Annotated in this window: 43 protein-coding genes and 1 pseudogene (1 of these 44 cut by a window edge); 23 read left to right on the forward strand and 21 right to left on the reverse strand. The window is 72.8% G+C overall.

Annotation, left to right across the window (positions count from 1 at the left end; translation table 11 throughout):
- Nucleotides 1–2,756: 2,756 nt before the first annotated feature.
- From ACGFZP_RS27345 to ACGFZP_RS27380, 8 genes are all read right to left on the reverse strand, one after another.
- On the reverse strand, nucleotides 2,757–2,915 hold the full coding sequence (locus ACGFZP_RS27345; RefSeq protein WP_392938022.1) for a DUF6760 family protein: 159 nt from the start codon (nucleotides 2,913–2,915) through the stop codon (nucleotides 2,757–2,759).
- Entirely contained in the window at nucleotides 2,912–3,403 is a 492-nt protein-coding gene (locus tag ACGFZP_RS27350; protein ID WP_392938025.1) for a hypothetical protein, read from the reverse strand. The genes ACGFZP_RS27345 and ACGFZP_RS27350 overlap by 4 nt, the downstream gene beginning before the upstream one ends.
- Nucleotides 3,400–3,840 carry a phage tail protein gene (locus tag ACGFZP_RS27355; protein WP_148648195.1) on the reverse strand — a complete coding sequence of 147 codons (441 nt, stop codon included), beginning with the start codon at nucleotides 3,838–3,840 and terminating at the stop codon, nucleotides 3,400–3,402. Before ACGFZP_RS27355 ends, ACGFZP_RS27350 begins: the two co-directional genes overlap by 4 nt.
- Before the next feature lie 62 nt (nucleotides 3,841–3,902).
- A complete protein-coding gene (locus ACGFZP_RS27360; RefSeq protein ID WP_392938028.1) occupies nucleotides 3,903–5,462 on the reverse strand; it encodes a phage tail sheath family protein in 1,560 nt (519 codons plus the stop codon).
- 257 nt (nucleotides 5,463–5,719) lie between these two features.
- Complete coding sequence (locus ACGFZP_RS27365) at nucleotides 5,720–7,861, reverse strand: ATP-binding protein (RefSeq protein ID WP_392938030.1); 2,142 nt, start codon at nucleotides 7,859–7,861, stop codon at nucleotides 5,720–5,722.
- Nucleotides 7,858–8,562: a DUF4255 domain-containing protein gene (locus ACGFZP_RS27370; RefSeq protein WP_392938033.1), complete on the reverse strand. Its 705-nt coding sequence runs from the start codon at nucleotides 8,560–8,562 to the stop codon at nucleotides 7,858–7,860. Before ACGFZP_RS27370 ends, ACGFZP_RS27365 begins: the two co-directional genes overlap by 4 nt.
- Nucleotides 8,559–11,840, reverse strand: a complete 3,282-nt coding sequence (locus tag ACGFZP_RS27375; RefSeq protein ID WP_392938133.1) for a hypothetical protein — start codon at nucleotides 11,838–11,840, stop codon at nucleotides 8,559–8,561. The genes ACGFZP_RS27370 and ACGFZP_RS27375 overlap by 4 nt, the downstream gene beginning before the upstream one ends.
- Before the next feature lie 143 nt (nucleotides 11,841–11,983).
- The gene (locus ACGFZP_RS27380; protein WP_392938035.1) at nucleotides 11,984–12,829 is read right to left on the reverse strand and encodes a LuxR C-terminal-related transcriptional regulator; all 846 of its coding nucleotides are present in this window, start codon (nucleotides 12,827–12,829) and stop codon (nucleotides 11,984–11,986) included.
- A gap of 149 nt (nucleotides 12,830–12,978) precedes the next feature.
- Here ACGFZP_RS27380 and ACGFZP_RS27385 point away from each other — a divergent pair, with 149 nt between their 5' ends.
- Nucleotides 12,979–14,394: a hydrolytic protein gene (locus tag ACGFZP_RS27385; RefSeq protein ID WP_392938037.1), complete on the forward strand. Its 1,416-nt coding sequence runs from the start codon at nucleotides 12,979–12,981 to the stop codon at nucleotides 14,392–14,394.
- Between the two features lie 294 nt (nucleotides 14,395–14,688).
- Here the strand turns inward: ACGFZP_RS27385 and ACGFZP_RS27390 are convergent, their stop codons facing one another.
- The 3 genes from ACGFZP_RS27390 to ACGFZP_RS27400 all read right to left on the reverse strand — a co-directional run bounded on the left by ACGFZP_RS27390 (nucleotide 14,689) and on the right by ACGFZP_RS27400 (nucleotide 18,514).
- On the reverse strand, nucleotides 14,689–16,398 hold the full coding sequence (locus tag ACGFZP_RS27390) for a DUF4157 domain-containing protein (protein ID WP_392938040.1): 1,710 nt from the start codon (nucleotides 16,396–16,398) through the stop codon (nucleotides 14,689–14,691).
- A 287-nt stretch (nucleotides 16,399–16,685) separates the two neighbouring features.
- On the reverse strand, nucleotides 16,686–17,381 hold the full coding sequence (locus tag ACGFZP_RS27395) for a response regulator (protein ID WP_392938042.1): 696 nt from the start codon (nucleotides 17,379–17,381) through the stop codon (nucleotides 16,686–16,688).
- Nucleotides 17,378–18,514 (reverse strand): sensor histidine kinase, encoded by a 1,137-nt coding sequence (locus ACGFZP_RS27400; RefSeq protein WP_392938045.1) that lies wholly within the window; start codon nucleotides 18,512–18,514, stop codon nucleotides 17,378–17,380. The genes ACGFZP_RS27395 and ACGFZP_RS27400 overlap by 4 nt, the downstream gene beginning before the upstream one ends.
- A 316-nt stretch (nucleotides 18,515–18,830) precedes the next feature.
- Between ACGFZP_RS27400 and ACGFZP_RS27405 the strand changes: the two genes are divergently transcribed.
- Together ACGFZP_RS27405 and ACGFZP_RS27410 are read left to right on the forward strand one after the other, a co-directional pair.
- Complete coding sequence (locus ACGFZP_RS27405) at nucleotides 18,831–19,457, forward strand: DUF2306 domain-containing protein (protein ID WP_392938048.1); 627 nt, start codon at nucleotides 18,831–18,833, stop codon at nucleotides 19,455–19,457.
- Between the two features lie 183 nt (nucleotides 19,458–19,640).
- The gene (locus ACGFZP_RS27410; RefSeq protein WP_392938050.1) at nucleotides 19,641–19,919 is read left to right on the forward strand and encodes a hypothetical protein; all 279 of its coding nucleotides are present in this window, start codon (nucleotides 19,641–19,643) and stop codon (nucleotides 19,917–19,919) included.
- Nucleotides 19,920–20,167: 248 nt separating this feature from the next.
- Here ACGFZP_RS27410 and ACGFZP_RS27415 read toward each other — a convergent pair whose 3' ends face one another.
- The 3 genes from ACGFZP_RS27415 to ACGFZP_RS27425 all read right to left on the reverse strand — a co-directional run bounded on the left by ACGFZP_RS27415 (nucleotide 20,168) and on the right by ACGFZP_RS27425 (nucleotide 23,841).
- Nucleotides 20,168–21,325, reverse strand: coding sequence for an alpha/beta hydrolase family protein (locus tag ACGFZP_RS27415; protein ID WP_392938053.1), 1,158 nt, complete (start codon nucleotides 21,323–21,325; stop codon nucleotides 20,168–20,170).
- A 272-nt stretch (nucleotides 21,326–21,597) separates the two neighbouring features.
- A complete protein-coding gene (gene glmS, locus ACGFZP_RS27420; protein WP_392938054.1) occupies nucleotides 21,598–23,451 on the reverse strand; it encodes a glutamine--fructose-6-phosphate transaminase (isomerizing) in 1,854 nt (617 codons plus the stop codon).
- Nucleotides 23,452–23,565: 114 nt separating this feature from the next.
- Entirely contained in the window at nucleotides 23,566–23,841 is a 276-nt protein-coding gene (locus ACGFZP_RS27425) for a hypothetical protein (protein WP_392938056.1), read from the reverse strand.
- Between the two features lie 225 nt (nucleotides 23,842–24,066).
- Here ACGFZP_RS27425 and asnB point away from each other — a divergent pair, with 225 nt between their 5' ends.
- The 7 genes from asnB (at nucleotide 24,067) to ACGFZP_RS27460 (ending at nucleotide 34,240) form a co-directional block, all read left to right on the forward strand.
- Nucleotides 24,067–25,917, forward strand: a complete 1,851-nt coding sequence (gene asnB, locus ACGFZP_RS27430) for an asparagine synthase (glutamine-hydrolyzing) (RefSeq protein WP_392938058.1) — start codon at nucleotides 24,067–24,069, stop codon at nucleotides 25,915–25,917.
- 315 nt (nucleotides 25,918–26,232) lie between these two features.
- Nucleotides 26,233–27,369, forward strand: a complete 1,137-nt coding sequence (locus ACGFZP_RS27435) for a hypothetical protein (RefSeq protein ID WP_392938060.1) — start codon at nucleotides 26,233–26,235, stop codon at nucleotides 27,367–27,369.
- Nucleotides 27,370–27,556: 187 nt separating this feature from the next.
- Complete coding sequence (locus ACGFZP_RS27440) at nucleotides 27,557–29,014, forward strand: pyridoxal phosphate-dependent decarboxylase family protein (protein WP_392938063.1); 1,458 nt, start codon at nucleotides 27,557–27,559, stop codon at nucleotides 29,012–29,014.
- Nucleotides 29,015–29,133: 119 nt separating this feature from the next.
- Nucleotides 29,134–30,531 carry a GNAT family N-acetyltransferase gene (locus ACGFZP_RS27445; RefSeq protein ID WP_392938136.1) on the forward strand — a complete coding sequence of 466 codons (1,398 nt, stop codon included), beginning with the start codon at nucleotides 29,134–29,136 and terminating at the stop codon, nucleotides 30,529–30,531.
- A 298-nt stretch (nucleotides 30,532–30,829) separates the two neighbouring features.
- Nucleotides 30,830–32,092, forward strand: coding sequence for a MurT ligase domain-containing protein (locus ACGFZP_RS27450; RefSeq protein ID WP_392938066.1), 1,263 nt, complete (start codon nucleotides 30,830–30,832; stop codon nucleotides 32,090–32,092).
- A 43-nt stretch (nucleotides 32,093–32,135) separates the two neighbouring features.
- On the forward strand, nucleotides 32,136–32,864 hold the full coding sequence (locus ACGFZP_RS27455; RefSeq protein WP_392938068.1) for a type 1 glutamine amidotransferase: 729 nt from the start codon (nucleotides 32,136–32,138) through the stop codon (nucleotides 32,862–32,864).
- Nucleotides 32,865–33,214: 350 nt separating this feature from the next.
- Nucleotides 33,215–34,240 (forward strand): 6-phosphofructokinase, encoded by a 1,026-nt coding sequence (locus ACGFZP_RS27460; RefSeq protein ID WP_392938070.1) that lies wholly within the window; start codon nucleotides 33,215–33,217, stop codon nucleotides 34,238–34,240.
- A 133-nt stretch (nucleotides 34,241–34,373) separates the two neighbouring features.
- On the opposite strand, the gene ACGFZP_RS27465 is transcribed toward ACGFZP_RS27460, so the two are convergent.
- Entirely contained in the window at nucleotides 34,374–35,201 is an 828-nt protein-coding gene (locus ACGFZP_RS27465) for a tyrosinase family protein (RefSeq protein WP_392938073.1), read from the reverse strand.
- Nucleotides 35,202–35,257: 56 nt separating this feature from the next.
- Complete coding sequence (locus tag ACGFZP_RS27470) at nucleotides 35,258–35,662, reverse strand: tyrosinase cofactor (protein WP_392938075.1); 405 nt, start codon at nucleotides 35,660–35,662, stop codon at nucleotides 35,258–35,260.
- Between the two features lie 476 nt (nucleotides 35,663–36,138).
- On the opposite strand from ACGFZP_RS27470, the gene ACGFZP_RS27475 reads away from it, so the two are divergent.
- Nucleotides 36,139–37,134: a 2-hydroxyacid dehydrogenase gene (locus ACGFZP_RS27475; RefSeq protein ID WP_392938078.1), complete on the forward strand. Its 996-nt coding sequence runs from the start codon at nucleotides 36,139–36,141 to the stop codon at nucleotides 37,132–37,134.
- A 735-nt stretch (nucleotides 37,135–37,869) separates the two neighbouring features.
- Here the strand turns inward: ACGFZP_RS27475 and ACGFZP_RS27480 are convergent.
- A complete protein-coding gene (locus ACGFZP_RS27480) occupies nucleotides 37,870–38,541 on the reverse strand; it encodes a transposase (protein ID WP_392938080.1) in 672 nt (223 codons plus the stop codon).
- 392 nt (nucleotides 38,542–38,933) lie between these two features.
- Here ACGFZP_RS27480 and ACGFZP_RS27485 point away from each other — a divergent pair, with 392 nt between their 5' ends.
- From ACGFZP_RS27485 to ACGFZP_RS27500, 4 genes are all read left to right on the forward strand, one after another.
- The gene (locus ACGFZP_RS27485) at nucleotides 38,934–40,676 is read left to right on the forward strand and encodes a SulP family inorganic anion transporter (RefSeq protein ID WP_392938083.1); all 1,743 of its coding nucleotides are present in this window, start codon (nucleotides 38,934–38,936) and stop codon (nucleotides 40,674–40,676) included.
- Between the two features lie 149 nt (nucleotides 40,677–40,825).
- On the forward strand, nucleotides 40,826–41,779 hold the full coding sequence (locus ACGFZP_RS27490) for a polyphosphate kinase 2 family protein (protein WP_392938085.1): 954 nt from the start codon (nucleotides 40,826–40,828) through the stop codon (nucleotides 41,777–41,779).
- Nucleotides 41,780–41,832: 53 nt separating this feature from the next.
- Nucleotides 41,833–44,562, forward strand: a complete 2,730-nt coding sequence (locus tag ACGFZP_RS27495; RefSeq protein ID WP_392938088.1) for a cation-translocating P-type ATPase — start codon at nucleotides 41,833–41,835, stop codon at nucleotides 44,560–44,562.
- A 121-nt stretch (nucleotides 44,563–44,683) separates the two neighbouring features.
- Complete coding sequence (locus ACGFZP_RS27500; RefSeq protein WP_392938091.1) at nucleotides 44,684–45,193, forward strand: nucleotidyltransferase domain-containing protein; 510 nt, start codon at nucleotides 44,684–44,686, stop codon at nucleotides 45,191–45,193.
- Nucleotides 45,194–45,298: 105 nt separating this feature from the next.
- Here ACGFZP_RS27500 and ACGFZP_RS27505 read toward each other — a convergent pair.
- Both ACGFZP_RS27505 and ACGFZP_RS27510 read right to left on the reverse strand, forming a co-directional pair.
- Nucleotides 45,299–45,541: pseudogene (locus ACGFZP_RS27505) on the reverse strand (hypothetical protein); the annotation flags it as partial.
- A complete protein-coding gene (locus tag ACGFZP_RS27510; RefSeq protein WP_392938138.1) occupies nucleotides 45,427–45,684 on the reverse strand; it encodes a hypothetical protein in 258 nt (85 codons plus the stop codon). The pseudogene ACGFZP_RS27505 and the gene ACGFZP_RS27510, both read right to left, overlap by 115 nt.
- A 141-nt stretch (nucleotides 45,685–45,825) precedes the next feature.
- Between ACGFZP_RS27510 and ACGFZP_RS27515 the strand changes: the two genes are divergently transcribed.
- The 3 genes from ACGFZP_RS27515 (at nucleotide 45,826) to ACGFZP_RS27525 (ending at nucleotide 47,253) form a co-directional block, all read left to right on the forward strand.
- Complete coding sequence (locus ACGFZP_RS27515) at nucleotides 45,826–46,374, forward strand: hypothetical protein (protein ID WP_392938094.1); 549 nt, start codon at nucleotides 45,826–45,828, stop codon at nucleotides 46,372–46,374.
- Nucleotides 46,375–46,513: 139 nt separating this feature from the next.
- On the forward strand, nucleotides 46,514–46,786 hold the full coding sequence (locus ACGFZP_RS27520) for a hypothetical protein (protein WP_392938096.1): 273 nt from the start codon (nucleotides 46,514–46,516) through the stop codon (nucleotides 46,784–46,786).
- 188 nt (nucleotides 46,787–46,974) lie between these two features.
- Nucleotides 46,975–47,253 carry a hypothetical protein gene (locus tag ACGFZP_RS27525; RefSeq protein WP_392938098.1) on the forward strand — a complete coding sequence of 93 codons (279 nt, stop codon included), beginning with the start codon at nucleotides 46,975–46,977 and terminating at the stop codon, nucleotides 47,251–47,253.
- A 628-nt stretch (nucleotides 47,254–47,881) separates the two neighbouring features.
- Here ACGFZP_RS27525 and ACGFZP_RS27530 read toward each other — a convergent pair.
- Nucleotides 47,882–49,495, reverse strand: a complete 1,614-nt coding sequence (locus ACGFZP_RS27530; protein ID WP_392938101.1) for a peptide chain release factor 3 — start codon at nucleotides 49,493–49,495, stop codon at nucleotides 47,882–47,884.
- A 109-nt stretch (nucleotides 49,496–49,604) separates the two neighbouring features.
- Between ACGFZP_RS27530 and ACGFZP_RS27535 the strand changes: the two genes are divergently transcribed.
- From ACGFZP_RS27535 to kdpB, 5 genes are all read left to right on the forward strand, one after another.
- Nucleotides 49,605–49,907 (forward strand): hypothetical protein, encoded by a 303-nt coding sequence (locus tag ACGFZP_RS27535; protein ID WP_392938103.1) that lies wholly within the window; start codon nucleotides 49,605–49,607, stop codon nucleotides 49,905–49,907.
- Nucleotides 49,908–50,266: 359 nt separating this feature from the next.
- Nucleotides 50,267–51,127 carry a serine/threonine-protein kinase gene (locus ACGFZP_RS27540; RefSeq protein WP_392938105.1) on the forward strand — a complete coding sequence of 287 codons (861 nt, stop codon included), beginning with the start codon at nucleotides 50,267–50,269 and terminating at the stop codon, nucleotides 51,125–51,127.
- Between the two features lie 77 nt (nucleotides 51,128–51,204).
- Complete coding sequence (locus tag ACGFZP_RS27545) at nucleotides 51,205–52,506, forward strand: pentapeptide repeat-containing protein (protein ID WP_392938108.1); 1,302 nt, start codon at nucleotides 51,205–51,207, stop codon at nucleotides 52,504–52,506.
- A gap of 595 nt (nucleotides 52,507–53,101) precedes the next feature.
- Nucleotides 53,102–53,548: a hypothetical protein gene (locus ACGFZP_RS27550; RefSeq protein WP_392938111.1), complete on the forward strand. Its 447-nt coding sequence runs from the start codon at nucleotides 53,102–53,104 to the stop codon at nucleotides 53,546–53,548.
- A gap of 382 nt (nucleotides 53,549–53,930) precedes the next feature.
- Complete coding sequence (gene kdpB, locus ACGFZP_RS27555; protein WP_392938113.1) at nucleotides 53,931–56,108, forward strand: potassium-transporting ATPase subunit KdpB; 2,178 nt, start codon at nucleotides 53,931–53,933, stop codon at nucleotides 56,106–56,108.
- 393 nt (nucleotides 56,109–56,501) lie between these two features.
- Here the strand turns inward: kdpB and ACGFZP_RS27560 are convergent, their stop codons facing one another.
- On the reverse strand, nucleotides 56,502–57,671 hold the 3' portion of the coding sequence (locus ACGFZP_RS27560; RefSeq protein WP_392938116.1) for a hypothetical protein. Its footprint extends 189 nt past the window's final position; only the last 1,170 of its 1,359 coding nucleotides appear in the window; the start codon falls outside the window, past its right edge; it ends in the stop codon at nucleotides 56,502–56,504.

Below are 57,671 nucleotides of genomic sequence, written 5' to 3' on the forward strand. Positions count from 1 at the left end.
CGCGGCCGCTTTCGAGGGTCAGCGGCCGCGCCGCGAGAAGCTGGACGCTGCGGTGCGCAGCGGTCGGCGCATGGTCCGGTCCCCCGGCCCGACCGGCGAGGACGAGCGGGACGGGCCCGCTCGTCCGGGCCCTTGCGGGCGCGGGACTTGCAGGTGCGGGGACACCGGTAGGACCACCGCGCCGGGGCGCGGGGGCCGGGCGCTTTCCAGCTCCCGGCACGGGCATGCGCTGGACGGCGGGCGGCGCGGCAGGGCGCGTGGCGGTCGGCGGCATCGCGGGCAGCGGCGCCCCCAACCCGGCGCGCGGACGCCCCGTGACCCGCCCCGGGCCATCCTCGGCAGCCGGGGCCTCCGCCTGCCGCTGCACGATGGGCAGGGCCCGCGCCGAGGGCGCGGCCGCGGCGGGGGGTTCGCCGGCCCGCACGTGACCGGCCACGCGGACACCCAAAGACTGTGCAGTGAACGGGAGTTCGGCCAGCGGTGCACCCAACGCCGGACGGCCGGCCGCGCGCTGCACGGGTGCGCCACCCAGCGGCGGGCGATCCGCGGCGGGCGGTGCGGGTGCCTCGGTTCCGGTCTCCGCCTGGCGCTGGACCACGGGCAGGGCCGGCGCGGGCGCGGAGGCATCCACCCCTGAAGGCGCAGCAGGGACGGGGAGTTCGACCGTCGACGCACCGAGAGCCGGACGATCGGCCACCCGCTGCACAGACGCGTCGGACTCGGCCTCCCCCAGCCGCTGAACCACGGGCAGGGCCGGCGCGAGCGCGGAGCCGTCCACCCCTGAAGGCGCAGCAGGGACGGGGAGTTCGACCGTCGACGCACCGAGAGCCGGACGATCGGCCACCCGCTGCACAGACGCGTCGGACTCGGCCTCCCCCAGCCGCTGAACCACGGGCAGGGCCGACGCGGCAGCGGAGCCGTCCACCCCTGAAGGCGCAGCAGGGACGGGGAGTTCAACCTTCAACGCACCGAGAGCCGCACGATCGGCCACCCGCTGCACAGACGCGTCGGACTCGGCCTCCCCCAGCAGCTGAACCACGGGCAGGGCCGACGCGGCAGCGGAGCCGTCCACTCCCGAAGGCGCAGCAGGGACCGGGAGTTCGACCGTCAACGCACCGAGAGCCGCACGCTGCACGGGAGCGGAAGTGGATCCCAGAATCTCGGCGGGGGAAGGCAGTTCCGATGAGGAGTCGCCCGGATTCGGGCGATCGGCCGCGCGCTGTACAGGCGCGCCGGTCGGGCTCTCGACCAGGGGCATCACCGGCGCGGGAACGGAAGCCGACCCCAAGGGCGCAAGGGTGGAACGGAGTTCACCCGCGCGCTGTACAGGCGCATCGCCCAGCGGCGGACGATCCGCGGCGTGCGGTGCGGGTGTGTCGGGCTGGTCGGGAACGGCCTCCGCCTGCCGCTGGACGACGGGCATGGCCGGTACGGGAGCGGTGTCGGCCACTCCCGAGGGCGCGGTGGGCGCCGGGACCCGGGTCGGCGGGGTGCCGAGCGGTGCATGGTCGGCCGCCCGCTGCACGGGTGCGTCGGGCGACGGGCGACCGATGTGCGCCGCGGGGACGGCGGGAGGTACGACGGACACCCGGCGCCTGGCCGTGGCGGGCACCCGGGCGACGGTCAGCGACCGGCCGACAGGGCGCGCCCGCACCACGGCGCGCGCGGATTCGGTGCGGCCTTCCGGAGCGCCGTCCGCCGGGTGACCGGTACGGGCGCCCTTGGCGGTGGCCTCCCGGTCCGGCCCGCGACGGGTGGCGGCCGGGACTGACCCGGCTTCGGTTGCGGCCCGCTGCACGGGCGGAGTGGCCGGGGCCGTCTGGGCTGCCGGGGCGCCGGGGATCACCGCGATCCGGCGGACCAGCGGGAGCCGTGCAGGCACCGGCGCACGGTCGGCACCGGCACCGACCCCGGCACCGACCGGGGAAACGGCGGCCCGCTGGACGGCATGGGAGCCGTCGGCACCGAGCACGGCCGCAACGGGAGCGGGCGTACGGCCACCGGTACCGGGTGCACCACCCGCCGGGGCGTTCCGCCCACCGCCGGACCGGTCCGGGCCCTTCCCCGCGTCGGAGGCCCGCGAGCGTTCTACGCCGGAGGCCGACGGCAAGGGGTCGGAGCCACCCCGGCCAGCGCTCGCCCCGACCGCAGGCGCGGCCTGCGCGGACACGGGAGCGCCCTTCACCGAACCACCGGCACCAGCACCGGTACCGGCACCCGACGCACCCGCACCCGCACCCGCACCCGCACGCGCGCCCGACGTACCCGCACCCGCACCCCGCCGCAGCGGCCGCGCAGCCTGCGCACCGAGTGCGGGCGGCGCTTCCACCTCCGGCACGGCGTCCGTAGCGGCCGGATGCAGCGCCCTCAGCAGCAGCGGTCCGCCGCCACTGTGGGTGGAGGGTCCGACGGCGGGGCGGGCGACGCCGCGCAGAAGGCCGGCCGGGGCGGTCGGCAGCAGGGCGTGGGCGAGACCGGTGTCGAAGGACGGATCGCGCCAGGCGGCCAGCCCGTCCCGGAAGGCGAGCCCGTCACTGACGCCCATCGGCGCGCGGGCGACGGTGAGAAGGGGCGGCGCGGTACGACGCCAGCCGCCGTCCCAGTCCGCGGGCACGCCCGTACCCCGGACGGCGACGGCCTCCTGGACCGCACCCTCCGCACCCGCATCCGGACTCGGACCCGCACCCGCACCCGCAGCCGCGCCCGCGCCCGGCACGGCGGCGCGCCGGCGCACCCTGTCCCGCCAGGCCATCTACTCAACCACCTTCGTTCATCCGCGAGTTGATCCGAGCGATCTCGGCGACCCACTGCCGGCGTTCGTCATGGGTCAGGTCGAGGATCTCGTCGCGCCGCCAGTGGAAGTGGTAGGCGACGTACGCGATCTCCTCCCTGAGCCGGGGGAGCGCGTACGTCACGATTCCCCCAGGCGCCCACCGGAGAGGTCGACCTCGAAGCCGCCCTCGCAGTGCGGGCAGGTGACCGCCGCGCGGGTGTGGCCCTCGCTGTTGACGCGCCGGTAGAAGTCCTGGAGGAACGCGACGTCCGTCGCGTACATCCGCTCCACGACCCCGGCGTGCACGTCGGTGACGGTGCCGAGCCGGGTGATGACCTGGCTGAGCAGCACCACGCTCAGGTACGCCGGGTTCTCCTTGACCCGCAGGTCGATCTGGGGCCGCAGCTCGTCGCGGGCGGTGGCCAGGCGCATCGAGCCGTGCCGGTGCAGGGTGCCCGCCTCGTCCACGTACCCGCGCGGGAGTTCGAACTCGAACTCGGTGCGCAGCGCGTGCTCCTCCCGCGGCGCCGGAGCGGCGGCGGAGGGGGCCGCCGGTGCCGGGGCCGTGGCGGGCGCCGTGGCCTGGAGGATCTCCTCCAGGTTGCCCGCCGTCACCGTTCGTCGCCTCATTCGACGATGATCTCCTCGAACACGATGGTCACGGACTCGGTGGCCGCGGCGGACTCGCCGGCCTTGAGCGAGGGCCCCTCCCACTTGGAGGCCCATCCGTTCATCAGCTGGATGCGGCGGACGGTCTCGCCCGTGGAGTCCTTGATCTCGATGGTGAGGTTCTGCCGGGCGGTGTCGACGGCCCCGTTGTTAAGGGTCTCCTTGATCCACTTGGTGAACTCGCTGCTCTTGTCGAGTCCCCGGGTGATCGTGACCTCGCCGGCCTGGCGGGCGCCGGGCTGCTTGCGGATGATCTGCTTGCCGTCCTTGCTGACCTGACGGACCTCGACCACCTCCTCCTCGACGGTCAGGCCGCTGATCTCCTGGATCGACTCGACCAGGTAGCCACCGAGCTGTACGCCGAAGATGTGGGTGGAAAGAGCATCGCCCTCTGCCATGACTGTCTGTCACCTTTCCTTGTTGCTCGTCCCGGTCGTCCCGGGCTTGGCGGACCCGCAGGTCACTCGTCGACGAGGCTGGTGCTGTCGGAGAACTGCGCCAGCCGGAACACCACGAACTCGGCCGGCTTGACCGGTGCCACGCCGATCTCACAGATCACCCGGCCCTGGTCGATCGACTCCTGCGGGTTGTTGTCCCGGTCGCACTTGACGTAGAACGCCTCCGCGGCCGTCCGGCCGAACAGCGCGCCGTTTCGCCACTCCTCGGTGAGGAACGCGGTGACGTTGCGCCGGATGCTCGACCAGAGCCGGTCGTCGTTCGGCTCGAAGACCACCCACTGGGTGCCCAGGAGGATGGACTCCTCCAGGTAGTTGAAGAGGCGGCGCACGTTCAGGTAGCGCCAGGCCGGATCGGAGGAGAGGGTGCGGGCGCCCCAGATCCGGATGCCCCGGCCGGGGAAGGCCCGGACGCAGTTCACCCCGATCGGGTTGAGCAGGTCCTGCTCGCCCTTGCTCAGCCGCAGCTCCAGGTCGACCGCACCGCGGATCACCTCGTTGGCGGGGGCCTTGTGCACGCCGCGCTCGGCGTCGCTGCGCGCCCACACGCCGGCGATGTGACCGCTCGGCGGGACGGTCGTGTTGCGCCCGGCGGCGGGGTCGAAGACCCGGATCCACGGGTAGTAGAGGGCGGCGTAGCGGGAGTCGTAGCCCGCCTCGTCGTTGCGCCAGGTCCGCACCTGCTGGGCGGAGAGGCCGGGCGGGGCGTCCAGGACGGCGACCCGGTCGCCCATCTGCTCGCAGTGCGAGATCACCGCGAGCTGGACGGTGCGCACACCCTCGGCGTCGATGTCACCGCGCTGGTGGGCGCCCATCAGGTCGGGCACCGCGACCATGGTGATCTCGTCGATGGTCTCCAGGCCGGCGAGCCCGGTACGGGCCGCCGCGTCGCCGACGTACTCGGCCGGGTCGAGCCGGGCCACCGGGCCCCGGCCGGCGGCCGGAGCGGGCACCGCGGCCGGGGCGTCGGGCAGCGCCACGGTCTGGCTCGCGGGCCGGCTCTGAGTGGCGCCGCGCTGCTCGGTGACCTCGATCAGTGCCGAGCTGCGGGCCTGGGTGACGAGGTAGCCCTTGACGTTCCTGCGGGCGGACACCTCGTACGTCTCGGCCACCGGGCCGTCGCGGCGGACCAGCAGTTTGAACCGGTCCTCGGGCGGGTTCTCGCCGTCCGGGTCGGCGATCTCCACCGACACGCCGGTGACGCCGGGCCGGGCCGCGAGCAGGAACCCGCCGAGCTCGACGGGCTCCGCCGCGCGCTGCCCGGTGCCCGCGGCGGCGGCCGGCGCGGAGCCGTCCCGGTCGGAGCCGCCGACCCGGACGACGTACGCGGCGCCGCCGCCGTTGGCGAAGTACCCGTAGACCGCGTGCGGCAGGTAGGCGCCCTCGGTGAACCCGCCGAAGCTCCGGGAGTACTGGTCCCAGCTGGTGACGAGCGTCGGCTCGTGGAACGGGCCGCTGTGGGCGAACCCGACGAACGCGGCGACTGCGGTGCCGACCCCCTCGATCGGGCGAGCACCGGACTGCACCTCCTCCACGTAGACACCCGGGGTGAGGTACGTCGGCATGCTCGCTCCTTCGTGTCACTGGTCTTCGGCGGACTTCAGTGGTCTTCGGCGGTCTTCCGCGGGCGTCGGCCCGGCGCTGCGGACCGGCCCGGTGCCGCGGACGTCGGACGGCGGTCCACGGACTCGGTCGTGCACCGTCGCGTCCCGCCCCCAGCCTTTCCGGCGGCCGCCGCCGGTGGGAGGGACGCGGGTGCCAGCCCGGGGGCAACCGCGCTGCCCTCCCCGGCCGCCGCGCCGACCCGTCGGCCGCCCCCCGGTCAGGCCCGCGTGACCTGGGCCACGTACGGGCCGAACTCGCCCTCCAGCACCAGCCGGCCGAGCTTGCGGTACTCCTGCGCGACCGCCGTCACCACCTGGGCCATCGTCAGCGGTCCGCCCGACTCGGCGGCGAGGTACGCGGCGGTCACCGCGCAGGCCCGGATGGAGCCGCCGGCCAGTTCGAACCGGTCCGCGCAGAAGCCGAGGTCGAGGCCCTCGGCCCGGGGCACCCGGTCGCCCAGGCAGCGGTCCCACAGGGCGAGGCGCTGGGCCGCGTCGGGCACCGGGAAGTCCGCGATCACGTCCAGGCGGCGGGTGAACGCCTCGTCCAGGTTGGCCCGCAGGTTGGTGGTCAGGACGGCGATGCCGTCGAAGGACTCCATCCGCTGGAGCAGGTACGCGGACTCCATGTTGGCGTGCCGGTCGTGGGCGTCCTTGACCTCCGAGCGCTTGCCGAAGATCGCGTCCGCCTCGTCGAACAGCAGCACCGCGTTGACGGCCGAGGCCTCGGTGAAGATCCGCTCCAGGTTCTTCTCGGTCTCGCCGACGTACTTGTCGACCACCGTGGAGAGGTCCACCACGTACAGGTCCATGCCCAGGTCCGCCGCCACCACCTCGGCCGACATCGTCTTGCCGGTACCGGACGAACCCGCGAACAGCGCGATCACCCCGCGCCCGCGCCCGCCGCCGGGCCGCATGCCCCACTGCCCGAGCACCTGCTCGCGGTGGCGGGCACGGACCGCGAGCTCCCGCAGGCTGCGGTGGGTGGGGGCGGGGAGCACCAGGTCGTCCCAGCCGACCGCGGGCTCGACCCGGCGGGAGAGGCGGGCGAGCCCCGCGCCGTTCTGGGCCCGGACGGCGGCCCGCAGGTCGTCGGGGGAGACCGGGCGGCCGTCGAGTGCGGCCGTGCGCACCGCCGTCCCGGCGGCGCGCCGCAGCTGCCCGGCGTCCAGGCGGTGCGCGGAGACGGACCGGGCGAGCGCGTCGGCCCCGCCCTCCCCCATTCCCCCAGCCGCGCCGTGAGACCCGCCGGCCCCCGTGCCGTGCTCCTCGCCGGCCCGCTCCAGGGCGTGCCGCCAGCGCGCGACGTGCCGGTCGGGGGCGGGGGCCGCCACCGTCAGGGTGACGGGGGTGTCGGCCGCCCAGGCGGGCTCCCAGCCGCTGGTCCCGTAGGTGAGGAAGGGGATGCCCCGCAGGACGCCGCACAGCGTGCGCAGGACGCGGGCCCGCTCCTCGGGCCGGTCGGGCAGCTCCTCCAGCGGCCCCAGCAGGACGCCCGCGCCCAGCAGCCGGGCCTCGCGGGCGACGGCCCGGGCGAGGCCGGGCACGGCGCGGGGGTCCTGGGACAGCGCCGCCGCGTCCAGGCCCAGCGGTCGCAGCCCGCCCGCGTGCAGCGCGGCGACGGCCAGCCCCTCGGGATCGCCGCCGCGGCTGCGCAGGTGGACATGGCCGGTACCGGTACCGGCCGCGGCGGCGGCCCGGCGCAGCTCGGCCGGGTCGACCGCCGGATCACCGGTCGGGCTGCCGAGCACGCCGGTCAGCAGCGGGTCGGGCGACTCCTCGCCCAGCAGGTGCGCGGTGACCCGGTCCGGGACGGCCAGCACCCGGGACAGGGGCGGCCGTTCGGGCTCGGCGACCTCCAGCAGACCGCCCGCGACGAGCGGCGCGGAGGGAGCCAGCCGGAACCGGGCCGCCCCGAGCCCGCGGTGCCCGCACAGGTCGAGGGCGAGCCCGACGGTGGGCCGGCGGCGCGACAGGTCGTCGTTGAGGTAGCCGTAGAACCGCTCGAAGCGGGCGTCCAGGTCCGGGGCCAGCGCGACCAGCAGCAGGTCCAGGTCCAGGGGCGTCAGGGCGAAGCGGGCGGCCAGCACCGCCAGCGGCGAGCCGGGCGGCGGAGCGTCGGGCGCGAGCAGGGCGCCCGGGGCGGGCAGGGCGGGCCGGTGCCCCTCGTCCAGGAGGCGGTCGACCGCCTCGGGCGTGAGGTACTGGCCGCGGTACGGATCGTCCGGATCGGGGTCGACGGCGCGCCGGAGCGCCACGGCGGTGCGCACCCGCTCCTCGACGACCCGCAGCCGCGTCCACAGGTACGGGGTCGGGGCCGGGGCCGTCGTCCCGGCCGGGGGTTCCACGGTCCGCGTCACGGCTGCCGATCCCCGCGTCGGCGGCGCGCGGGGGCCCGCCCCCGCTCCCGGGAGCCGCCGAAGCCCTCCGGACCGGGCTCCCCCACCTCCGCGTAGCGCAGGCGGCGCGCCGACTGCGGCTCCTCCGGTCCGGTCCGGGCCGCGGCGCGCACGACGAGCCCCTCGGTGACCGGCGGGGCGACGGCCGTGGTGGCCCCGGCCAGCGGTGCCCGCACCCGCAGCCCGAGCGAGGGCTTCAGCTCGCCGCCCAGCGCCGACCACACGTCGGAGGCGGCGGGCGCGTCGAGCCCGGTGCCGCCGCCGTCCAGGCCCACGATGAGGCCGAGCTCGGCGAGCGAGCCGGTGAGCAGGTGCGGGGCCAGCGCGTCGGTGGACACCAGGCACGTCAGCACCTGGGAGAGCAGCCGGTGCTCGTCCTGCGGCCGGCTCGCCCAGGCGGTGACGAGGTACGTCAGCTCGAACCAGCGGGCCGGGGCGCGGCGCGCGGCGAGGAAGCCGTCCGCGTCGTACACCTCGCCCGCGCCGCTGGCGCGCCGGGTGTGGTCCTCGCGGACGTCGTACAGGAACACGCACACCGTCGGCGCGCTGCGGCGGGCCGCCCAGTCGCGCGTCGGCGCGTCGAACACCACCTCGACGCCCGACGCCTCCAGGCCGGACTCCGCGAGCAGCCGGCGCAGCCCCTCGTCGACTTCGTGGATCATCGGCGGATCACCTCGTTGGGCGGCTGGATCGTGCCGCCGACCACCAGGAACCCGGTCTGCACCGGGGAGAAGCCGGGGCCGCTCGCGGTGATGACGCGAGGCCCGGTCTGGTCCTTGGCGAGGATCAGCAGCTGGCCGGTGAACCGGCCGTCCGGCCCGGGGACGGTCGGCGCCGCCGCGGCCGTGATGCCCGGCTGCCAGCTGAACCGAACCGGCGCGCCGGGCGGGAAGTCCTCACCGCGCACCGAGGTGACGAAGCCGGGCTTGCCGATCGGCGGGACGGCGACGATGCGCGGCTGGAGGATCCGCAGCTGCCGGCCGGCCTCGTTGTCGCCGGGGTCGGCGTCCGTGCCGGTGGTGGTGAGGGTGCCGGTCACCTGGCCGGTGAGGGCCTTGTCGGGGCTGAGGACGACCTGGACGACCGTCCGGGCGCCCGGGGCCAGGTCGGGCAGCGCGCACACCCAGCTCTGGTCGCAGCCCGGCGGCGGTCCGCCGTGGGGTACGCCCTCGGGCAGGCCGACGCGTAGCCGCAGACCGGTGGCCAGTCCGTTGCGGCCGTTGCTCACGGTGTACGTGACGACCACGCGACCGCCCACGTAGCCGGGGTTCGGCTGCGCCGTGAGGCTCAGTCCGGGGCCGGCCGGTGGCTCGGGCGGCAGCGGGGGCGGTGTCGGGGCCGGCGGCGGCACGGGGGCGGGTGTCGGGCTCGCGGGCGGGGTCAAGGTCGCCGGAGGAGTCGACGGAGGGGCCGACGGCAGGGTGGGCGTCGGGGTGGGCGTGGGCGTTGCCGTCGGCGTGGGCGTCGGCGTCGGCGGTTCGGGCGCCGGCCTCACCGGCACCACGGTCCGCCCGGTGTTGTCGCTGGGCCGGGGGTCCAGGACGGCACCGGTGACCGACCAGTCCAGCGGCTGGTCACCGGGCGCGACCCCGGTGAGGGTGACCGTCACCGGCACGGTGGTGCCCGGACGCAGCACGCCGAGGGCGCAGACCAGCGCCGCCGCGTCACAGGTGGCACCGGGCGCGGCGAGGCCCGTGACGGCCACCCCGAGCGGGGGCGCGACGGTCAGCCTCGTCCCGGGCGAGGCCGCCGGGCCGTGGTTGACGACGTCCACCCGGACGGTCGCGGAGTCGCCCACGGTGAGTGGTGCGGCGGTGCCGGGCGCCTGGACCGCGAGGTCCACGGACTGCTGGACGCCCGGTTCCTTCTGGCGGCCCGGCAGACCGCCGGTGAGCCAGGTGCGGGCGCCGGAGGCCACGTTCACCAGGGAGAGCTTCTCCGGGCTGTTGGCGGGCAGGGCGGCCCGGGAGCTGATCACCAGAGCCCTGCCGTCGGACGTCCAGGCGGCGTCGCGGGGCTGGAACGGGCCGGTGGCCGTGGTGTCGGGCAGCTCCCGGCGGCAGGCCCCCGGCCGGTCGCGGGCCGCGTCGGGCAGCAGTACCCGGCAGCCGCCGCCCCGCACGGCGGCGAGCAGGATGCCGTTGCGCTCGTCGGTCCGGCCGGCGCCGTTCTTGCGGTTGAAGGCGATGGTGGCGCCGTCCGGGGAGAACGCCGGGCTGTCGTCGATGACCTCGCAGGCGCCGGGGCAGACGGTGGCGCTCAGGTCGCGCTGCCGGTCCAGGTGGTCCACGGGCACGGTCCACACGTGCTTGTTGCCGCCCCGGTCGTTGATCATCTGGTTGCGGGTGAAGGCCAGGGTGGTGCCGTCGGAGGACCAGGTGGGCTGGGCGTCGCCGCCCCGGGCCTGCCCCGCGGGCGGGACGATCTCGCTGCGGATCGCGCCGGTGGCGGCGTCCGCGATCAGGATCCGCCCGGGGCCGGCGTCACCGCCGACGCCGCCGGGAGAGGTCCGGGTGAAGGCCAGGTAGCGGCCGTCCGGGGAGAAGGTCGGGTCGGTGTCCCAGTCCCTGGGGCCGCGCCCCGCCAGCGGCAGCGGCACCGGGTCGGTGCCGTCGGCGTCCGCGATCCAGATCCGTTCGATCCGCGCCTTCGGCGTGTCCTTCGGCGTCTCCTTCGGGGTGTCCGTCGGGGCATCCTCGAAGCGGGTCACCACGATCCGGCGCCCGTCGGGCGTGTAGGTCTGCCGCTCGGTCCACGGGTCGGAGCCGGCGGCGGGCCGGAACAGCGGGTCCTTGGTCGGATCCGTCTCGGTGTCGGCCGCCGGGTCCTCCTTGAGGACGGTCCGGCCGAGGTCACGGGGGTCGGAGCCGTCCGGCCGGACGTCCTGGAGGGTCACCTCGTGCGGCCCGGCCGCGGTGGTGCGCTCGACCACCGCCCCGCCGCCCTGGAGCGGACCGAGCCAGGTGGCCGGTCCGACCTCGCGGTCCTCGCTGAGCACCACCTGCGGTTCGTCCGCCGAGAGCGCCCTCACCCGGAAGACGTGGTCCCAGTCGCCCTCGCAGGAACACGTCCGGTCGGGGCTGAGGAAGAGCAGGTCGTTCCCGTCGGGCAGCCAGGCTGCCCCGTGCGTGCGCCAGTCCGCCCGTGGGCCCGCCAGCAGCGGCCCTGCGGTGCGCCCGTCGGTCCACCGCAGCCGGGGTCCGGCCGGTCCGGTGGCGGTGTACGCGATCCGGTCCCGCGTCGCCGCCTCGTCCACCGGGTTCCACACCGGCTCGGTGCCCGTGCCGTCGGCGGGGTCGGAGACGCGGGTGGCGGCGCCGCCCCGCAGCGGCCGTACGTAGACCTGCCGGCCGGCGGCCGGGTCGGCGTCGGAGGAGTACGCCAGCCGCGCGCCGTCGGGCGAGACCGTGGGGTGCTCCTCGTTCGCGGGGGTGTCGGTCAGCCGGGTGAGGCCGGTGCCGTCGGTGCGCACCAGCCACAGGTCGCGCTGGGTGCCACCGGCCCCGGCGGGCTGCGCCGCGTCGAAGACGACCGACCTGCCGTCCGGGGTCAGCCGCGGGTTCGCCGCGTCCAGACCGCTGGTCAGGCGGCGCACCGAGCCGTCGGCGGCGCGCAGGTAGACCTGCGGGGCCTGCTCGTCGCGGCGGCTCGCGAAGACCAGCCGGTCGCCCAGGGCGGCGGGCCCGGCGTCGAAGTGCGCCGGGCCCTCGCCGAACAGCGGGGTGCTCGACGTGCCGGTCGCCACCCGGCCGAGGCTCCGGTGGCGGGTGCCGGCGTACGCGATCCGGCTGTCCCCGGCATCGGCCGCCGGGGCCCTGGCCTCGGTGTCGCCCGGGCCGGCGGCCGCCGTCACCGCGAACAGGGGGGCCAGCAGCAGCAGTGACGCACCGGCCCTCCCCCAGCGGTGTCGCCGACTGCCGGAGTCACCCGCGCCGCCCATCACGGTCCACCTCACAGTCCGGTCCAGCTTCCACGTCCGACGGCGCCACCCTGCCGCCCCGCCCGCGCGGACCGGCAGGGCCCCAGGGCCGCGCCGGGGGGAAGCACCGGCTGCGCTTTCGGGCAGCCGGTGCCCCGCGGCGGTCAGATCAGACCGTTGCGCAGCGCGTAGCCGACGGCGTGCGAGCGGTTGCGCAGTTGGAGCCGGGTGATGACCTCGTGCAGGACGTTCTTGACGGTCCGTTCGGAGTACGAGGTGTTGCGCGCGATCTCCGCGGTGTCCAGGCCCTCCGACACCAGGCGCAGCATGTCGGCCTCGCGCGGGGTCAGGGTGGACAGGGAGACGGCGTGCGGGTCGAGTGCCGAGCGCTGCAGGCTGCCGACGTGGTCGAGGAGCTTCGCGAGCAGGTCGCCGGGCAGCACGCCCTCGCCGTTCGCCATCGCCAGGACCAGTCGCAGCAGCCGGTCCTGGTCGGCCTCGGCGCGCCGCAGCACCGCGGTGACCCCGCATTCGATGGCGCGCTGCAGGGCGTCCCCCGAGTCGAAGGTGCCGACCACGAGCCCGGTGCGGGTGGCGGAGTTGTGGCGCAGCCGGTACAGCAGGGCGGCCGTCTCGTCGTCCACGCTGTCCACGGCGACGAGCGAGACCCGCGCGTCGTGCGCGTCGGCGTCGTCGACCAGCTCGATCTCGGGCCGCTGGCGCAGCTGCTGGACTATCCCGACGTGCAGGACCGGGTCGGAGGCGTACACGGCCACGGTGACCCTGCGGACGGGGCTGCCGGGTACCGGGTCGTGCGGGGGCCGGGCCTGGGCCGAAGCCGGAGCCGGATCCGGGAACTGGGCCGGGGAGTGAGCCGGCGACTGGGCCTGGGGATGGACCCGGGAATGGGCCTGGGCCTGGACCGGGACGGTCGGCCGCCGGGTGCCGGGGCCGGACGGGTGGATGGTGCCTTTGAGGTCGGTGTGGAGCATGAGGTGTACCTGTTCCATGATGCGTATGAGGTAAGTACCGCAGGGTCGAAAGTCAACAAAGTTGCTGGCCAAGGGAGTTGGGAGGCGTCCGCGGGGGCATCGCGGCTGCCCGGGGCCTTGCCCCCGCGTCCGTGGAGGCGGGCGGGGCGGCGGCGTAGCGTCGCGGCGTGACGACCCCAGCAGCCACTCCCAGCCCCGGCGCGCCCGGCCTCGACATCCCGTCGGTGACGGTGACGCCGGGCGGTACCGCGTCCACCACCCTGACCGTTCGCAACGACGGCGACATCGTCGAGGCGTACCGCCTGGAAGTCGTCGGTGACTGCGCCGCCTGGACCACGGTCGAACCGGATCGCGTCTCCCTCTACCCCGGCACCTCGGAAACGGTGACGATCCGCCTGGCGCCCCCGCGCTCGCCGCAGGTGCGGGCGGGCGAGGTGCCGCTGGCCGTCCGGGTACTGCCCACCGAGCACCCCGAGGCGGTCCGGGTCCCCGAGACCACCGTGCACGTCGAGGGGTTCCGGGAGCTGCGGGCCGAGAGCGCTCCCAAACGCCGCCGCGGCTGGCTGCGGGGGCGTTACCGCCTCGCCGTCCGCAACGAGGGCAACCGCCCGGTCCAGGTGGGATTCACCCCGGCCCAGCCCGGCGAGGAGCTGAGGTTCGACTTCCGCCCCGCGCAGCGGAGGCTGGAGCCGGGCGAGTCGGCGGAGGTGGCGCTGCGGGTCCGCACCGGGAAGCCGGTGTGGTTCGGGAAGCCGGCGACCTGGCCGTTCACCGTCACCGTGGCGGAGACCGCCGCCGAAGCCGGAGCAGGCGCCAAGCCCGGTGCCAAGCCCGCTGCCAAGCCCGGCACCAAGCCCGTCTCCGGGCCCGGCGACGCCGGTGGGGACGACCGGGACCTGCCGCGGCCGGAGGCCGAGTTCGTCCAGATACCGGTCTTCCCCACCTGGCTGCTCGCCGCCCTGGCGGCGCTCCTCGCACTGCTGCTGGCCTGGTTCCTGCTGGTGCGCCCCGCCGTGCGCAGCACGGCCCGGGAGGCCGCCGACCAGGCGGTCCAGAAGCAGCCGTCGCCCACCGCGGAGGCGCTCGGCCAGACCTCGGCGGTCAACCCCGGGCAGCCGGGAGCCGGAGCCAGGAGCACCCCGCCCGGGGCGGGCGCCACCGGCAGCGGAACCGGTACGGGAACGGGCACCGGCACGGGCGGCGACACCGGGACCGGCCTGGGCGGCGGGCAGCAGAGTTCGGCCACCATCGACATGACGACCGCCGGCGGGCAGAGCAAGACCGGCACCTACACCGTCCCCGCGGACCGGACGTTCGGGATCACGGACATCGTCGTCGCCAACTTCCAGGGCGACGAGGGCGTCGTGACGATCAACTTCGGCGATCGCAAGGTCACGACGATCGCGCTGGAGACGTTCCGCAACCAGGACTACCACTGGGTCACCCCCATCAGGATCACTGAGAACCAGACCGTGACGGTCCAGGTGACCTGCGCGAAGCCGGGCACCCCGGCCACCGGCGTTCAGGCGCAGGAGTGCCACGAGGTCCTCAACGTGAGCGGCGTGCTGAGCAGCCTCAGGTGAACAGGCGCCACAGGCATCGTCTGTCAGGTCGCCCGCTGAGCAAAGGGGAGCCCGCGCCATCCCGTCCGAAAACCGACCCCGGGGATGGCGCAGAGGCGCCCCTCCTGTGACTGTACATTCTCATCATTGAGCCGAAACGGCCTCGAACACCTCACTCGGCCCACAATCTGACGACCACTCAAATACGGCTGGATCCAGCCCCTCCCCGGCGGCCGCCGCAGGCGCGGTCGGCCGCCGGTGCCGTCGGTCCCCGGCGCGGTCAGTCCCCGGTGCGCCGTCGGGCCGAGTCTCAGGTCAGTCCCCGGTGCGCCGGCGGGCCGAGTCGCCGGCCAGCGCCCGGTCGTGCTGGTACGCCTCCTCGGCCCACTGCGCGAGGTCGCGCAGTTCGGCCTTGAGCTGGTCCCAGGTCTTCATCAGGGAGCCCATCGTCCGGATCTCGAAGGGGACCATCATGGCGCCCTCCTCCTCGTGCGGGTCGATCTGGTTCATACCGCCGAACACGCTCTGCTGGGGCACCTGGGGAACGCCCTTCAGCGTCGACTCGGCGAACGCGAGGAGGGACACCTCGGGGCCGTCGATCTGCCGGGTGGCGTTGTCGCGGAAGTCCAGCTTCCCGCTCCCGTCTCCGGGATCCTCCTGGAAGTCCGAGAGCAGGTCGACGATCGTCCCGCTGTTGTCCTTCAGGAAGTCCTGGTACGCGGGGTCGAGGAGGTCGCGGACGTCCGTGAGCTTGGACCGGGACAGCACGGCCGTCAGGTTCTTGATCTGGCCGCTGTCCTGCTCCTGCGCGAGGTAGTCGGCCATGGCCGCGACCTGCATGAAGAACAGCTGGCTGTAGCCGTCCAGGGCGTCCTCCTCCTGCCGCTTGCGCTTGCGCGGCTGGCCCTGACCCTGTTGGTACAGCTCCACGATCTGCGCGGCGAACTCCCTCGACTGGGAGAGGCGGAACCGGGCACGGCGGTTCGGCGCCCCCGCGACGTCGGGAGCGGCGCCCCGGAGGTGGTCGAAGAACATCGGCATCCCGGCCAGCGGCACACCGACCGAGTAGTGCACGAACAGCCCGTCGCCCATGCCCTGGGCGCCGGCGTAGTCCGGGAAGTCGAGACCCGGGGCGACCCGGGCCCCGCGCCCCGCGGGCAGGATCTCCAGGTCCAGGCCCATGCCCGCCAGGGGAGCCTTGTCGGCCGCCTGGTAGAACGCCTCGCGCACCGTCCGGATCTCGTCGACCAGTCGTTCAAGGGCCGCCGGCCCGGACTCGCTCCCGGAGCCGACCACCGCGACCGCCCCGGTCACGAACTCCACGTTCGAGTACTCGGCGCCGCCGCGCAGCTGCCGCTTGTCGGAGACGACCTTGAAGTCGGCCGTGGTGCTCTGGGCCAGGTCGGTGTCGCCCGCGTACACCTCGCCCCCGGCGGTCTCGACGGGCATGTCGACCTCCGTCTCGAACCCCAGCTTCCGCTGCACGGCCGCCCCGGCCGCGCCCGCGGTCCCGGCCGCCCCGCCGTGCTGGGCCGGCTGGGCCGGCCCCGGCCGGTCGGCCGGGCGCGCCATCACCCGCCGCGCGTTGGCCTCGGCCGCGCGCTCGAACGCGTCACCGGGATCGCTGACCCGCAGCCCGTCCCCCCGGTCGGTACCGGCGACGGCCCCCTTCCGCTGCTGGATCACATGGGTCAGCTCGTGCGCGAGGGTGTGCCTGTCCCCTCCCCCGTGCCCGATCACGACATCGCTGCCGGACGTGTAGGCCCGTGCCCCGATCTCGGCGGCCGACCGCTGGGCCGCCCGCCCGGTGTGCACCCGCACGTCGGAGAAGTCCGCGCCGAGCCTCCCCTCCATCTCCTCGCGCACCGGTCCTTCGAGCGGCCGCCCGGCCCCCCGCAGCACCTGGTGCACGCTGGAGCGCTGCACGGGGTCCGCACCCTGCTCCCCCCGCTCGCCCTGCACCATCCGTGCCACGGCCGCGTTCCCGATGCTCCGCTGCAGCTCACGGGCCTGCTCCGGGGACACCGACCCCACCACGGGCCCGCCCACCCGCGGTTCCCGGCCCTTGCGGTCACCCCCGCCGGCCCGCTCGCCGCCGTGCCCCCTGTGATCGTCCGCCCTTGCGCGCACTGGCCCTCCCGGTCGTCTACCGCTGCCTTACCCCCTTCTCCCTACACCCGGGCGGCTGCCACCCCCTTCCCCGAAAGTGCAGCCCTGGGTCCATGCCGCCTGCCCGGCCCTGCACCGCGGGGCCCTGCCCTGGCACCCACCACGACGGCGCGTGCCAGGAGCAACGGCCTGCGTCGGCACGCTCAGGGGCCGGTCATCAGCCCCGCGCGGTAGGCGATCACGACGGCCTGGGCGCGGTCGCGAGCGCCGATCTTGGCGAGGACCCGTTTGATATGGGTCTTGACGGTGGATTCGGCCAGGAACAGCTCCGCGGCGATCTCGCTGTTGGAGCGGCCCTCGGCGGCCTGGCGCAGGACTTCGCGCTCACGCCCGGTGAGGCGGGCCAGCCGGTGGTCCTCGACCGGCCCGGCGGGCGGTCCGATAGGCGTTCCGGTAGGTGGTGGTGTCGCGGCCAGCCGCTCCATCAGTTCCCGGGTGACCGCCGGGTCGAGCAGGGCCTGGCCGGCCGCGAGGGTGTGGACGGCGTCGATCAGCCGCTCGGGGGAGGCCCGCTTGAGCAGGAACCCGGCGGCGCCCGCCCGGACCGCGCCCCAGACGTACTCGTCATGGTGGAATGTCGTCAACACCAGCACCCGGGTGGGGAGTTCTGCGGCGACGATCCGGCGGGTCGCCTCGATCCCGTCGATGCCGGGCATCCTGACGTCCATCAGCAGGACGTCCGGGCGCAGGGTGCGGGCGAGTTCCACCGCGCGCAGGCCGTCGGCGGCCTCGCCGACCACCTCGATGCCGTCGTCCGTGCCGAGGACGAGGGCGACCCCGGCCCGCAGGATGGCGTCGTCGTCGGCCAGCAGGACCCTCGTCCGGCCGGTGTCGGTCACCGCAGCGGGAGCAGTGCGCGCAGCTGGAACCCGCCCCCGTCACCTCCCCCGTGGCGCACGGTGCCGCCGAGTACCGCGACCCGCTCGGCGATGCCCAGCAGCCCCCGCCCGGGGGTGTAGCCGGCCGCCGGGCCGAGGCCGTGGTCGCGGACCACGACCTCCAGCCCGTCCCCGGACCGGTCGACCGAGACCTCGGCGGTGGCGGCGCCGCCGTGCTTGACGCTGTTGGTCAGCGCCTCCTGGACGATGCGGTAGGCGGAGCGGTCGACGGTGGCGGGTATCCGCCCGACGGACCGGTCGAGCCGGACGGTCACCTCCACGCCCGCCTGGGCCAGCCGGGCCGCCAGGCGGGGCAGGTCCGCCAGGCCGGGCTGCAGGCTCGGCGCCGGGCCCTCGACCGGGTCGGATACGGCGGCGCGCCGCAACAGGCCGAGCACCCGGTCGAGTTCGTCCAGCGCCTCGCGGCCGGTCTGCTCCAGCCCGGTGAGCAGCTCCCTCGCCCGCCCCGGGTCGCGGTCCAGCGTGCGGCGGGCCGCGCCGGCCTGGACCAGCATGACGTTCACCGAGTGCCCCACCAGGTCGTGCAACTCCCGTGCGATCCGGGCCCGTTCGTCGGCGGCGACCTGGTGGCGCAGGCCCCGGCGGGCGAGCGCGCGCTCCTCCTGGCGCCGGGCGGTGGCATAGCCGAGCGCCCAGGCCAGCAGCCAGAGGAACAGCACCCCGCCGGGGATCTCCGGCAGACCGTCGGTGCGGTCCGCGAAGTACCCGGCCATGCCGAGCAGCACCAGGACGGGCCCGGAGCGGGCCCGGGCGCGGGTGGCGTACAGACCGACCGAGTACAGGCCGATCAGGTTGGCGTAGGGCGAGACCGGGTCGGCCACCAGCCACTGCGCCTCCGCCGCGAGGGCCGCCGAACCGGCCAGGTAGGCGGCCACCGGAGCCGTCCGGCGCAGCGTCAGCACGCCCGCGATCACGGCGGTGAGCAGTAGCGCGGCGGGCATCCGCCCGTCGATCCGCTCGGCGGTGCCGATCCGCTCCGCCGTCATCACCACCAGGAACGCCCCGGCCAGGACGCCGTCGACGACACCCTCGCCGGGTCGTACCGCCCGGACGGCGGCGGCCGCGCGGCGCACCGCTCCGTCGGGCCGCGGAGAGGGTCGGTGCGGAAGAGGCGGGCGCGGGAGGGGCGGGCGCGGGAGAGGTGAACCCGGGAGGGGCGGGCGCGGCGGGGCCGGGGAATCGGGCGGTCGGCTCATCGGTGCTCCGGTGGGTCGCTCCGGCCGCCGGGCGGTGGCCGCTTCGCACGATAGCGAGGCACTCCGGCCGCCGCATCGTCCCGGTGGGGTACGTCCGCCCACCCCCGCCGGGGCGGCCGACCCCCGGGGCGGTAGCACCGCCGCCCCCGGTCGGGGGACTCCCCCGGCCCGCGCCGGTTCCTACGCTCCGGGCATGACTTCCACCAGCACCGGGGCGCCCCGGCGCCGCCGGGCCGGCTGGCTCGCGGTGACCGTCTCGGCCACCGCGATCGCCCTGCTCGCCGCGCCCTACCTCACCCTCGACCCGGACACCTTCCTGGAGGACCAGCGGACCACCTACCAGGCCCATCTGCCCGCGCTGATCCTGCATGTGGGCGGGGCCATCACGGCCCTGCTGCTCGGCCCCTGGCAGTTCCTGCCCCGGCTGCGGCCGCGCCTGCCGGCCCTGCACCGCTGGACCGGCCGGGTCTACCTGCCGGCCGCCGCGGCCACCGGCATCGGCGGCCTGCTGCTGGTCCCGGTCGGCCTGTACCCGCCGTTCGCCCCGGCCGGGTTCGCCGTGCTCGCCGTCCTGACCCTGGTGAGCACCGCGACGGCCTTCGCGGTGATCCGACGCGGCGAGGTGGCCCGGCACCGGATCTGGATGGTCCGCTCCTACGCGTTGATCTTCACCGGGGTGACCTTCCGCCTCTGGCTGATCGCCCTGGCCGGCACCGGAGTCTCCTTCGAACTCGCCTACACCACCGGCGCCTGGGCCGGCTGGGCACTGAACCTGCTGGTCGCCGAGCGCCTGATCACCCGCCTGCGCCGCGAGGGCTGACCCGCCCGCGGCGGCCGCAAACCCACTGGCCGGGGAAGCTCCCAGGCCTGCAGAATCACGGCCATGCCCCGCTTCCTCTGCGGCCGTTGCCGACACCCCCTCACCGCACCGGTCACCAGGATCGCGGTGCCGCCACCGGTCCCCCCGTCCGAAGACTCCGGCGTCCGGACCCGACCGGCCCGCATGCCCCGCGGCACCTACGCCCCCAACCCCCGGCCGAGCGAGTCCGCCCACGACCTGCCCGGCTTCCTCGTCCACCCCGACGACGCCCTCGACCTCCCACAGCACCCCGACCCCCTACGGTCAACCGGCTGCTGCCAGGGCCCCTCCGGCACCGACGGCCCCAACCTCCTCTGCCCGGGCTGCGCCCACGAAGTCGCCACCCGCCAAGCCGACTGCTACACCCAGGACCAGATCGCCTTCACCCCAGCCGCAGTCTGCCTCTCCTTCACCGACGCCTGACCACACCCCACTTCGCCCGACGCCGCCCCACACCGGCCCGCCGGAGCATCCGCGCCTGGCCGAAGACCCCGCCTGGCACCCGAAAGCCGAGCTTCCCAGCTCCGACAGGAGTTCTGCGACACGGTCCGGCAGCGGTGGCAGCGGCGGGGCGACGGTGGCGCTGACGGCTCGCGCCAGGGGGGGAGTCGGTCATCACCGCGCCAGGGTACGGACCTTGGCTGCAACGTGCGCGCCCGAAGGACCGGATGCTACGGCTGGTGGAACCGCACCTCCGGGTACGCCGCCGACGGGCCGTTCAGCAACGGTGCTTTCGTGCCCCGCAGTTGGGTGTCGACGAACGCGTCGATGTACGTGCGGGTGATGGCGTCGACGCGGTCGCCGTCGAGGGGCTGCATCGGTGAGCCGAGCTGCTTGGCCAGCGGCGCCAGATCGGTGAAGGAGAGGTGCTCGGTGCCGTCTACGCTCAACCAGCGCTTCCACCCGGTCAGTTCGTTCCAGGTCTCGTCCCAGGTCGGGTCGGGGCCCGCGGGTACGTGACTGGGCTTGCCCAGCATCAGGACCGGCCGGTCCAGCGGTGTGTCGTTGGGGAACCGGAAGTTGCCGTCCATGTTCACCGCCGCCTTGATGCGCCGGTCCCCCAGCATGGCCGGGATGGCGCTGAAGCCGCCGGCCGAGTGCCCCACCATGACGACCCGGCCGGTGTCAACCTGGACGCCGCTCTGCCGGGCGGCCTGCCCTGAGGCGAGTTCGTCGAGCACGAAGGAGACGTCCGCGGCACGGACCGCACCGACCTTGGGGTAGTCCGTGTTCTCGCAGGCCACGCAGGAGGTCGTGTGCCCGTCGGGGAACGAGATGCCGTCGGCCTCGTAGTTGTGCCCGATCCCGGCCACGGCGTAGCCCCGGCCGGCGAGTTCCTCGGCGAGCCCGGTCAGGGTCGCCCGCGGCATCCCGAAGCCCGGCGACAGGACGACCAGGGGCAGTCCGCGCCACAGCTTCAACGGCTTGGCGTCCACGGTCGCGTGGGTCGCCACCTTGGTCATCAGGTCCGGCGGCAGGGGCAGTCCGATCGCCGCGACGTACCGGGTGGACTCCTCGGGGGTCATGTAGGGCGCGGGCGTGGCCGACGGGCGCACCGCCGGGTACCAGAGCGAGACCATCAACTCCCGGTCGCCCGAGGGCACCCACGGGTCGGCCCGGCCCTCGTCCGTCAGGTGCAGGACGGTCCGGCCGATCGGGAGCCTCCCGGAGGGCTCGGGCAACTGCAGTACGGCCGCGGACGGTTGGGCCGTCAGCGAATCGGCCTGAGCGGATACGGCAGAATCGGCGGACGCCGCCGTCGCCGTGGAGGCGGTTCCCGCCAGGGCCAGGGCGACAGCCGCCGCGCCGATCAGTAGTGCGCGCCTCATCAGGGTCCCTCCGTCGATACCCGTCGCGACGGACCGTCGCGAACCGATGCCTGAACACTAGGCATCGTGCGTGCACCCGCCATCAGCCCGTGGGCCTCATTCGACGTCAGGTCGTACCTCCCCGGGGATGCATCCCCGGGACTACCCCAGCCCCCGGGGCTACTGCGCCGCCACTCCGGCACCACCCGGACATCGGCAGGTCGAAACGCCGCTGCGCCCCGGACCCAGAAGGCCCGGGGCGCAGCGGCCGGCCGGCAGCAGACGGACCCGCCCTACTCGACCGTCACGCTCTTCGCCAGGTTGCGCGGCTTGTCCACGTCCCGCTTGAGCGCCACCGCGGCGTGGTACGCCAGCAGCTGCAGCGGGATGTTGAGCAGCAGCGGGTCCAGCTCGGGCTCGCTCTTGGGCACGAGGATGCAGTGGTCGGCGAGCTTCGCCTCGGGGCGGCGGTGCGCGATCGCGACGACCCGCCCGGAGCGGGCCTTGATCTCACCGAGGGTGGTGAGGTTCTTGTCGAGCAGCTCGTCGTCCGGCACCAGGGCGACGGTCGGCAGCTCGGGGCTGATCAGCGCCAGCGGGCCGTGCTTCAGCTCGCTCGCGGGGTACGCCTCCGCGTGGACGTAGGAGATCTCCTTGAGCTTCTGCGCGCCCTCGCGGGCCACGGGGTAGCCGCGCACCCGGCCGATGAACATCATGCCCTCGGAGTCGGCGTACCCGGCGGCGAGTTCGGCGATGGCCTCGCTCTGGTCGAGGATCTCCCGGATCTGGCCGGGCAGCGCCTTCAGTCCGGCCACGATCCGGCGGCCGTCGGCGGGCGAGAGGTCGTGGATGCGGCCGAAGTGCAGCGCGAGCAGCGCGAAGGCGACCACGGTGGAGGTGAAGGCCTTGGTCGAGGCGACCGAGATCTCCGGGCCGGCGTGCAGGTAGATCCCGCCGTCGCACTCGCGGGCGATGGCGCTGCCGACGGTGTTGACCACGCCCAGCACCCGCCCGCCCTTGCGCTTGATCTCCTGGACGGCGGCGAGGGTGTCGTAGGTCTCGCCGGACTGGCTGACCGCGACGTAGAGGGTGTCGGCCTCGATCACCGGGTTGCGGTAGCGGAACTCGGAGGCGGGCTCGCTGTGCGCGGGGATCCGGGACAGTTCCTCGATCAGCTGGGCGCCCATCTCGCCGGCGTAGTAGGCGGAGCCGCAGCCGAGGATCTTCACCCGGCGGATCTCGCGCAGCTCGCGGGCGTCCAGGTTGAGGCCGCCGAGGTGCGCGGTGGCGAAGCGCTCGTCGAGCCGGCCGCTGAGGGTGCGCTCGACCGAGCCGGGCTGCTCGTGGATCTCCTTGAGCAGGTAGTGCTCGTAGCCGCCGGTGTCGTAGGAGTCGATCTCCCAGTCCACGGTGGAGGGCTGGCGGTGGGTGGTGCGGGCGTCCTCGGTGAAGGTGCGGAAGCCGTCGGCGCGGACGGTGGCCAGCTCGCCGTCCTCCAGGTGGACGACCTGGCGGGTGTAGCGGACCAGCGCGGAGACGTCGGAGGCGGCGAACATCTCCTTCTCGCCGATGCCGAGCACGATCGGGCTGCCGTTGCGGGCGACGACGATCCGGTCGGGCTGCTCGGCGTCGACCACCGCGATGCCGTAGGTGCCGACGACCTTGCCGAGCGCGGCGCGCACGGCGTCCTCCAGTTCGGCGCCCTCCGCGGCGTGCGCGGCGATCAGGTGGGCCAGCACCTCGGTGTCGGTCTCGGAGCGGAAGACGGCGCCGTCGGCGGTCAGCTTGGCGCGCAGCTCGTCGGCGTTCTCGATGATGCCGTTGTGGACGACGGCGATCCGCGCCCCGCCCTCGGCCGGGGGCACGCCCATGGCACCGTCCAGGTGCGGGTGGGCGTTGGCGTCGCTGGGCACGCCGTGGGTGGCCCAGCGGGTGTGGCCGATGCCGGTGGTGCCCTTGAACCGGGCCGGTACGACGGCCGCGAGGTCGGCCACCCGGCCCTTGACCTTGCGGACCTTCAGGCCTCCGGTGCGGCCGGTGACGGCGACGCCGGCCGAGTCGTAGCCGCGGTACTCCAGTCGGGCGAGTCCCTCCAGCAGGAAGGGGGTCGCATCCTTGGGGCCGATGTAGGCCACGATTCCGCACATCTGGGTGGACTCCTTGGGAGGTGGAGGGAGGGACGGCGCCCAGCGGTCAGGCGCGGTGCTCAACGGTCAGGGGCGGTGCTCAGCGGTGGACCGGCTCGGCCGCGGGGACCGGCCTCAGCCGTAGACGATCCGGCGCAGCTGCCGGGCCGAGAGCGCGGGTGCCGCGACCCGCCGGGCGGGCAGCTCCTCGGCGAGCCGGGCGAAGATCAGCTCGTTGGTCAGGCCGCGCGCCTGCAGCTCACCGTGGCGGCGCCGGACGTACTCCTCGGTGCTCTCCGAGAAGTAGGCCAGGACCTCCGCCACGACCCGCGCCGCCTCCCGGGGCCCGAGCGGGCTGGTCCGGGTGAGGTGGGCGAGCAGGTCTTCGTGAGGGTGCGGTGAGCTGGACACGAGAGGGGAGCCTAGGCCGGAGCTCACGCGAGATCAAAGATCCTGCCCGAATTCGGGCAGACATCGAGGCTTTCGGCGGATCGGGCCCCTCGAAGCGCGCGGCCGACACGCCGACGCGGGGTCGCGGCCGCATCCACACGCCCTTGTAGCGGCGCCTCTTCGCAACGTAGCGTGATTCTCCGCATACGCATCGGAGATACGTATCGGAAGACCGGAGGCTTGCTGATGTGCGGGATCACCGGATGGGTCGCCTTCGACCGCGACCTCACCGCCGAACGTGCAGTGCTCGACGCCATGACAGCCACCCAGCTCTGCCGCGGCCCGGACGCCGGCGGCAGCCACCTGGAGCGACACGCCGCGCTGGGCCACCGCCGCCTCGCCGTGATCGACCCCGAGGGCGGCACCCAGCCGATGACGGTCGAGCACGACGGCCGGGTGCTGGCCGCGCTGACCTACAGCGGCGAGGTCTACAACCACCGCGAACTGCGGGCCGAGCTGGAGGCGCTCGGCCACCGCTTCCGCACCCGCAGCGACACCGAGGTGGTGCTGCACGCCTACCTGGAGTGGGGCGAGGGGCTCGCCGAGCGGCTCAACGGCATGTTCGCCTTCGCGGTCTGGGACTCCCGGACGGAGGAGCTGCTGCTGGTCCGCGACCGGATGGGCGTCAAGCCGCTGCACTACCACCCCACCCCGAACGGCGTGATCTTCGGCTCCGAGGTGAAGGCGGTGCTCGCCCACCCCGCCGTGCGGCCGGTGGTGGACCTGGACGGGCTGCGCGAGATGTTCGCCACCACCAAGTCGCCGGGCCGGTCGGTCTACCGGGGCATCGTCGAGGTGCGGCCCGGCCACGTCGTGCGGGTGCGCCGCCAGGGCGTCACCGTCCGCCGCTACTGGGCGCTGGAGGCCCGCGAGCACACCCACAGCCTGGACGCCACGGTCGCCACCGTCCGCGCGCTGCTCGACGACATCGTCCACCGCCAGCTGGAGGCGGACGTACCGCTCTGCTCGCTGCTCTCCGGCGGCCTGGACTCCAGCGCCGTCACCGCGCTCGCCGCCAAGGCGCTGCGCGAGGCGGGCGCCGGCCCGGTGCGCTCGTTCGCGGTCGACTTCACCGGCCAGAGCGAGCACTTCCAGCCCGACGAGGTCCGCTCGACCCCGGACGGCCCGTACGCCCGGATGCTGGCCCGGCACGTCGGCGCCGACCACAGCGTCATCGAGCTGGACAGCGCCTCGCTGACCGACCGGGCGCAGCGCGCCGCCGTGCTGCGGGCCCGGGACATGCCGGGCGGCTTCGGCGACATGGACACCTCGCTGCTGCTGCTCTTCCGGGGCGTGCGCGAGAAGTCCACCGTGGCGCTGTCCGGCGAGTCCGCCGACGAGCTGTTCGGCGGCTACCGCTGGTTCCACGACCCGCGGATGGTCGCCCTCGACGACTTCCCCTGGGTCGGCGCGGTGACCCAGCTCGGCGGGACGGGCGCCGGACCGCGCGAGCAGCTGATCGACCGGGGTCTGGCCGCCAAGCTCGACGTGCACGAGTACCGCCGGGCCCGCTACCGGGAGGCGCTGACCGAAGTCCCGCACCTGCCGGACGCCGACCCGGTGGAGCGGCGGATGCGCGAGATCTCCTACCTCAACCTGACCCGCTTCGTCTGCATCCTGCTGGACCGCAAGGACCGGATGAGCATGGCCAACGGGCTGGAGGTCCGGGTGCCGTTCTGCGACCACCGGCTGGTGCAGTACGTCTTCAACACGCCCTGGGCGATGAAGAGCTTCGACGGCCGGGAGAAGAGCCTGCTGCGCGCCGCCGTCCGGGACGTCCTGCCGGACGAGATCGCCGACCGGGTGAAGAGCCCGTACCCCGTCGTCCAGGACCCGCACTACCCGGCGCTGCTGCGGGCCGAGCTCGCCGAGCTGGTCGCCGACCGCAGCGCCCCCGTGCTCGGCCTGCTGGACCACCGGGCGCTGAGCGACGCGCTCGCCCCGGACACCGACCCGCAGTCCGTGCGGCTCGGCGTCGACCTGGCGCTGGAGCTCAACGCCTGGCTGACGGAGTACCAGGTCTCCCTGGAGCTCTGACCCGGTCCGACGCCGCTGCTCCGGTCGGCGCCACGGGCCCGCTGCTCCGACCGGCACCTCCGGGCCGGCCGCGGCCAGGGCGCCGACGCTGAGCCGCCGTCACCCCGTACGGCGCGGCGCCGTCCGGGGTGGCGCGGCGGCCCCGGCTGCGCCGTACGGGCGGTGACCCTCGGCCATCCCGCCTCGTTGGGCGGGTACGACGTGCGATAGCGTCGCCGACACCTCCCGAATGGCGGCCGAAAACGCGGTTTCCCACCCCCGTGCCGTCAGGATGGGGAGCGAAACGTCCGTCTCGATCCGCCGGGGGATCCCGTCATGCAGCCGCGAGTGTTCGCGATTCTCACCGCCCTCCTGCTGGGGGTCCTGGGCCTGGGGTCGGTGGCCGTCACCGACTGGACGCCCGCGACGATCACCTCCGCGGCCGCCACGGTCGCGCCCGGTGCGTCCGGCGCGGGCGCACCGCCGGCCGGCGCCGCCGCGGCGACCGGGGCGCAGGGCGCGAGCGCGACCCCGACGGGCGACCCGGCGGTGTGGACCCGCTCGACGCTGCGCAACAAGCTGATGGCCGAGATGGAGGCGACCGACCCCGGTGTCGCGCTGGCCGACCTCGACAAGATCACCAAGCAGCTGCCGTACACCGTCCGGTTCTGCCACCCGATCGCGCACGAGCTCGGGCACGCGGCCGTGAAGCGCTTCAACGCGGACTTCCAGAAGGTCATCTCCTTCCCGCACGAGACCTGCGCGGCCGGCTACCTGCACGGCGCGGTCGAGGAGATGCTGAACGCCTCCCCGCAGCCCGAGACGGACCTGCTGAAGCTGTGCGCGCCCACCAACACCGGCCCGTGCATCCACGGCGTCGGCCACGGCACCATGTTCGTCGCCAAGCAGGACGTCGCCGCGGCCCGCGCGCTGTGCAACAAGTTCCCGACCGACCAGAACCGGATCCGCTGCTCCGAGGGCCTGTTCATGCAGCTCTTCGGCCCGGACGAGGAGGACGAGAAGGCCAAGGCGAACCTGCCGGCCGACAAGCTCGCCCAGGACCCGCTGTACCCGTGCAAGGACCAGCCGGCGCTGTTCCAGTCCGCCTGCTTCTTCTACGCGCCGACCTTCTACCTCTCCTCGCACGACTACCCGAACCACCCCGAGGTCTACGCCGAGGCGCTGAAGTGGTGCCTGAACGGCAAGGCGAGCGGCGGCGCCGTGGACTGCAGCCGGGGCGTCGGATCGCGCACCATGAAGTACAACCTGGACCGCGAGGACTGGGCCGCCCAGCAGTGCGCGACGGCCGCCGACGGCTGGCAGCGCAAGTCCTGCGCCGAGGGGCTGGTCAGCTACTACACGGTCAACTACACCGACGGCGGTGCGGCCGGCCGGCTCTGCGCCAAGATCACCAACAAGGAGATGCAGGGCTACTGCCGCTCGGCAAGCGGGCTCTCCGCCTCGCTCGACTGACGCCGCCGCCGACGCCGACACCCCCGCGACACCGCCTCCGGCGCCCCCGCCACGGGGAGCCGACACCCCCGCCACCGGAAGGGGGGCCCGCGCCGCACGGCGCGGGCCCCTCTCCGTAGGATCGGGCCTGATCAGGTGCGCCGAGGACGCCGCGCCACGAGGCCTCCCCCACCCGCTGGAGCACCCCGTGACCTCAGAGGACTTCCGCGCCGCCGCGCACACCGCCGCCGACCTCGTCAGCGACTACCTCGCCGAGCTCCCCGCCCGCCCGGTCTGGCAGCCGATGGACGACACCGCCCGGCAGGCCCTGCTGGACGCACCGCTGCCGAAGGACGGCCGCCCGCTCACCGAGCTGCTGGCCGCGATCGAGCGCGACGTCCTGCCGTACCCGATGGGCAACGGCAACCCGCGCTTCTTCGGCTGGGTGAACTCCGCCCCGGCCCCCGCCGGGGTCCTGGCCACCCTCGCCGCCTCCGCGATGAACCCCAGCTCGGCCGGCGGCGACCACGCCGACGTCCACCTGGAGCGGGCCGTGGTCCGCTGGATCGCCGAGCTGGTGGGCTTCCCGCACCCGGCGGGCGGCGGGCTGCTCACCTCCGGCACCTCGATGGCGACCATCGTCTGCCTGGCCGCCGCCCGCAACCGCGCCGCCCGGCTGGCCGGCTGGGACGTCCGCGAGGACGGCCTCGCCGGCCTGCCCCCGCTGGTCGGCTACGTCACCGGGGAGACCCACTCCTGCGTGCGCAAGGCCGCCGAGCTGCTCGGCCTCGGCAGCAGGCGGCTGCGCACCGTCGCCACCGGCCCGGACGGCCTGCTCGACCCCGCCGAACTGCGCGCCGCGATCGAGCGCGACCGGGCCGCCGGGCTGCTGCCCTTCCTGGTGGTCGCCTCCGCCGGCACCGTCGGCACCGGCGCCGTGGACGCCTTCGAGCCGATCGCCGACCTCTGCGCCGAGCAGCGCCTGTGGCTGCACGTCGACGGCGCGTACGGGGCCTTCGGCGTGCTGGACCCGCAGATCGCGCACCGCTACGCCGGGCTGGAGCGCGCCGACTCGCTCGCCCTGGACCCGCACAAGTGGCTGGGCGTGCCGGTGGACTGCGGCTGCGCCCTGGTGCGCGACACCGAGGAGCTGCGCGGCACCTTCAGCCTGGTGCCCTCGTACCTGCGCGACGAGGCGGCCGGCGCGCTCGGCTGGTTCTCCGAGTACGGCACCGAGCAGACCAGGCCGTTCCGCGCGCTGAAGGTCTGGGCCACCATCGCCCACCGGGGCCGCGACGGCCTCGCCCGGGACATCGCCCGGTGCACCGCGCTCGCCCGCCGGCTCGGCGAACTGGTCGAGGCGGACGAGGAGTTGGAGCTGCTGGCGGAGGTGCAGACCTCGATCGTCGCGTTCCGCCACCGCGCCACCGGCCCGGCCGGAGCGGGCAGGCCCGACGGAACCGACGAGGCCGCCGCGGACGCGCTCAACCGCGAGCTCCCGGTGGCGGTCCAGCGGCGCGGGCGGGTCTTCGTCACCGGGGCGCGGCTGGCCGGCCGGGAGATGCTGCGGGCCTGTCTGCTCAACGCCGACACCACCGAGGCGGACCTGGAACTGCTGGTGGCCGAGGTGAAGGCGGCGGCCCGCGAGCTGCGGCAGGCCCCGTAGGCCCTGTCCGGCCGCGGGCGCGACACAATCGCAACCCGGGCCCGGAGACATTAACCGTCAGGTCACGGAGGATTCGTGACCTTGAAACACCGAAGCGGCAGATTGATGCCATGGAGCACATGGAGCAGCTGACGACGAACGAGGCCCCGACGACCCCGAGCCCCTCCCCGGCCCCCTCCCGTGCCCAGCGGCGCGGCGCCAGAACGCACCGCTGGCGCCGCGACACCGTCGAACTCGCGGCGGTCTTCCTCTCGGTGACCGCCGCCGACCTGGTCGCCACGACGGTGGTGCACGGCCCGAACGGCCCGGTGGTGCTCGCCGCCTCGGCGCTCGCCCTGATCGCCACGGCGCTGTTCCACAGCTGGTGGTCGCATCGCCACCGGCTGCACGGCCCTCCGGGCCCGGAGGCCCCCGCGGCCGAGCCGGGGGACCCGCTGCACGACTTCGCGCAGACCGCCCTCTGGCGGGTGCGGACCACCGTGCAGGACTCCCCCGGCAGCCTGGCCCGGGTGTGCACGGCCTTCGCCGAGCGGCAGGTCAACATCGTCTCGATGCAGTCGCACCCGCTGCCGGACGGCACGGTCGACGAGTTCTTCGTCCGGGCCCCGCAGTCCGTCACCCGCGCCGACCTGGCCGCGCTGGTGGCGGCCGCCGGCGGGCACGACATCTGGACCGACCCGGCCGACGCCCACGACCTGGTCGACGTGCCCACCCACGTCCTCGCGCTGGCCACCCGCACCGCGCTGGACGCCGCCGAGCTGCCCGTCGCACTGCGCCAGCTGTTCGGACAGTGCACCATCCGGCAGTACCCGGGCGCGGGCGGCAGCAGGCCCGCCGGGGTGGACGGCCATGTGATGCGGCTGCCCGTGCCCTCCGGGGACCTCATCGAGCTCACCCGCCCGCACCTGCCCTTCACCCCGACCGAGTTCGCCCGGGCCCAGGCCCTGGTGGAGCTGGACACCCTGCTCGGCCCCCGCGTCCCGGACGTCCGGGCCCGGCTGACCCTGCCGGCCGGCGCCGACCTCACCGTGCGGCGGGCGGACGCGGACGACAAGCAGGCCGCACTGGCCATGCACGGGCGCTGCTCCCCGGAGACCCTGCGCAGGCGCTACCACGGCCCGGTCCGGGACGCCGACCGCTATCTGGACCACCTGCTGGACGCCCGGCACGGCCAGGCCCTGACCGTCGAGGCGGCCGACGGGCGGATCGTCGCCCTCGGGCACCTGATGTGGGACGACGACAGCGCCGAGGTCGCGGTACTGGTCGAGGACGCCTGGCAGCGGCGCGGGCTCGGCCTGGACCTGATGCGGCGGATGTCGGCGCTGGCCCTGGAGGCCGGGGTGGAGACGGTCTACGCGATCACCCACGCCTCCAACACCGGGCTGATCTCGACCATGCGCAGGCTGGGTGCGCCGCTGGACTACCAGGTCGAGGAGGGCACCCTGGTGATCACCGCGCACCTGGCGGAGGCCGCCGAGGAGCTGCCCGTCCCCTGGCCGACCCGGCCCGGCCGGTAGCGGCCCTTCACAACACCCTCACCCGGGCCGGACGGCGACCTCGCCGTCCGGCCCGCGGTGTCGCAACCGCCCGGGCCCGGTGGGCGTCCCCTGCTTCGGGCGACCCGTCCGTACACCGCCCGCCCTGACCTCGCGTCAGGGCCCCCGTCGGCACGCCGCCGGGCCCGTCGCAGCAGGCGGCACAGGGTCCGGAGGGTCGAGCCGGGCGAGGGAGTCGGTAGGCTGGCCCCGTCCCCGCCGCCCGACGGCCCGTTATCCGGCCCCCGGGTGGTGCCGCAGCAAGGAGGAACCACTGAGCATGGCTGGCACCGAAACGGAGCCCACAGGCGCACGCGACGCCTCGCTGCCCGCCCGCGCCAAGATCGCGGTCACGGCCGGCAAGGTGGCCGCGGCCGTCTCCCGCAAGGCCGGGCGCGGAAGCGGCTCGGTGATCGGCGGCAAGGTCGCCCTGCGGCTCGACCCCGACCTGCTCGGCACCCTCGCCGACCACCTCGACGTCGTGCTGGTCAGCGCCACCAACGGGAAGACCACGACCACCCGGCTGATCGCCGAGGCGCTGCGCGCCGCCGGCCCGGTGGTCTCCAACGCCCTGGGCGCCAACATGCCGGCCGGCATCACCTCCGCCCTGGCCGGCGGCTCGGACGCCCGCTTCGGCGTCATCGAGGTCGACGAGAAGTACCTGGCCGGGGTCGCCCGCGACACCAGCCCGAAGGCCATCGCGCTGCTCAACCTCTCCCGCGACCAGCTCGACCGCGCCGCCGAGACCCGGATGATGGCCGAGAAGTGGCGCGAGGGCCTCAAGGACACCGAGGCCGTGGTGATCGCCAACGCCGACGACCCGCTGGTCACCTGGGCCGCCTCCTCCTGCAAGAAGGTGGTCTGGGTGGCCGCCGGACAGGCGTGGAAGGAGGACGCCTGGTCCTGCCCCGCGTGCGGCGGTGTGATGCAGCGCCCCGGTGACGACTGGTTCTGCCAGGACTGCGGCTTCCGGCGCCCCAACCCGCACTGGGCGCTCCAGGGCACCCACGTGATCGACCCGCAGCGCGGCGCCTGGCCGATCCACCTCCAGCTGCCCGGCCGGGCCAACCTGGCCAACGCCACCAGCTCGGCCGCCGTGGCCGCCGTGTTCGGCGTCTCCCCGCAGGTCGCGCTGGAGCGGATGCAGTCGGTGACGGCCGTGGCCGGCCGCTACGACGTGGTCCAGTACCAGGGCCGCGACATAAGGCTGCTGCTGGCGAAGAACCCGGCCGGCTGGCTGGAGACCTTCTCGCTGATCGACGGCCCGCCCACCCCGGTCATCCTGTCCGTCAACGCGCTCGACGCGGACGGCACCGACACCTCCTGGCTGTGGGACGTCGACTACGAGCGGCTCGCCGGACACCCGGTGTTCGTGATGGGCCAGCGCAAGCTGGACCTGGCCGTCCGCCTGGAGGTCGCCGGACTGCAGTTCCACGTGGTGGACTCGCTGGAGCAGGCCGTCCGGATGGCCCCGCCCGGCCGCATCGAGGCGATCGCCAACTACACCGCCTTCCAGCAGCTGCGGAAGGTCGTGGCCGGCTGATGCCCGGCCCAGCAGCACACTTCACGATGGAAGGCCTTCGAGGATGAGTGAGAGCAGCCTGCGCGTGGTCTGGGTCTACCCGGACCTGCTCAGCACCTACGGCGACCGCGGCAACGCCCTGGTCGTGGAGCGCCGGGCCCGCCAGCGCCACCTCAACGTGACCAGGATCGACGTCCGCTCCGACCAGGCGGTGCCCACCAGCGGGGACATCTACCTGATCGGCGGGGGCGAGGACCGCCCGCAGCGGCTCGCCGCCGAGCGGCTGCGGGGCGACAGCGGCCTGGTGCGGGCCGCCGAGAACGGCGCGATCATCTTCGCCGTCTGCGCCGGCTACCAGATCCTCGGCCACGAGTTCGTCAACGACCTCGGCGAGCGCGAGCCGGGCCTCGGCCTGCTCGACGTCTGGACCACCCGCGGCGAGGGCGCCCGCTGCGTCGGCGACGTGCTCGCCGACGTGGACCCGCGCCTCGGCCTGCCGCAGCTGACCGGTTTCGAGAACCACCAGGGTGTCACCCACCTCGGCCAGGGCGTCCAGCCGCTGGCCACCGTCACCGCCGGCCGGGGCAACGGCACCGGGGACGGGACGGAGGGCGCCTGGCGCGACACCGTGTTCGGCACCTACCTGCACGGTCCGGTGATGGCGCGCAATCCCGCCGTCGCGGACATGCTGATCAAGCTGGCACTGGACGTCAACGCCCTGCCGCCGGCCGACACCACCTGGTACGACGCGTTGCGCGCCGAGCGCATCGCGGCCACGACGCGCCCCGCGTAGTACGCCCCCCGCCCCGACCGGGTGCCCGCGATGCGGTCACCCGGTTCGCGGGCGGGCCCCGGCATACGACAATGGGGCTGCCGGCTGCACACCCTCCTCGGCAGCAGGCTGCACTTCCGCGCGGGGGCGCCGACGGCGCCGCTCCCGCGTCGGCTCCTGCCCGGCCGGACGCAGGGGCCGTATGCTCGACAGCACGGCCGGTTTCGGATGCTCTGTCCGAATCGGCCGGTCCTTCACCCCACGGTCATCTCCCCGCCATCACGGCGAGGGACGGGGCCGTTACGGTGTCGGTTCGTCGTCCCAGCCTGTAGTCCGGCCGTTCCTCGGTTCTGCTCGGGAGTTGCAAAGCAATGCGTATTGGAGTGCTGACCAGCGGCGGTGACTGCCCCGGACTGAACGCGGTGATCCGTTCCGTGGTCCACCGGGGGGTGGTCGACCACGGCGACGAGATCATCGGGTTCGAGGACGGCTGGCGCGGTTTTCTGGAGGGCGTGCACCGTCCTCTGACGCTGGACTCGGTGAGCGGCATCCTGGCCCAGGGCGGCACGATCCTCGGTTCCTCGCGGGTCCAGCCCAGCCACCTGCGCGACGGCGTCGAGCGCGCCAAGCAGTACTGCGCGGACCTCGGCCTCGACGCGGTGATCCCGATCGGCGGCGAGGGCACCCTCAAGGCCGCCAAGCTGATGAGTGACGCGGGCCTGCCGATCGTCGGCGTGCCGAAGACCATCGACAACGACATCGCCGCGACCGATGTCACCTTCGGCTTCGACACGGCCGTCTCGGTCGCCACCGAGGCGCTGGACCGGCTGAAGACCACCGCCGAGTCGCACCAGCGCGTCATGGTCGTCGAGGTCATGGGCCGGCACACCGGCTGGATCGCGCTCAACGCCGGCATGGCCGCGGGCGCCCACGCGATCGTCGTCCCGGAGCGGCCGTTCCACATCGACAAGCTCACCGCCGTCGTCCGCGAGCGCTTCGACCGGCAGAAGAAGTTCGCGATCGTGGTCTGCGCCGAGGGCGCCAAGCCCGAGCCCGGCACCATGCACTGGGAGGAGGGCACCAAGGACATCTACGGGCACGAGCGCTTCACCGGCATCGCCACCCAGCTCTCCCGCGAGCTGGAGCACCGGCTCGGCAAGGAGGCCCGTCCGGTGATCCTCGGCCACACCCAGCGCGGCGGCACCCCGACCGCGTACGACCGGGTGCTGGCCACCCGCTTCGGCTGGCACGCCGTGGAGGCCGTCCACAAGGGCGCCTTCGGGCACATCACCGCCCTCCAGGGCACCAGCATCAACCTGGTCCCGCTGGCGGAGGCCGTCGCCGAGCTGAAGACCGTCCCGCAGGAGCGCTACCTGGAGGCGGAGACGGTCCTCTGACCTCCCCGCGCCACCGGTCACCGACCGCCGGCCCCCCGAGCACTCCTGCTCGGGGGGCCGGCGGCGGTTCGGGGGCCGTTTCAGCTTGGGCTTTGGCATTGGCCTGGGCCTGGGCCTGGGCTTGGGCGGCGGATCAGAACCCGGTGTCGTAGGTGTACCGGGCGCTGTGGTCGAGCATGTCCGCCGGGGTGACGTTGTTCCACGGCTTCATGACCTCGTTGAGGTCGACCACGTTGGCGGTGCCGGCGGTCGGCAGGTAGCCGGCCGACGGGTGGAGCCGCTGCCACTCCGACCAGAGCTTGTCGATGAAGCAGTGGTGCAGCCAGAACACCGGGTCGTTGGGCGACATGCCGGTGGTCATCAGACCGCCGACCCAGACGTGCACCCTGTTGTGCAGGTTGACCCCGCGCCAGCCCTCCAGGTTGTTGCGGAAGCCGTCCGAGGCGCTGTTCCACGGCGCGGCGTCGTAGGTGGAGATGGCGAGCACGCCGGAGGTCTCGGCACGGGTCGGCAGCTGGGCGACCCCGCTGCCGAGCGCGCGCCGCAGGTAACTCCGGCTGTCGGCACGCACGTTCAGCGTCCAGTTCCCGGTCGAGAAGGCGAACGGCCCGGTGGTCACCTGGCTGTCGCCGCTGCGGCCGTTGCCGCCCATGAAGTCCGCGCCCCAGATCGAGGCGCCGGCAGTGCGGTCCGCCGTCCAGTCCCAGTACGGGAGGGTGACGGTCGGGTCGATCGCCTGCAGGGCCTCCTCGAACTGCAGCAGGAAACGGCGGTGCCAGGGCAGGAAGGACGGCGAGCGGTGGCCGACCCGCTCGCCGTTGTCGGTGTCGCTGATGATGAAGTCGTTGTGGGTCGAGACGAAGGAGTCGTACCCGCCGTTGCCCTTGAGTGCGAGTACGGCGTTCACGAAGGCGCGCTTCTCCTGGGCCGTCAGGGTCGCCTGGTTCTTGCGGACTGCCATGAGTCCCCCCTTGGGTGTGAAGTGGTTTACCGGGTCAGGGTGTTCGGACTCGCGGCTCAGGCGGTGGTGATCGGCACGAGGGTGGCGCCCTGCAGCTCGCCGACGGCCGCGCGGGCGAGCGACCGCGGGGTGGCGAAGGTCTGGTAGTGGTTGACGACACTGATCCAGGTGCCGTCCGCGTTGCGCATCATGTGCAGCTCGTCGCCGTCGATCCGCACCGAGTAGCCGGCGCCGCCGTGGTGGTGGCTGCTGCCGTCGGTGACCGGCCGGCCCTGGATGCGGCGGCCCTGGAAGACCTCGTCGAAGCTGTCGGACGCGCCCGGGTCGGCGGCCGTCGCCGGCCTGCTGGTCGGCCCGGCGACGCCGAGCACGACGGTGCCCGCTGCGGCGGTCAGAGCCACGGCGGCCCCCTGCAGCATCCGGCGCCGGGTCAACTCCGAGGCATGGGTGACTTCGGACATGGTGGTACCCCCTTGAGCACCCCACGTGGTGTTGGGGCGCTGTTCAGAAAGGCTTGCAGAAATGTTAATGCGAGGCGATTTCATGATCGCGCCCGCTATTTCGATGCTTCCAGGGCGGATCGACCTAGAGAACAGCCAATCGGCGGGGGTACGTACGGTTCGCGCGGATCCAGCCACCCGTCGATGGACCACGCCCCGGACGCCCCAGGAAGATCTCCCGCCTCTCCACTGAAAGATCGTCAGAAGTGGATGGATCTTCACACTGTGCAGATCCCGCGCCGAAGATCCTCCGCCCCCGACCCATTCCCGGTGACCGGCCTCACCCGGGCAGGATGGCGCGATGCGACAGCCTCCCTCCGGCCGCAGATGGCTGAAGTCGGGCGTGGCGCGCGGAAACTGTCGGTCCATCGGACAACTCCGGCCGCCCCCGGCATGCCGTGCGCCGCCCGCCGGGGAGGTCTCGGTAGCGTGCGGGGATGGAGATCCTCGCCTACGGCGTCCAGGCAGACGAACGGCCGCTTCTGGAGCAGGCCTTCGCGGGCCGACACACCCTGCGCACCCTGGCCGTGTTCCTCAACCGCGACACCGCCCCCCTGGCGGCCGGCTACCCGGCGGTCAGCAGCAGCGTCAACGCCGCCCTCGACGCCGAGACCCTCGCGGTTCTCGCGGCCGGCGGCACCAAGCTGATCGCCCAGCGCTCCACCGGCTTCAACAACATCGACCTCGACGCCGCCGCCGACCTCGGCCTCACCATCGCCCGCGTCTCCCATTACAGCCCCTACTCAGTAGCCGAACACGCCTGGGCGCTCGCGCTGGCCGTCAACCGCCGCCTCACCCGCGCCGCGAACCGCTCCCGCGAGTTCGACTTCCGCCTCGACGGCCTCCTCGGCCGCGACATCCACGGCATGACCGTCGGCGTCATCGGCACCGGCAAGATCGGCGCGTGCTTCACCCGCATCGCCGCCGGCTTCGGCACCCACCTCCTCGGCTGGGACATCGCCCCCAACCCGGCCTGCCTCGACCTCGGCATGACCTACACCGAACTGCCCGAACTACTCTCCCGCGCCGACCTGGTGAGCCTGCACGTCCCCCTCCTCCCCACCACCCACCACCTCATCGACGCCGCCGCCCTCGCCCGGATGAAGGACGACGCCATCCTCGTCAACTCCAGCCGAGGCGGCCTCGTCGACACCGCCGCCCTGGTCGAAACCCTGCGCACCGGCCACCTCTCCGGCGTCGGCCTCGACGTCTACGAGGAGGAGACCGGCGTCTTCTTCACCGACCAGTCCATCCACGGCATCACCGACGACACCCTCGCCCGCCTCATCACCTTCCCCCAGGTCCTCGTCACCAGCCACCAGGCCTACTTCACCCACACCGCAGTCGGCCAGATCATCGACGCCACCGCCCGCAACATCGACGACTACGCCGCCGGCCGCCGCAACGAGAACACCCTCATCCCGAAGACCTGACCTGACCTGACCTGACAAGCCGGAACGCTTCCGACGTTCTCAGACGGCAACACACCAGTACGACCGAATCCCCGTCCTCGGGGAGACGACGGCCGACGACTCCCGCCTGAGACCAACCCATGGCCCAAGCCTCCACGGGCGCCGACCGTGCCCTCCCACCCCTGAATGCCGCCGACCCCGTCATCGCAGCGGAGACAGCGAAGGCTCCGGGCATTTCGGGTACCTTCCTGCCACCCGCCGGTGAACCCCTTGGCCCCCAGCCGCCCTCCGGTACCTATGACTGCACGTCAGGGGGTGGACAGCGCGCGTTGTCCGTTTATGGAATCGCGCCTTGGAACGTGTGGCACATGACGGGTGCTCCCCGGGGCGATCGAGCTCAGCGCTGTCAGCTTTCGCGTTCGTCCTCCGCGCGGCCGGTGTGTCCGGTGTGTCCGGGGCCGGGGTGGGCGACGCCGGGGACCAATCGGGTGGTCGTAGTCGAGTTGCTGGATCTCGCGGGTGAGTGCGGAGGCGTTGGTGCAGCCCTCCATCCACCGGTGGTGCAAGTAGCGCCGGTAGTCGTCGATCACGCTGGGGCGGTGGGTCGCCGCGACGAGGACTTGCTCCACGTCGGCGGCTCGGGCGAAACGCAGGACGGTGCCGCGACTGAGGCGGAGTTCACGGGCGACGGCCCGCAGGCTGTCGCGGCGCTCGATGCGTTCGTGGATCTGCTGGTGACGCTCGCGCGTGCGGGCGTCACCAGGGGACGCGGCCGGCCGTGGACGTCCAGCTCGTTCGAGTCGGCAGCTCCCGAACGGGCATCTCATCCCGCTCTTCTCCGAGGCCGAGGGGTTCGCGCAGGTCGGCGCGGTGGCGGCCGACGACGCGCTCGACGGCCTCGGCGAGGTTGTGCAGCAGGTGCCAGGCGTCGGCGACCTGTTGGGCCTGCGGCGCACCCGTGCGGGCACCGTCGCGGAAGGATCCGGCGCGGTAGCGGCAGATCGTCCGCACTTCGGGGTGGTCGCGCAGCCAGGTGGCGAAGGTGTTCGCGGCGCGATTGGCGAGGACGTCGACCGGCCGGTGGGTGTCCATGTCCACGAGGACCGTCGCGTAGGTGCGACCGCGCCGGACGGCGAACTCGTCCGCCCCCAGACGCGGGGCGAGGCCCGACGACGGGACGGGTAGCGCCAGGATGAGACGGAGCAGGGTGTCCCGGCACGTGGTCATGGCCAGACGCCCGGAGATCCGGGCTCCGGCCCGGCCGCCCAATAGCAGGGCGATGTCGGTGAGCTGAGCGGTGAGCGCGGTCGTGCGACGCGCGTGGCGGGACGTCAAAGCCGGGATCTGCTCGGCGAGACGAACCTCGCTGTCCCCAAGAGCCATCTCCTCGACCTCCACGCCGATCCCCGGGAAGAGAAGGTCCGCCACACGCACCGAATCCATCACGCCGAGGTCATGCCCACCGCCCGATCACGGCCGGCACGGACCCCTCAATCAGCGACAGAGCCCGGAAATTGAGCCAGAACCCAGATTGGGCCGCCGCCGACACTAAGGAAGGAGACAGTGGCGGTCCGTACCCGGCATACAGGCCGGCTCCATCCGCTGTACCAGGGGCTTTGCCCCCGGAAGGGCCTCTGACGTGCACGCCTCCTGATGTGGTCGTCGGTGCTCCCATACTGTGTGTCGCACCACGGCGAGGCCCTTCGGAATCGGCCACCCGGAGCAGGCCGAAGTGTGGGCATCGCAGCCGTGCTGGGCGGGGCTTCCCCCGGTTCCGGGCACCGCTGTCGCATCATGGGCCGGTGGACGGAAGGAGATCGATGCCGCAGCCTGTCCCGCGGAGCGGCGGATGGCGCCCCTCCGTTCCCTCCCTCCCCGGGCTGGCTGTGCTCAGGCGCTACCGGCGCGCGTGGCTACGCGGTGACCTGCTGGCCGGCGGCACTGTGGCGGCGTACCTCGTGCCGCAGGTCATGGCCTACGCGAGCGTCGCGGGTCTGCCGCCGGTCGCGGGGCTCTGGGCGATCCTCCCGGCGCTGGGTGTGTACGCCTTCCTCGGCTCGTCGCGGCTGCTGTCGGTGGGTCCGGAGTCGACGACGGCGCTGATGACCGCGACCGTGGTCGGGCCGCTGGCGGGCGGGGACCCCGAGCGTTACGCGGTGCTCGCCGCCACGCTCGCGGTGGTGGTCGGCGTGCTGTTCGCGCTGGCGTGGCTGGCACGGCTGGGCTTCGTCGCCGACCTGCTCTCCCAGCCGGTCCTGATCGGCTATCTGGCCGGGGTGGCGCTGATCATGATGGTGGACCAGCTGTCCAAGCTCACCGGCGTCGAGGTGGAGGGCGAGGGGTTCGGCCCGCAGCTGAGGTACTTCGTGCGGCACCTCTCGGACGCGGACTCGGCCACCGTCGTCTTCAGCGCGGCGGCGCTGCTCTTCCTCTTCGCCCTCGACCGCTTCCTGCCCAGGCTCCCCGGTCCGCTGCTGGCCGTGGTCGTCGGCACCGCGGTGGTGGCGGTCTTCGGCCTGCAGGACCACGGCATCGCCGTCATCGGCGAGATCCCGGCCGGGCTGCCCAGCCCCTCCCTGCCGGACCTCAGCGAGGTGCACCGCCTGCTGCTGCCGGCGCTCGGGGTGCTGCTCGTCGGCTACACCGACGTGATCCTCACCGCGCGGGCCTTCGAGTCCCGCGACGAGGGCGAACAGCTGGACGCCAACCAGGAGCTGCTCGCGCTCGGTGGGGCCAACCTCGGCGCCGGACTCCTGCACGGGTTCCCGGTGAGCAGCAGCGCCAGCCGTACCGCGCTCGCCCAGTCGGCCGGCGGGCGCACTCAGGCGTACGCGCTGACGGCCGGCGCGGCCGTGCTCGCCGTGCTCCTGTTCCTCAGCCCGCTGCTGAAGTACACGCCGTCGGCGGTCCTGGGGGCGCTGGTGGTGTTCGCCGCGATCCGGATGATCGACGTGCCGGGACTGCGTCGGCTGAAGAGGTTCCGGCGCCGGGAGCTCCTGCTCGCGCTCGGCTGCCTCGCCGGGGTCCTGGCGCTGGACATCCTCTACGGGGTGCTGGTGGCCGTGGGGCTGTCGGTGGCGGAGCTGCTGAGCCGGGTGGCCCGCCCGCACGACGCCGTCCAGGGCCTGGTGCCCGGCGTTCCCGGCATGCACGACATCGACGACTACCCGCAGGCCCGCACGATCCCCGGGCTGGTCGTCTACCGCTACGACTCGCCGCTGTTCTTCGCCAACGCGGAGGACTTCCGGCGCCGGGCACTGGCCGCGGTCGCTGACGAGAGCGGCCCGGTGCGCTGGTTCGTCCTCAACACGGAGGCCAACGTCGAGGTCGACATCACCGCGCTGGACTCGGTGGAGGCGCTCCGGGCCGAGCTGGCCGAACGCGCCATCGTCTTCGCGCTGGCCCGGGTCAAGCAGGACCTGCGGGGCGAGCTGGACGCGTACGGGCTGACCGAGTCGATCGGCGACGACCGGATCTTCCCCACGCTGCCCAGCGCCGTGGCCGCCTACCGGACCTGGGCTGCCGGCAGCGGCCCTGACGCGGAGCCGGCCGACCGGGAGTGAGGACGGCGGCCGCCCACGGACGGCGGCGCCCGGATTGCCGGGCCCGAGCGCTGGCCGGAGGGTGACATATACCCCACGCCCGCCGAACGGCGGGCCGGTTCGACACGGATGCGGCCGCGCCGGGACCGGGAGAGAAAGCGGTGCGAGCGATGGCGGACAAGCAGGCCAGGCGGATCGCGAAGTTCATCGAGCCGCTGCGCGTTGAGCCGGGCTCGCGGGTGGATCTGGCCGAGGACTTCGACCCTCGTTACAAGGCCCGGGTGAAGAAGCGGGACGGCACCGAGCTGCTGCGCACCGGCGTCGGCCTGCTCGCCGAGTACCAGGCGAAGCTGGCCGCCCAGGACACCTACGGTGTGCTGCTGTGCCTCCAGGCGATCGACGCGGGCGGGAAGGACGGGACGATCCGTCACGTCATGAGCGGGGTCAACCCGCAGGGCGTCCATGTCAACAGCTTCAAGGTGCCCTCCGCCGAGGAGCTCGACCACGACTACCTGTGGCGTTACGCGTGGCGGCTTCCGGCCCGCGGGGACATCGCGATCTTCAACCGGTCGCACTACGAGGAGGTCCTCGTGGTGCGGGTGCATCCCGAGAACCTCGACCGCCAGCGCCTGCCCGAGGAGGCGAAGGGACGGGACGTCTGGGCGCGCCGCTACCGGGAGATCAACGACTGGGAGCGCTACCTCAGCGACAACGGGTTCAAGGTGGTGAAGATCTTCCTGAACCTCTCCAAGGAGGAGCAGCGCACCCGCTTCCTGAAGCGGCTCGACCGGCCGGAGAAGAACTGGAAGTTCTCGGCGGCCGACCTGCGCGAGCGCGAGCGGTGGGACGACTACCAGGACGCCTTCTCCGAGATGCTCTCGGCGACGAGCACCCCTTGGGCGCCATGGTACGTCGTGCCGGCCGACCGCAAGTGGTTCGCGCGGATCTGCGCCGCCGCCGTCCTCGTGCACACGCTGATGGAGATCGACCCCCGGTACCCGGTCGTCGGCAAGAAGGCCCGCAAGGAACTGCGAGCCGCCAAACAGCTGCTGGAACAGGACGCCCCCGAGGGCGCCGCGCGCGACCCGTACGCGGCCGAGCACCGGAGCAGGCACCGTGCCTGAGCACCGCAGGGGCAGATCCTCCGTGAGGAACGGAACGTATCGGAGGTGCGGGTATGGCGGCGCAGAATGACCCGGCTGCAGCGGGGCCGGCCATGCGGCCCTGGTACGCGACACCACCGGACGAGGTCGCGGCCCGGCTCGGCGTGGACCCGGAGGCCGGGCTCTCGGCCGGCCGGGCGGCGGACCTACTGGCCGCGAACGGTCCCAACGCACTGCCGGAGGAGAAGACGGCGCCGGGCTGGCTGCGCTTCCTCAACCAGTACCGCAGCTACATGCAGATCATCCTGGTCGCCTCGGCGGTGGTCGCTCTGGCGATCAGGGAGTGGAGCACCGCGGTCCTGCTGATCGTCCTGACGCTCTTCAACGCGGTCGTCGGCCTGCGACAGGAGGGCAAGGCCGAGAGCGCCATGAACGCGCTGCGCTCGATGATGAAGACCACCGCCCGGGTCCGGCGGGACGGCACCGAGGCCCAGATCCCGGCCGAGCAGTTGGTGGTCGGGGACGTCGTGCTCATCACCGCCGGCGACACCGTCCCGGCGGACGGGCGGATCGTACGGGCCAGCTCGCTGCAGATCGACGAGTCGGCGCTGACCGGCGAGAGCGTGCCGGCCCCGAAGGACGCGGGCACCGTGACGGGCGAGCGGCTCGGTCCGGGCGACCAGTCCGGCATGGCGTTCATGAACACCCCGGTCACCCACGGCAGCGGCGTGCTGATCATCACCGGCACGGGCGCCGGGACGGAACTGGGCAAGATCTCCGGGATGCTCTCGGCGACGGAGAGGGAGCAGACGCCGCTCACCCGGGAACTCAACACCCTCACGCTGTGGATCGCGGCGGCGGCCGGCCTGACCATGGTGGTGATGTTCGCCCTGGGCCGCAGCCGCGGCCAGGCCTGGGACGCCCTGTTCGTCAGTGCCGTCTCGCTGGCCATCGCCGCCATTCCCGAGGCGCTGCCCACCGTCACCCAGGTGATCCTCTCGGTCGGCAGCCTGAACCTCGCCAAGCGCAACGCCATCGTCAAGGAACTGCCCTCCGTGGAGACCCTGGGCTTCACCTCGGCCATCAACTCCGACAAGACCGGCACCCTGACGATGAACCAGATGACCGTCGTCGAGGTCCTGAGCCCCACCGACCGCTACACGGTCTCGGGCAGCGGCTACGGCCTGGAGGGACGCATCCACCACGCGGCCGGCTCCGCGCCGGACATCGAGGACGCCATCCTGCCGTACCTGGTCGCCAGCGACGCCGAGCTGGTGGACGGCACGGTGGTCGGCGACCCGACCGAGGGGGCCCTGCTCGTGCTGGGTCACAAGGCCGGCCTGGACATCGAGGCTACCCGGGAGCGCTACCCCCGGCTCGCCACCCTGCCGTTCGACCCCGAGTACAAGCTGATGGCCACCTTCAACTCGGCCGTGGACGCGGCGGGCCGGCCGGTGGTGCGCTGCTTCGTCAAGGGCGCGGCGCCCGCCGTCATGGCCCGCGCTACCACCGCGCTCGCCGCCGGCCGCACCGTCCCGTGGGACGACGACCTGCGAGGCCGCGCCGAGGCCCGGTCCGAGCAGATGGGCGGCGAGGGGCGCCGGGTGATGGCGGCGGCCGAGCGTGACCTCGACCCGTCGGGGTTCGACCCCGAAGGCGACCTGCTCGCGCTCGTCACCGACCTGCGGATGACCAGCCTGGTCGGCATGGTCGACCCGCCCCGCGCGGAGTCCCGGCAGGCCGTGGCCGCCGCCCAGGCCGCTCACATCCGGGTCCGCATGGTGACCGGTGACGACGTCACCACCGGGGAGGCCATCGCACTGCAGCTCGGGATCCCAGGCGGGGCGATCCTGGGAGCGGACTTCGCCGCCATGCCGGAGCACGAACGCCTCGCCCGGATCGACGGCATCGGCGTGGTCGGCCGCGTGGCGCCCGAGCACAAGGTGCTGCTCGCCGACACGCTCAAGAAGAAGGGCGAGGTGGTGGCGATGACCGGCGACGGGGTCAACGACGCACCCGCCATCAAGGCCGCCGACATCGGCATCGCGATGGGCAGCGGCACCGACGTGGCCAAGAACGCCAGCCGGATGATCCTCTCCGACGACAACTTCGCCACCATCGTGTTCGCCGTCGAGGAGGGGCGCAAGCTCTACGACAACCTCACCAAGTACATCCGGTTCGTCCTGATGCTCCTGGTCACCTTCGTGCTGACCTTCCTCGGCGCGACGGTCTTCAACATCGCCGCCGGCGAGCCGTTCACCCCGCCGCAGGTGCTGTGGATCCACTTCGTCGTCAACGCGCCCTTCGGCTTCGCCCTGGGCTTCGACCTGGCGAGCCCCGGCCTGATGCAGCGCACCCCGCGCCCGCGCGGCGAGGCGCTGCTGACCAGGTCCGTGATGCTCACCGTCGGACTCAGCGGACTGGCCGTCACCGTCTTCCTGCTGCTGCTGATCAAACTGGGCGAGCACCACTACGGCAGCGTGAAGGCCGGCAGTTCGATCGCCTTCACCGCCTTCGCGCTCTGTCTGATCGTGGCGGCCTACGAATGCCGAAGCGAACGCGCCACCGCCCTGGCCGTCACCACCTTCGACAGCAGGCCGATGAACCTGGCGGCCCTGTCCGAGTTCGTCCTGGCGGTCCTGGTGACGCAGATGGACGCCTTCCGCCGCATCCTCGGCACCACCGAGATCACCCTCGCCCAGTTCGGCTGGGCCCTGCTGGCTCCCGCCGCCCTCCTGCTGCTCTGGGAGCTGGGCAAGCTCCTGACCCGCCGAACGGCTGAGCTGCTTCCCCTGGCGGCCTAGGGGCCCGTATCGAGTCGATCAATCCTTGGGTTTGCCCTCGGGTCGAGGTCTGATCCGGTAGATCGTCTTGCGTGACGCGAGAGTGCGTCGGAACCGCACCAGTTCGAGGCAGACTTGGCCTGTGAACGTGAGCGCACAGGCTGCCGCAGATCTCTATGAAGTGGTTCGCGGGAGGGGCATCCGGTGCTGGGTCATGGGTGGCTGGGGAGTCGATGCGCTGCTCGGCGCGCAGACGCGAGAGCACCACGACCTGGACGTACTGGTGCTTGGTGAAGACCTACCTCTCCTCGACGAGGTATTCCGCGATCACGGCTTCGGAGTCCAGCGGGTGTGGGAGGCAGAGAACCGATGGGTCGAGGTGGACGGAAGCACCCGGCCGACCGCCTTTGTAGCGGGAACAGCGGAGGGCGTGGAGTTGGACGTCCACGTGATCGAGGTGGAGGCGGGCGTCGTCGTCCCACTGTGTGACGTTCCCTGGCCGTTCGATGCGGGCTCTTTGGAAGGACGCGGTGTCATTGATGGCAGGCCGGTTGCCTGCGTGTCGGCACAGACCCAGGTGGCGATGCATCGTGGCTACGAACTTCCGGAAGCCCACGAGCGCGACGTGGCCCTGCTACGTCAACTCGACTGACCGGTGAGGAGCCGCTCATCGGCATGACAGTGCGCCCGAAGTCGCCGCCCGTGACACGGCGTGAGTTCGGCGGAAGTACGCTCCAGGGCGCGTATTCGATTGTGGTCAACGAGCGGTCCGGGTGAGGTCCTTGATCCAGATCATCGCGCCACGGAGGTGGAGGCCGGCGAGGTAGCTTTCCGGCGTCTTGTCATCTCGGGTGGCGATGCCTCGCCAGGCCTTCAACCTGTTGATCAGGCGCTCGACGGTGTTGCGCTCCTTGCAGAGCTCGGCGTCGTGGAGCTCGGCGTCGTGGCTGACGGGCCGGCCGCCCCGGCGGCCCTTCCTCCTCCGGTTGGCGCTTTGGTCACCTCGTCCGCATGGGTCTGGTCGACCACCGACCGCAGAACGCCCAACGGGTGGCCCTCGACCAGCTGCCGGGCGGTGGCGACGCCGAGGCCCCTGGTGGCACCGGTCAGTACGTACACCTTCTGCTGAAGTCCGAGGTCCATGGGGACATCCCGCCTGGTCGGGGGCGTGGAGTGGAGTGCGTCTCACTGCGCGGCACGGTGAAGGCCCGCAGTTGACGCCGCCGGAGACTTAGGGAAACCTAACCTTGCTTTCAGCGTCCTCTCACCTTCCGGAGCACCACCATGGCCCATTCCGAACCCCTCGCCGCCCCGCTGGCGGGTACCGCCGCCCGGTGCGTCGCGGTCTCGCTCGGGCTGAGCGGGCTGTGGGCGGGCTGCACCTGGGCGGCCGGCCACCTGCACGCCGACCCGGCGCTGCACACGGTGGCGCTGTTCGTGCACCTGGCGTCGCTGGTGGTCGGGTTCGGCGCGGTGCTGGCGATCGACTACCTCGGGCTGCTCTGGCTGCTCGGCAAGCGCACCCTGCGCAACGTCCTCGACCTGACCGCCCCGCTGAACGTCCCGGTCTGGGGCGGCCTGGCCGGCCTGACCTTCAGCGGCATCCTGCTGGAGCCGAACCTCGACTCCGGACTGACCCGGCTGAAACTGGTGCTGGTCCTGCTGATCGCGCTGAACGGCGTGCACGCCACCGCCCTGCACCCGCGCCTGGAGTCGTACGGTGCGCTCCGGCCCCCGACGCACCTGATGGCCCGCGCGGCCGGGTCCGCGGGCCTGTCCCAGCTCGGCTGGTGGGGCGCGGTCGTGATCGGCTTCTACAACACCCGCCACTGAGGCGGCCGGTCGCGCGGCGGGGGGCAGCCCGTCCGGGCGGCGACCGGGAGGACGGCCGCGACGCGGAAGCCGGTGCCGTGGGGTGAGGCGGTGAGGCGGCCGGCGGGTCCTTGACCGGTACGCCGACGCCGTCGAGCAGGTGCTGCGCCGCGAGATCATCCCCCGCGGCGACGGCGAACTGACCGAGGAGCTGCGCCATGCCCTGGACGCCTACGTCCTCCAAGGTGCCGACCCCGACCGCCGGCCCGCGCTCGCCACCGCCGAGCCCGTCGCGCTCCTCGCGATCGGGTTCGCAGCGCTCACCGCCCCACTGACCGCCCTCGACGACCTCGCCGCCGACCTGCCGCCCCGGTGCGAGGCGATCGACGACGCCCTCGCATTCGCCGCTCCGCTGGCGGTGGCCGGGGCGTGAAAGCCGACCGGCGCGCGGGAGCAAGGCACCCTGCGGCTGGGGGCGGACGATGCTCCGAGCGGCGCAGCCGCCGTCCCGTACCGGTCGGTTCGGTCGCACGCTGGTGACAAGGCGGCCCGGACGTGAACCCCCGAGCACGGCCGGGCCCCTGACCGCTCACCTGACCCGACCCCACGAAGGAGGCCACTGTGGCGATCCTGGTGAAAATCGACCTGCCCGGCACCACGACCGACCAGTACGACACGCTGAACAGCAGGCTCCAGGCTCTGCCCGGCGACACCTTCGCCGGCTGTATCTCCCACGCCTGCGTCCCCACCGGCACCGGACTCGTCATCTACGACCTGTGGGAATCGGAGGAGGCCATGCAGAGGTTCATGGGCATCGTCATGCCGCTCGCGCAGGACCTGGGCATGCCCCAGGGCGCCGAGCCGGAGATCCACCCCACCCACGCCCACTGGACCCCGTAAGGCGCTCCCCGGCCGCCGTCCAGAGAGCGGCAGTGCGGGAGAATCGGTGCGCCGGTGCGCGCCGCCAACCATTGCCCGCGGCGCGCACCGGAGAACCCGGCTCTGGTAGCCGGCCGTCGGATCCCGGCCGAAGCCAGTTCCCGCAGGTAGCCTGATCCTGATGTCCGCCGGCACCGAGACGCACATCCCGGCCATCACCCGGCGGGCATCACCACCAGCGGAAACCGCGCCGAGGGTCTGGTGCCCGGCCCCGGCGACCACCGGCGACGAAGCCTCACCCCACCCGAAGACCCGCCCGCGAGGATCGCCATCTCCGCGGCGGCCAACCGCGCGTCGACCCCGGCCGGATCCGGGGGCGAGTAGTAGCGGGGCAGCCGTTACTGACTTCGGCTCGTCAGGGTGACGTCGGGGTGTCGAGGGTCAGGCCGGGCCACGGACAGGCGTCCCGAGCGCCGGCCGCTGACGGTCACGACCGGTGTGCGGCCGCGTCGGCCCCAGGTGCGTCCTCTGGGCGGACGGCGGGTGAATAACACCCACAGGGGCGGCGCGCTCCGGAAGACCCCGGCAGGGGCCGCATCAGGCGCCGTCCGCCGTGCCGAGCGGCGCCGCCGTGCCGAGCGGTCTGTGATCAGTCCGCCGTGGCGATCAGCGGCTTTAGCAGGATGTCGGGTTGGGTGCGCTGGAAGGCGTTCAGGTGCCACTTGTCGGCGAACAAGGCCAGCAGAGCGTCGTCCGAGCGGCGGGTGAGCACCTCGCCGTTGGTCAGGCGGGCCTTGGCCAGGGCTGCGGCGCCGTCGGCGTCGGTGATCCGGGCCAAGCGGTAGGAGAGCTGGTCGAGGGTGATCGGGGACGAGAACTCGTGCTCCATCCGGTGCAGGATCACGTCGAACTGCATCGGGCCGACCGCAGCCATGACCGGCGACTGGTCGCCACGCCGGTCGGAGACCAGCACCTGGATCACGCCTTCCTCATCGAGTTGGGCGACGCCCTTGCGGAACTGCTTGGAACGGCTGATGTCCTTGGGCCGTGCCACCGCGAAGTACTCGGGGGCGAAGGCGGGCAGCGGGGGAAACTCGGCCTTCCTTCCGGTGTAGAGGGTGTCGCCGACCCGCAGCGCGCTCGCGTTGATCAGGCCGACCACGTCGCCGGGGTACGCGGTGTCGACCACGGTGCGCTCGGCGCCGAAGACGGTGTGCGCGTACTTGGTTGCGAAGGAGCGGCCGCTGGCCGCGCGGGTGACGTGCATGCCGCGCTCGAAGACGCCGGAGCAGACTCGGACGAAGGCGATCCGGTCGCGATGGGCCGGGTCCATGTTCGCCTGGATCTTGAACACCAGACCGGAGAACTCCTCGCCGACCTCGCGGCTTCCTCCCTTGGCCAGCGGGCGGGGCCCGGGAGCCGGAGCGAGGTCGACCACGGCGTCCAGCAGGGGCTTCACGCCGATGTTGGTCAGCGCGGCGCCGAAGAAGACCGGGCTGATCTTGCCGGCCTCGAAGGCCTCCTGGTCGTAGCCGGGGCCGGAGGAGAGCACCAGCTCCAGTTCCTCCAGGGCGGTCGTCCAGGCCTCGCCCTCCTGCTCGGCGGCCATCTCGGAGGTGAGCTGCTCCTCGAGGGCGGCGTGCGTGCCGGCCGGCACCTTGGTGTAGCGCAGCATCTGCTCGGTGTTCCCCGCTTCGACCAGGCCGCGCAGGTTGCCGGCGTTGCCGACCGGCCAGACGACCGGGACGGGGGTGATCCCGAGGTGCGTCTCGATGTCCTCGAGCAGGGTGAGCGCGTCCCGGCCGCGCCGGTCCCACTTGTTGATGAAGGTGATCACAGGGACGCCGCGATGGCGGCAGACCGCGAAAAGCTTGCGGGTCTGCTCCTCCAGGCCCTTGGCCGCGTCGACCAGCATGATCGCGCAGTCGACGGCGGCCAGCACCCGGTAGGTGTCCTCGGAGAAGTCGGCGTGGCCGGGGGTGTCGACCAGGTTCATCACGTGGTCGCGATAGCCGAACTGCAGTGCGGCCGAGGTCACCGAGATACCGCGCTCGCGTTCCAACTCCATCCAGTCGCTGGTCACGCCGCGTCGGTCACCCTTGGCGTGCACCGCACCGGCAGAAGTGATCGCCCGCGCGTGCAGCGCCAGCGCCTCGGTGAGCGTGGACTTGCCCGCGTCCGGATGGCTGATCACGGCGAAGGTCCGCCGGCGGCCGGCCTCATGAAGGACCTGCGGGACGGGGACGGACTGTTCTGTACTCACGTGTTCCTCGGGTACGCATCGGCAGCAGGCCGGGTGACGCCTCTCCGTACCTGGTGAGCCGGGGATCAGATCCACAGGCCCAAGAAGCGATAATAGGCTGCCGGACGGCGTGACCCCGAAATTCCCGTTTGCCGGCTGCTGCCACGGCTCCAGCCAGGAGAGCAGCGAACCGGCCGGAGCCGGGGCCGAGCCGGTCCGGGCGAGCTCCCCGCTCACGCAATCGGCCGCGTGTCCCTACATCCGCCACGCGCTCTCCGCCGTCGACGACAACCACCTGGTCATCACGTCGCCGAAGACCCGCAGCAGCAAGGCCGGGGTCGCCATCCCCCTGCGCGTCGCCGTCGCCCTGCGCGTCGCCGTCGCCCTGCGTCACCGGGCCGAGGCCAAGAGTCCCTCACCCGCCCGGCTTTAAAGCTTGTTCCGGAAGGTCCAGGAGTGGGCATTTCTCCGGTACAGGTGGGGTGCTCCGGGCTGAGCCCGGTGTGGGTGGGGACGTTCTCGGGGCTGCGTTTGCGGCAGTTCGAGGGTCTGGTGCAGGCCAAGCACGAGCACGTCCTTGAGGCGTGCGCCGTCCGGCTGCTCGACCCATAGGCCGTGTATCGGAACCCGAACCCGGTCAGCTGACCCCCGGCTCGGGGCACGCTCAGACCGGATGCTCTACGGGCACCGACATCAGTCAGCGGCCGTAGCGGACGGCCACGCCCGACATCGCGCCACAGCCCTCTCACCGATATCCACCGGCTCGAGACGTCCGGCTGCTAATTTCGGCAGGTGGCCCGGAATCAACCCATTCAGCTCGGTTCGCAGATCGCGGGCTACCAGGTGGAGCGTGAGCTCGGCCGCGGGGGAATGGGCGTCGTCTACCTCGCGAAGGATCTGCGGCTGGGCCGTATCGTGGCCCTGAAAGTGCTCGCCCCCGAATTGACGCACAGCGACGCCTTCCGTCGACGTTTCATCCATGAGTCGCGCATGGCCGCTGCGATCGATCATCCGCACATCGTGCCGATCTTCGGAGCCGGCGAGGCCAACGGAGTCCTGTACATCGCCATGCGTTATGTCTCCGGGCCGGACTTGGGAGCTCTCCTGGACCGGGACGGTCCGCTGCCGGTGACAGGTGTGATGCGCATCGCCGCGCAGGTCGCGTCGGCGCTCGACGCCGCGCACGAGCACAGTCTCGTACACAGGGACGTAAAGCCCGGCAACATCCTGTTGGCCAGGAGCGATGCCGCCGACGATCCCTACTATGCGTATCTCGTGGACTTCGGGCTGGCGAAACCATCGCTGGAGGAGTCCCTCACCACGGTGGGTCAGTTCGTGGGAACCGTGGACTACGTGTCTCCCGAGCAGATCTCCGGCCGCCCTGTAGACGGTCGGGGCGATCTGTACAACCTCGCCTGCGTCGTATACGAGGCACTTGCGGGTAGCCCCGTGTTCCAGCGCGAGAACGAGCTGGCGCTGCTGTGGGCGCACCTGATGGACGAGCCGCCAGGCCTCTCCGAGAGATGCGCGGGGCTCGCGCCAGCCGTCGACAGGGTAATGGCACAGGCGCTGGCCAAGGACCCTGAGCATCGTTACGGATCATGCCGGGAGTTCGTGGCGGAGTTGATTTCCGCCGCGGGCGAGCCGAGCTAGAAATGATGCCCTGGAGACGCAGGTGGCCGCGCCGATCGCGGCCCACGAGCGGTCGGTACGCGCCAGACCTCTGGCCCGTGTGGATCGTGGCCGGTCTGGCTGTGGTCGCGGTCTGCGTCGCCGGCGTCGTGGCGTACTGGCTTATCCGCCGGCTGACGGAACCCGCGGAGACGCTGGGCGTCCCCGACGGCATCAGGCTCAGCATCGCTGTCCTGACGGTTTTCGGCGCGGTGCTTGCGGGTGTCTACGCTTACCGCAAGCAGCGTATCGCCGAAGGAAACGCCCACCGGGCGGACGCGACCCAGTTCGCCGAGCGCTACAGCACGGCAGCCGGCCAGCTCGGCCACGACGGACCGGCCGTACGCCTCGCCGGCGTGTATGCGATGGCTCGGCTGGCCGACGACTGGGTGGAGCAACGCCAGGTCTGCGTGGACGTCCTGTGCGCCTATCTGCGCATGCCCTACGAATGGATCCCGGAGTCCGACCACTACAGGAAGGGAGAACGGGAGGTACGGCAGACGGTCATCCAGGTCATCCGCGATCACCTCCGGGAGTCACTGGAGGAGTTTTCCTGGTCGACCTGCGCTCTTGACTTCACCCGCGCGACCTTCGACGGAGGCGACTTCTCCGGCTGCTGGTTTCGCGGCAGTGTCTCCTTTGCCGACGCCGAATTCGTCGGTGACCTGATCAGCTTCGACGGATCCGGGTTCCTCGACGGGGCGGTTACCTTCCGCGGCGCAAGATTCGGCGCTGGCGCGGTCACGTTCAACGACGCGCACTTCCAGGGCGCTACGGTCAGCTTTGACGAGGCGCGGTTCAGCGGCAGTGCAGTTTCCTTCCGCGGCGCGCTGATCGGTCCCGGCGACATCACGTTTCACAATGCGAGCCTCAGCGGCGGGACGCTCACGTTGGACGAGGCGCGGTTCGTTGGCGGCACCGTCGGCTTCGACTATGCGCAGTTCAGCAGCGCCACGGTCACCTTCAACCGGGCGCTGGTCGAGGATGGTTCGCTCGCCTTCCGCCGCACACGGTTCACCGGAGGCACGTTGAGCTTCGACCACGCGCACTTCACTGGCGGTTCCCTCGCCATCGACGACTCGGAGTTCACGGGCGGTACGGTGACCTTCTACGCGGCGCGGTTCGACGGTGGAGACATCACCTTCGACTACGGGCAATTCACCGACAGCACGGTCACCTTCCACCACGGGCGATTCAATGGAGGCACCGTCTCGCTTGGCCATGCCAGGTTCAGCGGCGGCATGCTCTCCTTCGTCCGCGCCCAGGTGAACGGGGGCCGGGTCACCTTCGCCGACGCAGAGTTCAGCGGCGCCAACGTCCGATGGGGCCGCCTCCGGCCGCCCGAGGACGGGACGAGCTGAACTCCGGACCGACTCTCACGAGCAAGTGCCGTCGGAACGGGGGTTCTGGCTCAGTTTCCGGGCTCTGTCGCTCAGGCTGCGGAGTTCTGGTTGCCCGTCGAGGCGGACGTCGGCGAGCCAGACATCGAGGGCCGGGTGCTCGCTGCGGCATTCGCGGACCAGGGTCGCCAGGCGCCGGGCGTACTGGGTGGTCGCGGCCAGGGCCGGGCTGCGTTCGCACACTCCCCGTGGGGTATATGTCGGGCGCAGTCGGGGATCAAGGGCCCTCCCGGCAGGGCCGGTCGGCTCCGGCCTCGCTCGGCACCGGTCTCCACTGGAACCGAACCCGACCGCCCGGGCGGATGACGCCGCATGACGGCCCTGAACTGCAGCGATCCATGGAGCCGGCCGGGACCTCGAGGTGGTCGGTGAGGTGTCGGCGCACGGTGTCGCGCCGGCCACTGCCTTCCGGCACCGTCGGGCAGTGGCTGCTTCCCTCGTTGCGGCCGTGTGATCCAATGAGTCCATGGGGGATGCGCGAAGGACCTACGGACCGCTGGAACTCGTCGAAGGCCGCTGTGTGGTGGGAGACTCCCACCGGCCGGACGGTCGCTGGGTGGAGCTCCGAACAGAGGGAATGGTCCGGCACGCCGGCGGCACAGAGGACGAGTTGATCCCCTGGTCCAGGGTCATGCTGGGGATCGGAATCCAGATAGGGCATGGGACGAAGGGATCCGGCTACCAGGGTGAGCTCGGGTTGACGGGCCTTCTCGGCGGCCTCCCCGGCCCCTTCAAGGGACGTGGGGGCGGCCACCTCAGCATGACCCTCCGCCACCCGTACGAGGAGCGGAAGCTGACCTTCGACCGGCACGCCGAGTGGTACAAGCCCACGCACGTCCTGCTCCTGGCCGAACTGATGACGCAGACGGTCGCTGCTGGCGACGCTCACCGGCTCGGCGACGCCGAGTGGCTTGAATGGGCGATCGGACGCCTTGAGCTCGTGACGTCCTGGCCGCTCGGCCGTCAGCCGGCGGCGGTGCTGCAAGCGGCTCTGAAGGACTGACCGGCTCTCGCCAGGAGGGACAGGCGACCTCGGCCGGGGGTGAGCACGGCGGCGACCGGCCGCAGGAGCGCGTCGCCGTTGCGGAGGACCTGCACGACACCGGTGCGGAGGACCTGCACGACACCGGTGCGGCGGCCGGTGCGACGCCCGGCCCGGTGCGGCGGGCGGGCACGGGTTCGGTTCCGCAAACGCTCCCGCACCGCCCGCCGGCGCGTCCGGCCCGTCGGTACGTCAGAGAGCTGTCAAGGATGGGCGGCGTAGCGCCAAGCTCCCGTCAAAACGCACGGGACGTACGGGGATCCGGTGCTTCGCTATGCGGCGTCCCGCTCACACCCGATCCTGTCGCCCCCTCACCCGGGTGACCCGGAAGGTCTCACATCCGATGCGCCGTTCGGCCCTCACCCCACCGGACACCACCGACACCCGGAACAGGTTCCGCGACCTCGACCGCACCCGGGAACCACGGCATCCCAGCCACCGCCCCGATGCACCGAGGAGCGGCCGCCGCCGACTTGTCGGCACCGACCAGCTGGTCGAGGCGCTGCCGGCCGCGCTGCGCAAACTCCACCCCCGCACCATGGCGAAGAACCCGGTGATGCTCGTGGTCGAGACCGGCTCGGCGGCCACCACGCTGAGCGCGGTCCTCCACCCGGGCGTGTTCGCCTGGGTGATCAGCTTCTGGCTCTGGCTCACCGTGCTCTTCGCCAACCTCGCCGAGGCCGTCGCGGAGAGCCGGGGCAAGGCCCAGGCCGAGTCGCTGCGCCGGGCCCAGGCGGGCACCACGGCCCGCCGGCTGCTGCACTGGCGGGTCGGTACCCGCGACCACCGCCACGAGACCATCCCCGCCGAGCAGTTGCTGCTGCACGACATCGTGCTGGTGTCGGCCGGCGAGGTGCTCCCCGGCGACGGCGAGGTGGTCGAGGGCGTGGCCGCGGTGGACGAGTCGGCGATCACCGGGGAGTCCGCGCCGGTGATCCGCGAGTCCGGCGGTGACCGTACCGGTGTCACCGGCGGCACCCGTGTCCTCTCCGACCACCTCGTGGTCCGCATCACCGCCCGGCCCGGGCAGAGCTTCATCGACCGGATGATCGCCCTGGTCGAAGGGGCGAACCGGCAGAAGACGCCGAACGAGATCGCCCTCAACATCCTGCTCGCCTCGCTGACCATCGTCTTCGTGCTCTCCGTGGTGTCGCTCCAGCCGATGGCGATCCATGCGGGCGCCCCGCAGACCACGATCGTGCTCGTCGCGCTGATGGTCGCGCTCATCCCGACCACCATCGGCGCCCTGCTCTCCGCGATCGGCATCGCCGGCATGGATCGCCTGGTCCAGCGCAACGTGGTCGCCCTCTCCGGCCGCGCCGTCGAGGCGGCCGGCGACGTCGACGTCCTGCTCCTCGACAAGACCGGCACCATCACCCACGGCAACCGCCGGGCCACCGCCCTGCACCCGTTGGCCGGTTCCACCGTCGAACAGCTCGCCGAGGCAGCACAGTTGGCCTCCGCTGCGGACGAGACGCCGGAAGGGCGGTCCATCATCGAACTCACCGACCGCCAGTACTGGGTACCGCCGCGCGCCCCGGGCGAACTGGGTGAGCACCAGCCCGTCCCGTTCACCGCGCAGAGCCGGATGAGCGGCGTCGACCTGCACTGGCCGGACGGGGCGAGCTGCCTCATCCGCAAGGGCGCGGCGAGCTCGGTCGCGCACTGGGTGGTGCGCTCCGGCGGCCGGCTGCCGATGGAGGCCAAGCCGCTGGTCGACCGGATCTCCGCCGCCGGCGGCACCCCACTGCTGGTCGCCGTCCACGACCGGCACGGCGCCCGGCCACTGGGCGTGGTCGAGCTCAAGGACGTCGTCAAGGAAGGCATCGCCGAACGCTTCGCCGAGCTGCGCCGGATGGGCATCCGCACCGTCATGGTCACCGGCGACAACCCGCTCACCGCCCGCGCGATCGCCGCCGAGGCCGGCGTCGACGACTACCTCGCCGAAGCCACCCCCGAGGACAAGCTCGCCTACCTGAAGAAGGAGCAGGCCGCCGGGAACATGGTCGCGATGACCGGCGACGGCACCAACGACGCCCCCGCCCTCGCCCAGGCCGACGTCGGCGTCGCGATGAACACCGGCACCCCGGCCGCCAAGGAGGCCGGCAACATGGTCGACCTCGACTCCAACCCCGCCAAGCTGATCGAGATCATCCGCGTCGGCAAACAACTCCTCATCACCCGAGGCGCCTTGACCACCTTCTCGATCACCAACGACGTCGCCAAGTTCTTCGCGATCATCCCCGCGATGTTCTCCGCCTCCTACCCGGGACTGCAGCACCTCAACATCATGGAACTGCACAGCCCGACCTCGGCCATCGCCTCCGCGATCATCTTCAACGCCCTGATCATCGTCGCCCTGATCCCGCTCGCCCTGCGCGGCGTCCGCTACCAGCCCGCCAACGCCACCGACCTGCTCCGCCGCAACCTGCGCGTCTACGGCCTCGGCGGCCTGATCCTCCCGTTCCTCGGCATCAAGGCCATCGACCTGCTGATCCAGTTCGTCCCAGGCCTCGACTGACGCGGGTCGCCGGGCCGACACGCCCGGAAGATGGCCTGGCCATTCCCTACGGGCCCCTGATGCGGAACCCTCTGTGCCCGGGGCAGCGATCCTGAAAGGCTGAACTCCTCAACGGCCTTCGTGCCGGAGGGACTTCCGCGACATCTCGCATGGCGTCGCGTCCCACCGCCGCAGTTCCGGGCGCCGCGACCGCCGCACCGTCCAGACCGGCACCAAGGTCACCTTCTACTGGTTCCTCAAAGGTTCCCACCCCAACACCGCGGCCGACCGCTACCTCACCTGCCAGGTCCCGACGACTGCCCGAGGCACGCTAATCACCGGTTCTCACCGAATGGCCCGCGTTGATGCCTCGTTGACGGTCCTCTGACGGAACCCGACCGGACCGGCAGGACCTCACCCGAACTCGCGCAGGCGCGGGCGCACACCCAGCAGGATCAGGGCGAGCGCCGCGGAGAGCGCGGCCCCACCGAGGATGGCGCTGACGGAATCGAGCTCGTCGTCATTGGCGGCGACCGCGCGGTCGAAGGCACGCTGGTTGATCGCCTGGGTGTCGTCGATGGCAGCGCAGAGCACGCCGAAGTCGGCGTTGGACTGGTCGGCGGTGGTGCCGGTGTTGAAGGTGACCGCGTCCTTGAGCCGGCCTTGGGCGTTCAGCTCGCGGATCCTCCGGTCGTCCCGCTGGTACTGCTGGAAGGCGGTCAGCACCTGCTCGGCCGCGTCCTGCTCGCCGGAGAAGGTGATGTTGCGCAGTTCGTCTCCGAGGAACCCGCCGAAGCCGACGGCGGCGTGGTCGGACCGGTGCCGGTCCGCAAGCGCGGCGAGCTCGGCGTTGTAGGTGGCCAGGGCGGCGCCGTCGACGCGGGCGAAGGCCTGGGTCTTGTCCAGGAAGCTCTGCTCGTACGCGGCCGCGCGGGCCGGGTCGGTGAGGTAGCGGCTCTCGTCCGCGTTCAGGTCGTAGGCCACGGCGCGGGCCCGGCTGAGCGCGATCACCGAGTCGAACGCGTTGCTCTTCGCCACCACCAACTGGTGGTCGGCCCGGGAGGCCAGCGCCAGAGCGGTGAGCAGCCCGGCCAGGGCGAGCAGGGTGGTGGCGGCGAGCGGCACGTTGATCAGCCGGTGGAAGCGTGCCGCCAGCAATCGCTGCAGCACGCCGAGAGCGGCCAGCGCGAGAAGACCCGTGACCAGGACCCACCACCAGCCCCCCGCCAGGTCACCGCGCTGGGTGTCGTAGATCTGCTGGACGGTGGCCGAGTTGGCCGCCGTCACCTCGTCCACTGCGGGCAGCAGTCGTTGCCGCAGCAGGTCGGTGGCCTGCCGGTAGGCCGCCAGGGCGTCCGCCGACGGCTTGCCGGCCGGGGCGTGGGCCTGGTCCTCCAGCAGCTGCGCCCGGGCCACCAGTGCCTCGTAGCAGCCGAGTTCGTCGATCACGTTCCGCACGGACCGCTGCCCGGCCGGATCGCCGACGGCCGCCTCGGCGACGCGTTGCAGGTCGTGGTCGGCCTGGGCGCGGCGCTGCTCGTAGGCGTCCAGGGTCTCCTGGCGCAGCTTCGCGTAGTCCTGATC

Origin of the sequence: Kitasatospora sp. NPDC048239 (genome assembly GCF_043202015.1) — a bacterium.
Lineage (GTDB): Bacteria > Actinomycetota > Actinomycetes > Streptomycetales > Streptomycetaceae > Kitasatospora.

Coding starts and splice junctions, on each gene's coding strand:
- ACGFZP_RS27350 (WP_392938025.1), bottom strand. CDS start 3,403: ATGAGGCGACGAACGGTGACGGCGGGCAACCTGGAGGAGATCCTCCAG.
- ACGFZP_RS27355 (WP_148648195.1), bottom strand. CDS start 3,840: ATGGCAGAGGGCGATGCTCTTTCCACCCACATCTTCGGCGTACAGCTC.
- ACGFZP_RS27360 (WP_392938028.1), bottom strand. CDS start 5,462: ATGCCGACGTACCTCACCCCGGGTGTCTACGTGGAGGAGGTGCAGTCC.
- ACGFZP_RS27370 (WP_392938033.1), bottom strand. CDS start 8,562: ATGATCCACGAAGTCGACGAGGGGCTGCGCCGGCTGCTCGCGGAGTCC.
- ACGFZP_RS27375 (WP_392938133.1), bottom strand. CDS start 11,840: ATGGGCGGCGCGGGTGACTCCGGCAGTCGGCGACACCGCTGGGGGAGG.
- ACGFZP_RS27380 (WP_392938035.1), bottom strand. CDS start 12,829: ATGGAACAGGTACACCTCATGCTCCACACCGACCTCAAAGGCACCATC.
- ACGFZP_RS27405 (WP_392938048.1), top strand. CDS start 18,831: ATGACTTCCACCAGCACCGGGGCGCCCCGGCGCCGCCGGGCCGGCTGG.
- ACGFZP_RS27410 (WP_392938050.1), top strand. CDS start 19,641: ATGCCCCGCGGCACCTACGCCCCCAACCCCCGGCCGAGCGAGTCCGCC.
- ACGFZP_RS27415 (WP_392938053.1), bottom strand. CDS start 21,325: ATGAGGCGCGCACTACTGATCGGCGCGGCGGCTGTCGCCCTGGCCCTG.
- glmS (WP_392938054.1), bottom strand. CDS start 23,451: ATGTGCGGAATCGTGGCCTACATCGGCCCCAAGGATGCGACCCCCTTC.
- asnB (WP_392938058.1), top strand. CDS start 24,067: ATGTGCGGGATCACCGGATGGGTCGCCTTCGACCGCGACCTCACCGCC.
- ACGFZP_RS27435 (WP_392938060.1), top strand. CDS start 26,233: ATGCAGCCGCGAGTGTTCGCGATTCTCACCGCCCTCCTGCTGGGGGTC.
- ACGFZP_RS27445 (WP_392938136.1), top strand. CDS start 29,134: ATGGAGCAGCTGACGACGAACGAGGCCCCGACGACCCCGAGCCCCTCC.
- ACGFZP_RS27450 (WP_392938066.1), top strand. CDS start 30,830: ATGGCTGGCACCGAAACGGAGCCCACAGGCGCACGCGACGCCTCGCTG.
- ACGFZP_RS27455 (WP_392938068.1), top strand. CDS start 32,136: ATGAGTGAGAGCAGCCTGCGCGTGGTCTGGGTCTACCCGGACCTGCTC.
- ACGFZP_RS27460 (WP_392938070.1), top strand. CDS start 33,215: ATGCGTATTGGAGTGCTGACCAGCGGCGGTGACTGCCCCGGACTGAAC.
- ACGFZP_RS27465 (WP_392938073.1), bottom strand. CDS start 35,201: ATGGCAGTCCGCAAGAACCAGGCGACCCTGACGGCCCAGGAGAAGCGC.
- ACGFZP_RS27470 (WP_392938075.1), bottom strand. CDS start 35,662: ATGTCCGAAGTCACCCATGCCTCGGAGTTGACCCGGCGCCGGATGCTG.
- ACGFZP_RS27475 (WP_392938078.1), top strand. CDS start 36,139: ATGGAGATCCTCGCCTACGGCGTCCAGGCAGACGAACGGCCGCTTCTG.
- ACGFZP_RS27485 (WP_392938083.1), top strand. CDS start 38,934: ATGCCGCAGCCTGTCCCGCGGAGCGGCGGATGGCGCCCCTCCGTTCCC.
- ACGFZP_RS27490 (WP_392938085.1), top strand. CDS start 40,826: ATGGCGGACAAGCAGGCCAGGCGGATCGCGAAGTTCATCGAGCCGCTG.
- ACGFZP_RS27495 (WP_392938088.1), top strand. CDS start 41,833: ATGGCGGCGCAGAATGACCCGGCTGCAGCGGGGCCGGCCATGCGGCCC.
- ACGFZP_RS27510 (WP_392938138.1), bottom strand. CDS start 45,684: ATGGACCTCGGACTTCAGCAGAAGGTGTACGTACTGACCGGTGCCACC.
- ACGFZP_RS27515 (WP_392938094.1), top strand. CDS start 45,826: ATGGCCCATTCCGAACCCCTCGCCGCCCCGCTGGCGGGTACCGCCGCC.
- kdpB (WP_392938113.1), top strand. CDS start 53,931: ATGCGCCGTTCGGCCCTCACCCCACCGGACACCACCGACACCCGGAAC.